General features: G+C 67.9%; 55 protein-coding genes and 2 tRNA genes (1 of these 57 only partly in view). 18 read left to right on the top strand and 39 right to left on the bottom strand.

Annotated elements, in window-relative coordinates:
* Positions 1-323: 323 nt before the first annotated feature.
* From murA to ABZ909_RS37345, 4 genes are all read right to left on the bottom strand, one after another.
* Positions 324-1,586, bottom strand: a complete 1,263-nt coding sequence (gene murA / locus ABZ909_RS37330; protein WP_357009764.1) for a UDP-N-acetylglucosamine 1-carboxyvinyltransferase — start codon at positions 1,584-1,586, stop codon at positions 324-326.
* 10 nt (positions 1,587-1,596) lie between these two features.
* Positions 1,597-2,190 (bottom strand): cob(I)yrinic acid a,c-diamide adenosyltransferase, encoded by a 594-nt coding sequence (locus ABZ909_RS37335; RefSeq protein ID WP_357009766.1) that lies wholly within the window; start codon positions 2,188-2,190, stop codon positions 1,597-1,599.
* A gap of 9 nt (positions 2,191-2,199) precedes the next feature.
* Positions 2,200-2,622: a DUF2550 domain-containing protein gene (locus tag ABZ909_RS37340; RefSeq protein ID WP_357009952.1), complete on the bottom strand. Its 423-nt coding sequence runs from the start codon at positions 2,620-2,622 to the stop codon at positions 2,200-2,202.
* Positions 2,623-2,791: 169 nt separating this feature from the next.
* Complete coding sequence (locus tag ABZ909_RS37345) at positions 2,792-3,028, bottom strand: hypothetical protein (protein WP_357009768.1); 237 nt, start codon at positions 3,026-3,028, stop codon at positions 2,792-2,794.
* A gap of 371 nt (positions 3,029-3,399) precedes the next feature.
* On the opposite strand from ABZ909_RS37345, the gene ABZ909_RS37350 reads away from it, so the two are divergent.
* Complete coding sequence (locus ABZ909_RS37350) at positions 3,400-4,491, top strand: NAD(P)-dependent alcohol dehydrogenase (protein WP_357009770.1); 1,092 nt, start codon at positions 3,400-3,402, stop codon at positions 4,489-4,491.
* A 120-nt stretch (positions 4,492-4,611) separates the two neighbouring features.
* Here the strand turns inward: ABZ909_RS37350 and ABZ909_RS37355 are convergent, their stop codons facing one another.
* The 11 genes from ABZ909_RS37355 to ABZ909_RS37405 form a co-directional block, all read right to left on the bottom strand.
* Positions 4,612-4,989 carry a F0F1 ATP synthase subunit epsilon gene (locus tag ABZ909_RS37355; RefSeq protein ID WP_354849556.1) on the bottom strand — a complete coding sequence of 126 codons (378 nt, stop codon included), beginning with the start codon at positions 4,987-4,989 and terminating at the stop codon, positions 4,612-4,614.
* 6 nt (positions 4,990-4,995) lie between these two features.
* On the bottom strand, positions 4,996-6,426 hold the full coding sequence (atpD, locus tag ABZ909_RS37360; protein ID WP_157388301.1) for a F0F1 ATP synthase subunit beta: 1,431 nt from the start codon (positions 6,424-6,426) through the stop codon (positions 4,996-4,998).
* Positions 6,427-6,444: 18 nt separating this feature from the next.
* Positions 6,445-7,413, bottom strand: a complete 969-nt coding sequence (locus tag ABZ909_RS37365; RefSeq protein ID WP_357009772.1) for a F0F1 ATP synthase subunit gamma — start codon at positions 7,411-7,413, stop codon at positions 6,445-6,447.
* Between the two features lie 57 nt (positions 7,414-7,470).
* Complete coding sequence (atpA, locus tag ABZ909_RS37370; protein WP_357009775.1) at positions 7,471-9,108, bottom strand: F0F1 ATP synthase subunit alpha; 1,638 nt, start codon at positions 9,106-9,108, stop codon at positions 7,471-7,473.
* A gap of 89 nt (positions 9,109-9,197) precedes the next feature.
* Positions 9,198-10,007, bottom strand: a complete 810-nt coding sequence (locus ABZ909_RS37375; RefSeq protein WP_357009778.1) for a F0F1 ATP synthase subunit delta — start codon at positions 10,005-10,007, stop codon at positions 9,198-9,200.
* Positions 10,008-10,026: 19 nt separating this feature from the next.
* A complete protein-coding gene (locus tag ABZ909_RS37380; protein ID WP_357009781.1) occupies positions 10,027-10,584 on the bottom strand; it encodes a F0F1 ATP synthase subunit B in 558 nt (185 codons plus the stop codon).
* A 26-nt stretch (positions 10,585-10,610) separates the two neighbouring features.
* Positions 10,611-10,853: an ATP synthase F0 subunit C gene (locus tag ABZ909_RS37385; protein WP_357009784.1), complete on the bottom strand. Its 243-nt coding sequence runs from the start codon at positions 10,851-10,853 to the stop codon at positions 10,611-10,613.
* Positions 10,854-10,930: 77 nt separating this feature from the next.
* Positions 10,931-11,656, bottom strand: coding sequence for a F0F1 ATP synthase subunit A (gene atpB / locus ABZ909_RS37390; protein ID WP_357009786.1), 726 nt, complete (start codon positions 11,654-11,656; stop codon positions 10,931-10,933).
* Positions 11,657-12,073: 417 nt separating this feature from the next.
* Positions 12,074-12,511: a hypothetical protein gene (locus ABZ909_RS37395; RefSeq protein WP_357009788.1), complete on the bottom strand. Its 438-nt coding sequence runs from the start codon at positions 12,509-12,511 to the stop codon at positions 12,074-12,076.
* A gap of 2 nt (positions 12,512-12,513) precedes the next feature.
* Positions 12,514-13,710, bottom strand: coding sequence for an MraY family glycosyltransferase (locus ABZ909_RS37400; protein WP_354849539.1), 1,197 nt, complete (start codon positions 13,708-13,710; stop codon positions 12,514-12,516).
* An 11-nt stretch (positions 13,711-13,721) separates the two neighbouring features.
* Positions 13,722-14,387, bottom strand: a complete 666-nt coding sequence (locus tag ABZ909_RS37405; RefSeq protein ID WP_357009791.1) for an L-threonylcarbamoyladenylate synthase — start codon at positions 14,385-14,387, stop codon at positions 13,722-13,724.
* 328 nt (positions 14,388-14,715) lie between these two features.
* Here ABZ909_RS37405 and ABZ909_RS37410 point away from each other — a divergent pair, with 328 nt between their 5' ends.
* Positions 14,716-15,009, top strand: a complete 294-nt coding sequence (locus ABZ909_RS37410; RefSeq protein WP_357009793.1) for a DUF427 domain-containing protein — start codon at positions 14,716-14,718, stop codon at positions 15,007-15,009.
* Positions 15,010-15,012: 3 nt separating this feature from the next.
* Here ABZ909_RS37410 and prmC read toward each other — a convergent pair whose 3' ends face one another.
* The 9 genes from prmC to argS all read right to left on the bottom strand — a co-directional run bounded on the left by prmC (position 15,013) and on the right by argS (position 27,380).
* A complete protein-coding gene (gene prmC / locus ABZ909_RS37415) occupies positions 15,013-15,891 on the bottom strand; it encodes a peptide chain release factor N(5)-glutamine methyltransferase (protein ID WP_357009796.1) in 879 nt (292 codons plus the stop codon).
* Positions 15,892-16,008: 117 nt separating this feature from the next.
* Complete coding sequence (prfA, locus tag ABZ909_RS37420; protein WP_357009799.1) at positions 16,009-17,091, bottom strand: peptide chain release factor 1; 1,083 nt, start codon at positions 17,089-17,091, stop codon at positions 16,009-16,011.
* Between the two features lie 243 nt (positions 17,092-17,334).
* Positions 17,335-17,556 (bottom strand): 50S ribosomal protein L31, encoded by a 222-nt coding sequence (gene rpmE / locus ABZ909_RS37425; protein WP_040856062.1) that lies wholly within the window; start codon positions 17,554-17,556, stop codon positions 17,335-17,337.
* Between the two features lie 851 nt (positions 17,557-18,407).
* On the bottom strand, positions 18,408-20,324 hold the full coding sequence (gene rho / locus ABZ909_RS37430; RefSeq protein ID WP_357009955.1) for a transcription termination factor Rho: 1,917 nt from the start codon (positions 20,322-20,324) through the stop codon (positions 18,408-18,410).
* A 478-nt stretch (positions 20,325-20,802) separates the two neighbouring features.
* Complete coding sequence (thrB, locus tag ABZ909_RS37435) at positions 20,803-21,759, bottom strand: homoserine kinase (protein ID WP_357009802.1); 957 nt, start codon at positions 21,757-21,759, stop codon at positions 20,803-20,805.
* 103 nt (positions 21,760-21,862) lie between these two features.
* Positions 21,863-22,951: a threonine synthase gene (gene thrC, locus ABZ909_RS37440; RefSeq protein ID WP_357009805.1), complete on the bottom strand. Its 1,089-nt coding sequence runs from the start codon at positions 22,949-22,951 to the stop codon at positions 21,863-21,865.
* The gene (locus ABZ909_RS37445; RefSeq protein ID WP_357009808.1) at positions 22,948-24,303 is read right to left on the bottom strand and encodes a homoserine dehydrogenase; all 1,356 of its coding nucleotides are present in this window, start codon (positions 24,301-24,303) and stop codon (positions 22,948-22,950) included. The genes thrC and ABZ909_RS37445 overlap by 4 nt, the downstream gene beginning before the upstream one ends.
* Positions 24,300-25,721: a diaminopimelate decarboxylase gene (lysA, locus tag ABZ909_RS37450; RefSeq protein ID WP_357009811.1), complete on the bottom strand. Its 1,422-nt coding sequence runs from the start codon at positions 25,719-25,721 to the stop codon at positions 24,300-24,302. Before lysA ends, ABZ909_RS37445 begins: the two co-directional genes overlap by 4 nt.
* Complete coding sequence (gene argS, locus ABZ909_RS37455; protein WP_357009814.1) at positions 25,722-27,380, bottom strand: arginine--tRNA ligase; 1,659 nt, start codon at positions 27,378-27,380, stop codon at positions 25,722-25,724.
* Between the two features lie 122 nt (positions 27,381-27,502).
* Between argS and ABZ909_RS37460 the strand changes: the two genes are divergently transcribed.
* The 3 genes from ABZ909_RS37460 (at position 27,503) to ABZ909_RS37470 (ending at position 29,387) form a co-directional block, all read left to right on the top strand.
* Positions 27,503-28,462 (top strand): DUF3105 domain-containing protein, encoded by a 960-nt coding sequence (locus ABZ909_RS37460; protein ID WP_357009817.1) that lies wholly within the window; start codon positions 27,503-27,505, stop codon positions 28,460-28,462.
* Positions 28,463-28,473: 11 nt separating this feature from the next.
* Positions 28,474-29,187 carry a DUF305 domain-containing protein gene (locus ABZ909_RS37465; RefSeq protein WP_357009820.1) on the top strand — a complete coding sequence of 238 codons (714 nt, stop codon included), beginning with the start codon at positions 28,474-28,476 and terminating at the stop codon, positions 29,185-29,187.
* 124 nt (positions 29,188-29,311) lie between these two features.
* Positions 29,312-29,387 (top strand) — tRNA-Arg (locus ABZ909_RS37470).
* 220 nt (positions 29,388-29,607) lie between these two features.
* Here the strand turns inward: ABZ909_RS37470 and ABZ909_RS37475 are convergent.
* Positions 29,608-29,844 carry a hypothetical protein gene (locus ABZ909_RS37475; protein ID WP_357009823.1) on the bottom strand — a complete coding sequence of 79 codons (237 nt, stop codon included), beginning with the start codon at positions 29,842-29,844 and terminating at the stop codon, positions 29,608-29,610.
* 100 nt (positions 29,845-29,944) lie between these two features.
* Between ABZ909_RS37475 and ABZ909_RS37480 the strand changes: the two genes are divergently transcribed.
* Entirely contained in the window at positions 29,945-30,154 is a 210-nt protein-coding gene (locus ABZ909_RS37480; RefSeq protein WP_357009826.1) for a winged helix-turn-helix transcriptional regulator, read from the top strand.
* Here ABZ909_RS37480 and ABZ909_RS37485 read toward each other — a convergent pair.
* Positions 30,151-30,498 (bottom strand): DoxX family protein, encoded by a 348-nt coding sequence (locus ABZ909_RS37485; protein WP_357009829.1) that lies wholly within the window; start codon positions 30,496-30,498, stop codon positions 30,151-30,153. The two genes, ABZ909_RS37480 and ABZ909_RS37485, sit on opposite strands and share 4 nt — an antisense overlap.
* 195 nt (positions 30,499-30,693) lie before the next feature.
* On the opposite strand from ABZ909_RS37485, the gene ABZ909_RS37490 reads away from it, so the two are divergent.
* The gene (locus ABZ909_RS37490) at positions 30,694-30,858 is read left to right on the top strand and encodes a hypothetical protein (protein ID WP_357009832.1); all 165 of its coding nucleotides are present in this window, start codon (positions 30,694-30,696) and stop codon (positions 30,856-30,858) included.
* 3 nt (positions 30,859-30,861) lie between these two features.
* Here the strand turns inward: ABZ909_RS37490 and ABZ909_RS37495 are convergent, their stop codons facing one another.
* The 6 genes from ABZ909_RS37495 to ABZ909_RS37520 all read right to left on the bottom strand — a co-directional run bounded on the left by ABZ909_RS37495 (position 30,862) and on the right by ABZ909_RS37520 (position 37,236).
* Positions 30,862-31,461 (bottom strand): TIGR03086 family metal-binding protein, encoded by a 600-nt coding sequence (locus tag ABZ909_RS37495; protein WP_357009835.1) that lies wholly within the window; start codon positions 31,459-31,461, stop codon positions 30,862-30,864.
* 9 nt (positions 31,462-31,470) lie between these two features.
* Entirely contained in the window at positions 31,471-32,874 is a 1,404-nt protein-coding gene (locus ABZ909_RS37500; protein ID WP_357009838.1) for a hypothetical protein, read from the bottom strand.
* 156 nt (positions 32,875-33,030) lie between these two features.
* Positions 33,031-33,384: a hypothetical protein gene (locus ABZ909_RS37505; protein ID WP_357009841.1), complete on the bottom strand. Its 354-nt coding sequence runs from the start codon at positions 33,382-33,384 to the stop codon at positions 33,031-33,033.
* A 122-nt stretch (positions 33,385-33,506) separates the two neighbouring features.
* Positions 33,507-34,625 (bottom strand): ABC transporter ATP-binding protein, encoded by a 1,119-nt coding sequence (locus ABZ909_RS37510; protein WP_357009844.1) that lies wholly within the window; start codon positions 34,623-34,625, stop codon positions 33,507-33,509.
* A complete protein-coding gene (locus tag ABZ909_RS37515) occupies positions 34,622-36,100 on the bottom strand; it encodes an iron ABC transporter permease (RefSeq protein ID WP_357009958.1) in 1,479 nt (492 codons plus the stop codon). Before ABZ909_RS37515 ends, ABZ909_RS37510 begins: the two co-directional genes overlap by 4 nt.
* A gap of 113 nt (positions 36,101-36,213) precedes the next feature.
* The gene (locus ABZ909_RS37520; protein WP_357009847.1) at positions 36,214-37,236 is read right to left on the bottom strand and encodes an iron ABC transporter substrate-binding protein; all 1,023 of its coding nucleotides are present in this window, start codon (positions 37,234-37,236) and stop codon (positions 36,214-36,216) included.
* Between the two features lie 180 nt (positions 37,237-37,416).
* Here ABZ909_RS37520 and ABZ909_RS37525 point away from each other — a divergent pair, with 180 nt between their 5' ends.
* Positions 37,417-37,860: a hypothetical protein gene (locus ABZ909_RS37525; RefSeq protein ID WP_357009849.1), complete on the top strand. Its 444-nt coding sequence runs from the start codon at positions 37,417-37,419 to the stop codon at positions 37,858-37,860.
* Positions 37,861-37,867: 7 nt separating this feature from the next.
* Positions 37,868-39,274, top strand: coding sequence for a metallophosphoesterase (locus ABZ909_RS37530; protein ID WP_357009852.1), 1,407 nt, complete (start codon positions 37,868-37,870; stop codon positions 39,272-39,274).
* 43 nt (positions 39,275-39,317) lie between these two features.
* On the opposite strand, the gene ABZ909_RS37535 is transcribed toward ABZ909_RS37530, so the two are convergent.
* Positions 39,318-39,392: transfer RNA gene (locus tag ABZ909_RS37535), tRNA-Cys, on the bottom strand.
* 127 nt (positions 39,393-39,519) lie between these two features.
* Here ABZ909_RS37535 and ABZ909_RS37540 point away from each other — a divergent pair.
* Together ABZ909_RS37540 and ABZ909_RS37545 are read left to right on the top strand one after the other, a co-directional pair.
* Complete coding sequence (locus ABZ909_RS37540; protein WP_357009855.1) at positions 39,520-40,062, top strand: MarR family transcriptional regulator; 543 nt, start codon at positions 39,520-39,522, stop codon at positions 40,060-40,062.
* A gap of 76 nt (positions 40,063-40,138) precedes the next feature.
* Positions 40,139-41,194: an Hsp70 family protein gene (locus ABZ909_RS37545; RefSeq protein ID WP_357009858.1), complete on the top strand. Its 1,056-nt coding sequence runs from the start codon at positions 40,139-40,141 to the stop codon at positions 41,192-41,194.
* 79 nt (positions 41,195-41,273) lie between these two features.
* On the opposite strand, the gene ABZ909_RS37550 is transcribed toward ABZ909_RS37545, so the two are convergent.
* From ABZ909_RS37550 to ABZ909_RS37570, 5 genes are read right to left on the bottom strand one after another with little or no spacing between them, the layout of a single operon-like run.
* Positions 41,274-42,050, bottom strand: coding sequence for an enoyl-CoA hydratase (locus tag ABZ909_RS37550; RefSeq protein WP_357009861.1), 777 nt, complete (start codon positions 42,048-42,050; stop codon positions 41,274-41,276).
* The gene (gene mmsB, locus ABZ909_RS37555) at positions 42,047-42,949 is read right to left on the bottom strand and encodes a 3-hydroxyisobutyrate dehydrogenase (protein WP_357009864.1); all 903 of its coding nucleotides are present in this window, start codon (positions 42,947-42,949) and stop codon (positions 42,047-42,049) included. The genes ABZ909_RS37550 and mmsB overlap by 4 nt, the downstream gene beginning before the upstream one ends.
* Before the next feature lie 45 nt (positions 42,950-42,994).
* Positions 42,995-44,110: an enoyl-CoA hydratase/isomerase family protein gene (locus ABZ909_RS37560; protein WP_357009867.1), complete on the bottom strand. Its 1,116-nt coding sequence runs from the start codon at positions 44,108-44,110 to the stop codon at positions 42,995-42,997.
* Positions 44,107-45,246 carry an acyl-CoA dehydrogenase family protein gene (locus ABZ909_RS37565; protein WP_357009870.1) on the bottom strand — a complete coding sequence of 380 codons (1,140 nt, stop codon included), beginning with the start codon at positions 45,244-45,246 and terminating at the stop codon, positions 44,107-44,109. The genes ABZ909_RS37560 and ABZ909_RS37565 overlap by 4 nt, the downstream gene beginning before the upstream one ends.
* Positions 45,247-45,249: 3 nt before the next feature.
* Positions 45,250-46,782, bottom strand: a complete 1,533-nt coding sequence (locus ABZ909_RS37570; RefSeq protein ID WP_357009874.1) for a CoA-acylating methylmalonate-semialdehyde dehydrogenase — start codon at positions 46,780-46,782, stop codon at positions 45,250-45,252.
* A gap of 141 nt (positions 46,783-46,923) precedes the next feature.
* Here ABZ909_RS37570 and icmF point away from each other — a divergent pair, with 141 nt between their 5' ends.
* From icmF to ABZ909_RS37585, 3 genes are all read left to right on the top strand, one after another.
* Positions 46,924-50,196, top strand: coding sequence for a fused isobutyryl-CoA mutase/GTPase IcmF (icmF, locus tag ABZ909_RS37575; protein ID WP_357009877.1), 3,273 nt, complete (start codon positions 46,924-46,926; stop codon positions 50,194-50,196).
* 260 nt (positions 50,197-50,456) lie between these two features.
* Positions 50,457-51,518 carry an amidohydrolase family protein gene (locus tag ABZ909_RS37580; RefSeq protein ID WP_357009880.1) on the top strand — a complete coding sequence of 354 codons (1,062 nt, stop codon included), beginning with the start codon at positions 50,457-50,459 and terminating at the stop codon, positions 51,516-51,518.
* Between the two features lie 68 nt (positions 51,519-51,586).
* Positions 51,587-52,573: a methyltransferase gene (locus ABZ909_RS37585; protein WP_357009883.1), complete on the top strand. Its 987-nt coding sequence runs from the start codon at positions 51,587-51,589 to the stop codon at positions 52,571-52,573.
* A gap of 26 nt (positions 52,574-52,599) precedes the next feature.
* Here ABZ909_RS37585 and ABZ909_RS37590 read toward each other — a convergent pair whose 3' ends face one another.
* Entirely contained in the window at positions 52,600-53,277 is a 678-nt protein-coding gene (locus tag ABZ909_RS37590) for a TetR/AcrR family transcriptional regulator (protein ID WP_357009886.1), read from the bottom strand.
* 103 nt (positions 53,278-53,380) lie between these two features.
* Here ABZ909_RS37590 and ABZ909_RS37595 point away from each other — a divergent pair, with 103 nt between their 5' ends.
* The 4 genes in view from ABZ909_RS37595 to ABZ909_RS37610 are tightly spaced (at most 23 nt apart) and all read left to right on the top strand, a layout consistent with a single transcriptional unit that may run on beyond the window.
* Positions 53,381-54,217 carry an SDR family NAD(P)-dependent oxidoreductase gene (locus ABZ909_RS37595; RefSeq protein WP_357009889.1) on the top strand — a complete coding sequence of 279 codons (837 nt, stop codon included), beginning with the start codon at positions 53,381-53,383 and terminating at the stop codon, positions 54,215-54,217.
* A 23-nt stretch (positions 54,218-54,240) separates the two neighbouring features.
* The gene (locus ABZ909_RS37600; RefSeq protein WP_357009892.1) at positions 54,241-55,164 is read left to right on the top strand and encodes a ferritin-like domain-containing protein; all 924 of its coding nucleotides are present in this window, start codon (positions 54,241-54,243) and stop codon (positions 55,162-55,164) included.
* Positions 55,161-55,925, top strand: coding sequence for a hypothetical protein (locus ABZ909_RS37605; protein WP_357009895.1), 765 nt, complete (start codon positions 55,161-55,163; stop codon positions 55,923-55,925). Before ABZ909_RS37600 ends, ABZ909_RS37605 begins: the two co-directional genes overlap by 4 nt.
* Positions 55,922-56,235, top strand: the beginning of a protein-coding gene (locus tag ABZ909_RS37610) for an NAD(P)/FAD-dependent oxidoreductase (protein WP_357009898.1). Its footprint extends 1,261 nt past the window's final position; 314 of the gene's 1,575 nt are visible here — the first part of the coding sequence; the start codon lies at positions 55,922-55,924; its stop codon lies off the right edge, out of view. The genes ABZ909_RS37605 and ABZ909_RS37610 overlap by 4 nt, the downstream gene beginning before the upstream one ends.

The following is a 56,235-nucleotide window of genomic DNA, read 5'->3' on the forward strand; positions in this document are numbered from 1 at the left end:
GTGAGAATCGGAACCAAATTTCAAAATTTGGCACTGACATTCATCGACACACTATTGAGTTCTCAAAGAACACACGCACAAACGATCTCCCGGGCTCTTAGTCCCGCTTGATCGTGAGGCAACTTGTCAAGCTTAGCCCCGTCCGCGCAGCAGAACCAAATCCGCAGGTCGGCTGGGAGCTAGTGTGATCATCAGGCGAAGCTCGTCTCACCGGAGTCGGTGTCCGTGTCGCTCTGACCTGGAATAAGTTACGTGTTGGTTGTTCGCATGTCAAATCGCCTGTTCAGGACGGGTTTTCGCGAACCCGTCCCGACACCGGCCGTTCAGTCCGCGGTTCCGACGCGTTCGATCTGGGCTCCGAGCGAGCGCAGGTTCTCCACGAAATCCGGGTAGCCACGGTCGATATGGAAGACATCGTGGACCTCGGTGACGCCGTCGGCGACCAGACCCGCGAGCACCAGACCCGCGCCGGCGCGAATATCGGAGGACCACACCGGCGCCGAGGACAAACGCGGAATCCCGCGCACCACAGCGTGATGCCCGTCGGTGCGGGCATCCGCGCCCAGGCGGATCATCTCTTCGACGAAGCGAAAGCGCGCTTCGAAAATGTTCTCGGTGATCATCGAGGTGCCGTCGGCGATCGCGGCCAGGCCGATGGCCATCGGCTGCAGATCGGTGGGAAACCCGGGGAACGGCAGGGTCGAGAAGTTCACGGCGCGAGGGCGATCCGCCTGCACCACACGAAAACCATCTGGTTCGAACGAGATTCGCGCGCCGGCGGAGCGCAGCTTGTCCAGCACCAGGGACAGGTGCTTGGGGTTGATACCGGTCACCCGCACGTCGCCGGTGGTCATGGCGGCAGCGATACCCCAGGTCGCGGCCACGATGCGGTCGCCGATCACCCGGTGGGTGGTCGGCGAGAGCTTGTCCACGCCCTCGATGGTCAGCACCGAGGTGCCCGCGCCGGAGATCTTCGCGCCCATCCGCGCCAGCATGTTGCAGAGATCCACGATCTCCGGTTCACGCGCGGCATTGTCGATGACCGTCTCCCCCTCTGCCAGCACCGCGGCCATCAGGATGTTCTCGGTCGCGCCGACCGACGGGAAGTCCAGGCGAATCCGGGCGCCCTGCAGCTCCTCCGCGCGCGCCACCAGGCAGCCGTGCTCGATTTCGGAGGTCGCGCCCAGCAGTCGCAGACCGGCCTGATGCATATCCAGCGGACGCGAACCGATGGCGTCACCACCCGGGAGCGCCACCACGGCCCGCTTGCAGCGCGCCATCAGCGGACCCAGCACACACACCGAGGCGCGGAACTGGGTGACGGCCGGGAAGTCGGCGTGGTACTTCGGTTCCGGAGGCGTCGCGATGGTCACGGTCTCGTGGTCGACGGTGACGTCACATCCGAGACCACGCAGCACCTCGGCCATGAGCGGCACGTCGAGGATGTCCGGGCAGTTCGTGATGGTGGTCGTCCCTTCGGCCAGCAACGCGGCGGCCATCAGCTTGAGGACGCTGTTCTTCGCGCCGCCTACCGCGACCTCACCGACGAGCCTGCTGCCCCCGGTCACCAGAAACCGTTCACTCACGGTGGTCAGCCTAGTGGTCCTCTCCCGCGCTCGCGGCGTCTCCGCCCGGCCGCCAAAGTATGTCGCCGTCCGGATTGGCGACCCGGCCGAGGATGAACAGCAGGTCGGACAGGCGGTTGAGGTATTTGGCGGGCAGTGCGTTCGTATCGTCCGGGTGCGCCGCCACCGCGGCCCACGCCGACCGCTCGGCGCGTCGGGCCACGGTGCGGGCGGTGTGCAGCAGTGCCGCCAGCGGTGTGCCGCCGGGCAGGATGAACGAATTCAACGGCGCCAGAGGCTCATTGAACTCATCGCACCACTTCTCGAGGCGGTCGATGTAGACCTGGGTGATGCGCAGCGGCGGGTACTTGGGCTCCGCGACCACGGGGGTGGACAGGTCTGCACCGGCGTCGAACAAATCGTTCTGTATGGAACGCAGCACACCGAGTATCCGCTCGTCCGGCTGTCCGAGGGCGATGGCGACACCCAGTGCGGCATTGGTTTCGTCACAGTCGGCGTAGGCGATCAGCCGCGGGTCGGTCTTGGCCACCCGAGAGAAATCACTCAGCCCCGTGGTGCCGTCGTCGCCGGTCCGCGTGTAGATCCGCGTCAAGTGAACGCTCACAGGGTCACACTATCCGGCGCGGCGACGGCGAATGCGCTCGGAGGGGCGGGATTCCACCCAGGACAGGAAGGCGGCCATGGCGCCGCGGTCGAGTGCCAGCTCGTAACTGCCGTGACCGTCGGAGACCTGGACGATGACCTCGTCGGTCATGATGTCGTACTCGTCGTCCTGCGGGGACCGCCGCGGGCCCACCTCGATGGCGAGCCGGCGCATGGTGGAATCCGGGCCGAGCTTGAGGCTGGAGAGTTTGTAGAAGAGGAGCGTGTCCTCGTCGTAACGGATCAGGCCGTGCCGCCAGCCCCCGCCATGACCCCGCGCGGGCAGCACACGCAACAGGGCGGCGGTCCCGCCGCGGCGCAGCATCACCAGACGATACGTCGAGGCCAGGGCCAGGCCGACCAGCAGCAACACCAGAATGATCAGAAGCCACATCCCGGTTTGCAATGCCGCTCCGTCCCTTCACATCCGCGTTGCTGTCGATCACTGACCGGCCGACGGCCGGGGCCCCGCTTTCGGTCGATAGTAGCGACCGCGGAATGGCGAGGTCCGGCCATCCACCGAATGTGACGTATGCGCTGATCAGCAGGGTGCAGAAGATATATCAGCCCATGGTGAACGGCTCACCGTGAAGCACCAGGTTGCCGGTATAGGTCGAGCTGTCGACCTCGACCACCGAGACCTGGCGCGCCTGCGCGTACCCGCCGCCGCCCGGAATCTCCATCGGGGTGTCCAGATGGTTGACGATGTAGCGGGACGACGGTATCCGCCGATGCCGCACCCGGCGGGACGAAGCCAAGGGCGACGGCGACAACAGCGACAGCCACCCCTCATTTGCCAATTCGAAGCCCGCCCGGCAACCCCTCGCTCATCGTGCGGTGTGCATTCCATCGGCAATCCGGCGTGCAGTAGCAACGCGGTGTGCAGGCGTAGGCAACGCGGTGTGCGTCGTGGAGGTAGAGCCGCAAGTGCCGGAATAGCCGGTACTTTGCCGGATGGTTTTGATCACATCCGGAGACCGGCGAGAGCATTCGACTGCATCGGGTAACCAAAGTCTTGATTACTGCACGAAGTAACCGAAAACGCCGGCCGCTTACCAGATCCCGGCCGCACAAGCCGAACGGGCGACCCGCTGAGTGGGATCGACAATGGCCGTAAACTGGAACACGTTCTTATGCTCCGGGCAACTGAGATGTCTTGGAAGGAGATTCCGTGGAAATTACCGCTGCGGTGGCCCGAGGAGCGGACGTGCCGTTCTCGATGGAGACCCTCACCCTGGAGGAACCGCGACCGGGCGAGGTGCTGGTGCGCATCGTCGCGTCCGGGGTCTGCCACACCGATCTGGTCACCAAGGGCGTGTTTCCCGCCGATTTGCCGATCGTGCTCGGACACGAGGGCGCCGGGATCGTCGAACAGATTGGCTCGGAGGTAACGGGAATCGAAGTCGGCGACCATGTTCTGCTCACCTATGCCAGTTGCGGAACCTGCTCGCGTTGCGCAAACGGGCTTCCGCCCTACTGCGAGAATTTCGTCATTCTGAACACCTCGGGCGGGCGCGCGGATTTCACCTCTCCACTGAGCAGTAATGGCGAACGCGTGATGGGCGCGTTCTTCGGGCAATCGAGTTTCGCCACCCACGCACTGGTGCCGGCGCGCAGTGTCGTGGTGGTCGACAAGGACGTGGACCTGGTGGCCACCGCCCCGTTCGGGTGCGGTGTGCAGACCGGTGCGGGCGCGATCGCCAATGTCATGAAGCCGGGGCCGAACGACTCACTGGCCATCTTCGGCGTCGGCGGCGTGGGGATGGCGGCCCTCATGGCGGCCCGCGCCATCGGCGCGGGAACCATTGTCGCCATTGACCTTTCCGCCGATCGGCTGGCCGTAGCCAAGGAGCTCGGCGCGGATGTCACCATCGACGGCGCGGCCGAGGACGTGGTGGCGCAGATCGTCGCGGCGACCAACGGTGGCGCGAACTTCGCGCTCGACACGACCGCCCACAATGCCGTCATCGCCAAGGGCCTGCAGGCGTTGGCCCCCATGGGCACCCTCGTGCTGGTCGGGCTGGGCGAGGCCAGCATGGACCTCGAAATCGGCCACCTCACCGGCAACGGCAAGGCCGTCCGGGGCTGCATCGAGGGCAGTGGCGATCCGCAGCGATTCATTCCGCAACTGCTGCAATGGCATGCCGAAGGCAAGTTCCCGATCGAGAAGATCAGCAAGACTTACGCCTTCACCGATATCGACACCGCGGTCGCGGACGCCCACCACGGCACCACGATCAAGCCAATTCTCACCTTCCAGTGAGAACAACACACTCGCGCCCGGCTGATGCCGGGCGTGGGTGTGGTTCGATGTGAACGCGAAAGAGCGGCGGCCCCAGGGATATTCCCTGGGACCGCCGCTCCTGGTTTCAGCGCCGGAAGGCTAGGCAGACGCCGCCTTCTCGACCGCCCGCAGCTGGCCCTGTGCCTTGGCCAGCGCGGCCGGGCTCGCATCCGGGTCGGCGACAACGGCCTTGGCGGCCGCCTCGTCGATATCGAAGGCGAAATCGGCGGATTCGGCAAGTACGCGCACCGAAGTGGCGGTGACCGAGAAGAACCCGCCGTGCACGGCCACGACCACACGCTCGTCGTCGTCGGACACGATGGTCACCGTGCCGGCCTCGACCAGCTGCCCGAGCAGCGGTTCGTGGCCGGCCAGGATGCCGATCTCACCCTCCGTGGTCTGAGCCGAGACGAACTTCGCCCGGCCCGACCACAGCAGCCGCTCGACGGCGACCAGATCAACTGACATATCCGCCATGGTGGACTACTTCCCGGCGATCTTCTTCGCAGCAGCCTCGACGTCGTCCAGGCCACCGCAGGAGTTGAACGCCTGCTCCGGCAGGTGGTCGAACTCGCCCTTGCAGACCCGATCGAAGTCGTCGATGGTCTGCTCCAGCGGCACGACGGAACCCTCCTGGCCGGTGAACTTCTCGGCCACGATGAAGTTCTGGCCCAGGAACTTCTCCAGGCGACGGGCGCGACCGACGAGGACCTTGTCCTCTTCGGAGAGCTCGTCCATGCCCAGAATCGCGATGATGTCCTGGAGTTCCTTGTACTTCTGCAGGATTCGCTTGACCTCGTTGGCCACCCGGAAGTGACGCTCACCGACGATCGAGGCCTCGAGGATTCGCGAGGTCGACGACAGCGGGTCGACGGCCGGGTAGATGCCCTTCTGCGAAATCGGACGCGACAGCTCGGTGGTGGCGTCCAGGTGCGCGAAGGTGGTGGCCGGCGCGGGGTCGGTGTAGTCGTCCGCGGGGACGTAGATCGCCTGCATCGAGGTGATCGAGCGACCACGGGTCGAGGTGATGCGCTCCTGCAGCTGACCCATCTCGTCCGCCAGGGTCGGCTGGTAACCGACGGCCGAAGGCATACGACCCAGCAGGGTCGAGACCTCGGAACCGGCCTGGGTGAAGCGGAAGATGTTGTCGATGAACAGCAGAACGTCCTGGTTCTGCACGTCGCGGAAGTACTCGGCCATGGTCAGGGCCGAGAGGGCGACGCGCATACGCGTCCCCGGCGGCTCGTCCATCTGGCCGAAGACGAGGGCGGTGTCCTGGAGGACGCCCATCTCCTCCATTTCCAGGTGCAGGTCGGTGCCCTCACGGGTGCGCTCACCGACGCCCGCGAACACGGACGTACCGGAGAACTCACGCGCGATACGGGTGATCATCTCCTGGATCAGAACGGTCTTGCCGACACCGGCACCACCGAACAGACCGATCTTGCCACCCTTCACGTACGGGGTGAGCAGGTCGATGACCTTGATGCCCGTCTCCAGGATCTCGGTCTTGCCCTCGAGCTGGTCGAAGGCGGGCGGCTGGCGGTGGATGCCCCACTGCTCGCCGTCCCGGCCCAGGCCGGGGGTGTCGAGGCAGTCGCCGAGCGCATTGAACACGTGGCCCTTGACGACGTCACCGACGGGCACCGAGATCGGCTTGCCGGTGTCGCGCACCTCGGCGCCACGGATCAGACCGTCGGTCGGCTGCATGGAGATGGTGCGAACGATGTTGTCGCCCAGGTGCTGCGCGACCTCGAGGGTCAGGGTCTTGGCCACGGACGCGAGCGCGATGTCCACGTTCAGGGCGTTGTACAGGTCGGGAATGGAACCGCGCGGGAACTCGACGTCCACGACGGGTCCGATGACGCGGGCGACACGGCCAGTGCCGACCCGGGTTTCAGTAGCTGCGGTCATTGGTTCTCTTCCTGGGCCTTAGTCGCGGTCCGAGCTCGACGCCAGCGCGTTGGCGCCACCGACGATTTCCGTGATTTCCTGCGTAATCTGTGCCTGGCGCAACGAGTTCGCGGTCCGGGTCAGTGAGTTGACCAGTTCCGTGGCGTTGTCCGTCGCGGCCTTCATGGCGGTGCGGCGCGCAGCCGACTCCGATGCCGCCGCCTCGAGCAGCGACGAGTAGATCCGAGTGTTGACATACTTCGGCAGCAGCGCGCCCAGCAGACGATCCGCGTCCGGCTCGAACTCGTATTGGGCGACCGGCGCCGAGTTTCCGTCGGTGAAGCTGTCCGGACCCATCTCGAAGTTCTCGTCCACGAACGTCACCTGGATCGGCGCCAGGCGACGCACCTCCGGCTGCTGCGACAGCATCGACACGAAACGCGTGTAGACGATGTGCAGTTCGTCGACGCCGGCCATGGTGCCGACCCCGTTCGGGGACGGCACCTCACCGTCGGATCCGGCCATGAACGCCTCGACCAGGTGGTTGCACGCGGCGGACGCGTCCACGTAGTTCGGCTGCTGGGAGAAGCCCAGCCAGGAACCGTTCACGGTGCGACGGCGGAAGGTGTAGTACGTCAGGCCCTTCGCGCCCATCACGTACAGCACCGGCTCCTTGCCCTCGGTGCGCAGCGTGGTCATGAGCTCCTCGGCGCGCTTGAGCACGTTGGAGTTGTAGCCACCGCACATACCGCGGTCGGAGGTGATGACCAGAACCGCTGCGCGGCGCGGGTTCTCACGCTCGGTGAGCAGCGGGTGGTTGAGATTCCCACTGGCGCTGGCCAATTCGGCGAGCACCTTGGTGATCTCTTCCGCGTACGGCTTGGCGGCGGCAACTCGGGCCTGCGCCTTGCTGATTCGCGAGGTGGCGATCAGTTCCTGGGCCTTGGTGATCTTCTTGATCGAGCTCACGGAACGAATACGGGAGCGCAATTCGCGCACGCTTGCCATTAGCGGTTCACACTCCCTTCATTCGTCGATTCGGTCATTCGCATGTGCTCGTCTCGATTACTTCTCGACGTGCTTGCGAGTGACGGAAAGAGACTCGACCTCTTCGTGGTCCAGCTGGCCGGCCTCGGCCTCGACGACGCGGGTGCCGTCGGACGCCAGGAAGCCCTGCTTGAACTTGTCGGTCGCGGCCTTGATGGCGTCGGCGGCCTCACCCTCGAGCACCTTGGCGCCGCCCTGCAGGGCGTCGAAGGAGGACTGCACGGCTGCGTGCAGGCTCTCCAGCAGCTCGGCGTTGAAGCGGCGGATGTCGCCGACCGGGACGGAGTCGTAGTAGCCGCCGTCCACCAGGAACAGCGAAACGACCTGGTCCTCGACCGAAACCGGGGCGTACTGGTCCTGCTTGAGCAGCTCGACCCAGCGCGCGCCACGCTCCAGCTGGGCCAGCGAGGCGGCATCCAGGTCGGAGGCGAAGGCGGAGAACGCCTCGAGCTCACGGTAGGAGGCCAGCTCCAGACGCAGCGAACCGGAGACCTTCTTCATGGCCTTGGTCTGCGCGGCGCCACCGACTCGGGACACCGAGATACCGACGTTGATGGCCGGGCGGACACCCTTGTTGAAGAGGTCCGACTCCAGGAACACCTGGCCGTCGGTGATGGAGATGACGTTGGTCGGGATGAACGCCGAGACGTCGTTGGCCTTGGTCTCGATGATCGGCAGACCGGTCATCGAGCCCGCGCCCAGCGCGTCGGACAGCTTCGCGCAACGCTCCAGCAGACGCGAGTGCAGGTAGAAGACGTCACCCGGGTACGCCTCGCGGCCCGGCGGGCGACGCAGCAGCAGCGAGATGGCGCGGTAGGCCTCGGCCTGCTTGGACAGGTCGTCGAACACGATCAGGACGTGCTTGCCCTGGTACATCCAGTGCTGGCCGAGGGCCGAACCGGTGTAGGGGGCCAGCCACTTGAAGCCGGCGGAGTCCGACGCGGGCGCCGCGACGATGGTGGTGTACTCCATCGCGCCGTGCGCCTCGAGCGCGGACTTCACACCCGCGATGGTGGAGCCCTTCTGGCCGATCGCGACGTAGATGCAGCGCACCTGCTTCGACGGATCGCCCGTGGCCCAGTTGGCCTTCTGGTTGATGATGGCGTCGATGCAGACCGCGGTCTTGCCGGTCTTGCGGTCGCCGATGACGAGCTGACGCTGACCGCGGCCGATGGCGGTCAGGGCGTCGATGGCGGTGATGCCGGTGGCCATGGGCTCACCGACCGGCTGACGCTCCAGCACGGTCGCGGCCTGCAGCTCGAGCACGCGGCGCTCGTCGGCCTCGATCTCACCCAGGCCGTCGATCGGCGCGCCCAGCGGGTCGATGACGCGGCCGAGGAACTTGTCGCCCACGGGAACCGAGAGCACGTCGCCGGTGCGGCGGACCTGCTGGCCCTCTTCGATGGTGTCGAACTCACCCAGGATGACGGCACCGATCTCGGTGTCCTCCAGGTTCAGCGCCACGCCGAGGACGCCGCCCGGGAACTCCAGCAGCTCGTTGGCCATCGCGGACGGCAGGCCGCTGATGTGGGCGATACCGTCGCCGGTGTCGGTGACGAGACCGACCTCTTCGATGGAGGTCTCGGGGGTGTAGCTCTGGGTGTAGCTCTCGATCGCGCTACGGATCTCATCGGGGGAGATCGTCAGCTCCGCCATGTTCTTCCTGCTCTCGCTGTGGTCTCGAATGTCGGTGTGTAAGTGCCTCGCCGGCTGGCCGGCAATGCTGCGCAGTTCGGCGTTCGTCTCTAAGCGAGAGACTGACGCAAGCGCTGGAGGCGGCCGACGGCGCTGCCGTCGATCACGTCGTCGCCCACGCGCACGACGACGCCGGCCAGCAGGCTCGGGTCTTCCTGCACGTGCACCGTGACGGGCTTGTCGTAGATGCGCTGCAGCGAAGCCGCCAGGTGCTCGCGCTGCTGCGGCGTCAGGGCCACCGCGGCACGGACATGCGCCACGATCTGCTCCCGGAGCGAAGCCGCCAGGTCGGACAGCTCGTCGATGGCCGCGCCGGTATCGCCCTTGTGGCGCAGCACGGCCTGCTCGACCAGCTGCAGGGTGATGTCCTCGACCTTGCCCGCGAGCAGACGCTGCACCAGGGCAAGCTTGGCTTCCGCCGGCTTGCCGTGGTCCTGCAGCGCCTGCTCCAGGTCCGGGTTGTCGTCGATGATCCGGGCCAGCCGGAACAGCTCGTCCTCGACCGCGGTCAGGCGGCCACGCTCGTCCGCGGCGCGCAGCAGCGCTTCGCGGCCGAGCAGGACCAGCGTGTCGACCAGATCGCGGGCCCGCGACCAGTCCTGGGCCACCGCCGTGGTCAGCACGGCCAGGGTGGTGCCGCTGATCTTGCCGCCGAAGACGCGTTCGGCCAGCTCGGCGCGCGCCGAACTCGACACCGACTTATCCGCGAGCGCCACACGCAGCGAACGCTGGTCGTCGAGGACGGCGACAACGGCGAACAGTTCCGACCCCGTAGTAGCCGCGACGGTGTCGCTACCGGTCAGAGCGGCCCGAAGAGCTTCCCGCGCACGGGAACTCGCCTCGCGGCTCGCTGCGTACATGCTTCCCACTTTCGGCTCGTTACCTTCCGACCCCGATGCCGGCGTTCGCGTCCAGTTCCGCGAGGAACCGGTCGATCGACGCCGACTGCTTGGCCTCGTCGGCCACCGACTGACCGATGATCTTCTCGGCCAGGTCGACCGCGGTACGGCCCAGCTCGGACCGCAGCTCGGTCACGATCTGCTGGCGCTGTGCCTCCAGCTGCGAGTGACCGGCGGCCACGATGCGGTCGGCCTCGGCCTGCGCATCGGTACGCATCTGCGACAGGATGGCCGCACCCTGGGTGCGGGCTTCCTCACGGATACGGGCAGCCTCGAGGCGAGCCTCGGCCAGCTGCTCCTGGTACTGCTGCAGGGTGGCCTGCGCCTCGGCCTGCACGGCCTCGGCCTTGGCGATACCGCCCTCGATCTTCTGAGAACGCTCGTCGAGCACCTTGGTCAGGCGCGGAACGACGTACTTGGTGAAAACGAAGGCGATAACGATGAAGACGACCGCAGACCAGAAAATGTCGTACGGCTCCGGGATGAGGGGGTTCACGTCGGAAGACCCCTCAGCCGCGAGCAGATAGGTGCTGTTCATCGTTGATTCCTAGTCTTTGGCCGGAATCAGAAAATGAAGCCGGCGACGAGACCGATCAGCGCCAGGGCCTCGGTGAACGCGATACCCAGGAACATGTTGGTCCGGATGGTGCCCTGCAGCTCGGGCTGACGGGCGATGCCCTCGATGGCCTTACCGACGACGATGCCGACGCCGATGCCGGGGCCGATGGCGGCGAGACCGTAGCCGATGGCGCCGTAACCCTTGACCGTGGGAGCGGTATCAGCCAGGAAGGTCATGGTGCTGCTCATTGGTGTTTATTCCCTTTCTGTCGCCCACCCGCCGAGGCGGCGTGTGTGGCAGGTTTGTGGTGTTGGTGCGGTGTCGGTCAGTGGGAGTCGGCGTGCTGCGCGAGACCGATGTACACAGCGGTCAGCAGCGCGAACACGTACGCCTGCAGGAAGACCACCAAGAGTTCGAAGAGGGTGAAGCCGAAGCCCGCGAGCAGCGAGAACGGCGAGAACACCTTCATCCACGAGGCGGCATCGAACAGGAAGAACTGGGTGGCACTGAAGAACAGCACCAACATGATGTGGCCGGCCAGCATGTTCGCCATGAGACGGACGGTCAGCGTGAACGGACGCAGCAGGAAGGTCGAGATGAACTCGATCGGGATCAGCAGCACGTGCAGCGCGGGCGGCACATTGGGCACCACGATGGACGAGCGCATGTATTTCAAGAAGCCGTACTTCTTGATGCCCACATAGTTGAAGGTGATGTAGGCGACGACGGCCAGCACGAGCGGCATGCCGATGCGCGCGTTCGACGAGATGTTCAGGCCCGGAATAACACCCGAGATGTTCAGGAACAGCACGGCGAAGAAGATCGACGCGATCAGCGGGAAGAACTTCTTGCCGGATTCCTTGCCGAGCACCTCGTCGCAGATCTGCTCCTTGACGAACACCAGACCGGATTCGGCGACATTCTGAAGTCCGCGCGGAACCAGCTGCGGCCGACGGAAAGCGGCGAACATCACGGCCAGGAGAACGACCGACATGAGGATGCGAATCAGCATCAAACGGTCGAGCTCGAAAGGCGTCCCCTCGAACAGCACTGCTGGAGGGAAGAAGTCGTTGAGTGACGGCGCGTGGAACTCGCCCGCCAGAGTGGTGACGCTCAGCGTTCTCTCCCGTGGTCGGCCGCAGGAGATAGTTTTCTCCTGCGGTTCGATCGGACATTGACGATCTGGTGGGTCGACTCAGGTCGGCTCGAAGTTCGTCAGCAGCTGTGGCATCACGCCCTGGCGTCTGTACGCGCGTCGGCGACATCGTCGACGGTGCAGAACCGTGACCCTAAGGGCCCGGTACGGCTGTAAGCATAACCTGCTCCCAGGCGGGTCCAAGGTGACCCCCCCCTGTTGATTCGGTTGGCTACAGGTAAAGAGTTTATCAAGTTATCTACGACAATGCGTAGGGGGTCGCGGAAACGCGTGACGAACGGTGTTTCGCGAGGTCGCCGCGGGGGTCCCGGGCTACAGGTCGCGATCCACCTGCACGGTCGGAACCCGTTGGCGCAGAAGACCGTACGTCTCCGCGCCCAGCACTATGAGCAGCGCGCCGACCACGGTGCAGAACAGGGCGCCGCGGCTGTAGAAGTCGTACTGCCGGAGCACTGCGACGACAATCACTGTCAGCAGCAGCTTTCCGACCCAACTGCCGAGCAGCACGATGCCCTGCAGGCCGGATTCGATCTTGGCGCTGAACAACACCGAGGCGGCGGTGGTGAGGATGAAGGCGCCGCCGAGGGCGGCGCCGATCAACGCGCCCCACAGGCCGGGCAGGCCCGCGAAGACGGTCGAGAGGATGGCCGAAACCACAACCAGCACAGCCAAACCGGCGATGCCGTAGCGCAGTGCCGCGCGCAGCGGGGCGTCGGGACCGGGATCGGAAGGCGTGCTCACGGTCAGCAACTCTACCCGGCGGCGTGATCGCGATCGCGGGGCGGTTTGCGGACGGAGTTGATTTTCAGTTCCCGCCAGGACGGCACCGCGGTGACGATCAACGCGAAAACCAGTCCGGCGGCGAACAGCAGCACCACCATGCGCCGATCCGAGATCAGCGAGGTCCCGACCGCGCCGAATGCGAGCACGCTCACCCACAGATAGATCACCAGCACCACGCGGCGCTGTGAATGCCCGATCTGCAGCAAACGGTGATGCAGATGCATTTTGTCAGGAGTGGAGAAACTCACACCTGCGCGAACGCGACGGACCACCGCCAGAACAAGATCGAGTACCGGAATGAACATCACCGCACCCACCAGCAACAACGGCGACAGCAGACCCACGATGTCGCGCGGGCCGTAACCCTGCAGTGGAATTCGCCCGGAAGCGCCGGTGGACACCGCGGCCAGCATCAATCCGATGAGCATGGACCCGGTATCACCCATGAAAATGCGGGCCGGAGAGAAATTGTGCGGCAGAAATCCCAGGCACGCACCGGCCAGTGCCGCGGCCAGCAATGCCGGCGGATAGGTGTCGGTGGAACCGCCCACCTCATAGAGCAAACCCACAGTGAACACGAAGACCGCGACGGCCGCGATGAACCCCAGTCCCGCGGCCAAACCATCCAGGCCGTCCACGAAATTCATGGCATTCACGACCGTCACCGTGATGCCCACCGTGACCAGACCGCCCTGCAGCGGATCCAGCACCACGGTCTCGTTGGTAAAGGGGTTGTAGATGGCCACCCAGCTCAGGCCCATCACCGCCATCACACCCGCCGCGGTGATCTGGCCGACCAGCTTGGTCAGCCAGTCCAGGCCCCAGCGGTCGTCGATGATGCCGACCAGCACGATGAGCGTGGCCGCGGCCAGCACCGCCGGAATGTCCTTGGGATAGTCGAATCCACGGCGCAGGGCCGGCAGCTGGTGGGCGAACAGCACGGCCGCCAGCAGACCCAGATAGATGCCCAGCCCGCCCATCCGCGGAATCGGCTTCACGTGCACATCGCGCTCACGCGGAATCGCCACCGCGCCGAAGGCGATGGCCAGCACCCGGATTCCACCGGTGGTCAGGTAGGCGATGACCGTGGCGACGAGCAGCACCAGCAGCAGCTCCCGCAGCGGGACGACTGCGCCCTGGCTGAATACGCCCTGACTCAGCAGCATTTAACGGGCCGTCACCGCGCGCCCGCCTGGCGGAGCTCCTCGGGCGACATGCCGAGCACCTCCGCGATCTTCTCGACCGGCACCGCGCCCTCGCGCAGAATGCGCGGGGTGTCGGCGGTGAGATCGACGATGGTGGACGCCACCGCGTGATCGGCCGGCCCGCCGTCGAGGTACACCCCGACCAGATCGCCCAACTGCGCCTGCGCCTCGGCCACCGTGGTGGCGGGCGGCTGCCCGGACACGTTCGCGCTCGACACCGCCAGCGGACCCACCTCGCGCAGCAGCTCCAACGCGACCGGGTGCAGCGGCATGCGCAGCATCACCGTGCCGCGTGCGTCACCCAGATCCCAGGCCAGCGAAGGGGCCTGCTGCACAACCAGACTCAGCCCACCCGGCCAGAAGGCGCGGATCAGCTCGCGGGCCTGCGGGCGCACCGAGAAGACCAGTCCGTCGATGGTGTTCCACGACCCGACCAGCACCGGCACCGGCATGTCCCGCCCGCGCCGCTTGGCGGCCAGCAGCGCGCTCACCGCCTGACTGTCGAACGCGTCGGCAGCGAGTCCGTAGAGCGTGTCGGTCGGAATGACGGCCAATCGCCCGGACTTCAGCGTGCTGCGCGCGGCACTCAGGCCGGCGGCGCGGGAGTCGGGATCGGCACAGTCGTAGACGGTACTCACGGCTGACATCTTGGCACGGATCAACTGTCGATAGCTCTCAGGGGCAAGCCCCGGAAACCCTGAGAATCCCGGGCGCTCCGCCCTCGAAGGCCCCCGACGACCCCTTGGAGCCCGGGCCACGAAGCCCCGACGAGCGTTCGAGCCCCGGCCTCGGACACCGCCCCGGGGTAATTGCGACGGCCGCAGGCACCGGAAAAGGCCCTACGGCCGCTGGCTCGGGACACGACAAGCGTCCCGGGGCGTGAATTCGCAGGATCGACACTCTTCGTACGGATTGCGGGGAGGCCGGGCGAACGTAGGCTCGGGGGCGACGAAGGAGGCACGACTCATGATGCGTGCGATCTGGAACGGGACCGTTATCGCCGAGGCTCCCCGGACCGTGGAGCTCGAGGGGAATCATTATTTTCCGGTGGAGTCGTTGAAGCGGGAGTTCTTCAGCGGGAGTTCCCACCACACCGTGTGCCCGTGGAAAGGCATTGCGAGCTATTACTCGGTCACGGTGGACGGGAAGGAGAATCCGGACGCGGCCTGGTACTACCCGAAGCCGAGCCCGCTGGCGCGCAAGATCAAGGATCATGTCGCGTTCTGGCACGGCGTTGAGATCGAGGGTAGTCCCGAGTAACCGTCAGTCGGCGGTGCGACGGGCCACGACGAAGCGGGGTTTTCCGGCGAGGTCGGGGTGTTCGACGATGTCGGTGAAGCCGCCGTGGGCGGTGAAGAGGGCGGCGACGCCCGCGCCGTTGGTGTCGTCGTGTTCGACTGCCACCGTGCCGTTTTCGCGCAGGAGGCGGGCGATGGTGGCGGTCATGGGGCGGATGACGGACAGGCCGTCGGGGCCGCCGAAGAGGGCGCGGTGCGGATCGTGGTCGATCACCTCGGGAGCGAGTTCGGCGTCCTCGGGGATATAAGGCGGGTTCGAGACGACCACGTCCACTCGGCCGTTGAGCTGCTCGAGGATGGCGGGGTCGGTGACGTCGCCGGCGTGCAGGTCAATCGCGGTGTCGCCCTCGTCGGCCAGTTGCCGCGCATTGCGGCGGGCCCAGGCCAGGGCTTCGGTGTCGAGTTCGACGGCGTGCACCTGGACGTCGGGGCGGGCGTGGGCGATGGCCAGGGCCAGGGCACCGGAACCCGTGCACAGGTCCACCACGATCGGCTGGTGCTCGTGGCCGACGGCTTCGAGCTGACCCAGCGCCCAGGCGAACAGCAATTCCGTCTCCGGGCGCGGGACGAAGACGCCGGGGCCGACCGCGAGGTCGATCTCCCCCATCGCCGCGATGCCCGTAAGGTGCTGCAGCGGAACGCGTTCCGCCCGCCTGGCGACCAGCTTGCGGTACTCCTCCAGCTGGTCGGGGGTGAGCATGGGCATCAGGGCCAGGCGCCCGCGATCGATGCCCAGCACATGTGCCGCAAGATGTTCCGCATCGGCCTGGGGGCTGTGGACCCCGGCCGCGGCCAGGATCTCGACGGCCTCCCGGACAGCGGGGCGCAACGGTGCACGACTCACGGTTCGCAGCCTTTCTCCCACCCACATGCTCGCACGAAACGGGGCGTCCCGAACCTGCTCCCGCCCAATGCCCCGCGCGCCCGGATCATCGGGCGTGGCGCAGCGCTACCGGTCCTGTTACTCGGCGGCCAGGCGGGCGGCGCGGTCGGCTTCGCCCAGGGCGTTGAACAGGTCATCGAGGTTGCCGTCCAGCACCGAGTCCAGGTTGTGCGCCTTGAAACCGATGCGGTGATCGGCGATGCGGTTCTCCGGGAAGTTGTAGGTACGGATGCGCTCGGAGCGGTCCACCGTGCGGATCTGCGAGGCACGACCCGCGGCCGCGTCGGCATCGGCCTGTTCCTCGGCGAGGGCCTGCAGCCGCGCCGCCAGCACCTGCTTGGCGCGAATCTTGTTCTGCAGCTGCGAGCGTTCGTTCTGGCAGGTCACCACCAGGCCGGTGGGCAGGTGGGTGATGCGCACGGCCGAGTCGGTGGTGTTGACGCCCTGGCCGCCCTTGCCGGAGGAGCGGTAGACGTCGATCCGCAGGTCCTTCTCGTCGATCTCGACTTCCTCGACCTCGTCCGGCTCCGGGTACACCAGTACGCCCGCGGCCGAAGTGTGAATGCGCCCTTGGGATTCGGTGACCGGCACGCGCTGCACGCGGTGCACGCCGCCCTCGAACTTGAGCTTGGACCACACACCATCGCGGGTGGCTTCCTTGCTCTTGATGGAGAAGCTGGCGTCCTTGTACCCGTCCAGATCGGAGTAGGTGACGCCGAGCACCTCGACCTTCCAGCCGTGCCGTTCCGCGTAGCGCAGGTACATGCGGGCCAGATCGGAGGCGAACAGCGCCGATTCCTCGCCGCCCTCACCTGATTTCACCTCGAGGATGACATCGTCGGCGTCGTGCGGGTCGCGCGGCGCGAGCAGGTCGGTGAGCTGCTTGTCCAGCTCCTCCGCCTGCTCCTGCAGCCCCGGGACCTCGGCCGCGAAGGACGCGTCGTCGGCGGCCAGCTCCTCGGCGGCGGCCAGATCCTCACGCGCGGTCTTCAGCTTGTTGTAGGTGGCCATGATCGGGCCGAGCTCGGCGAAACGCTTACCCACGCGCCGTGCCGCTCCGGGATCGTTGTGCAGCGCCGGGTCTGCGAGCTGAGTTTCCAGACCCGTGTACTCAGCCAGGATGTCATCGATCGCGGACGGGGCCGCCTGCTTGTCGGCCATGGCGTGTGGGCTCCTTCAAGAACTTGGCTCTGGATGTAAGCGAGTGAGGAACCGCCCACGGTTCGCGGCCCGGCTCGATTCTGGACTGACGGAGCGGGGGAGCGAAGCGGAGGAGCGGAGGAGGGAAGAATCGAGCTTGCAGGGCCGCGAAACAGCCGGAGCGAAGCGGAGGCAATCAAACGCAGCGGCAATTAAACACCAACGCCCGGCCTGCGGTGCGCAGGACGGGCGTCGGCGGGACAGCTACTTGGCAGCCTTGTCGCGCTTGCCGTAGCGGGCCTCGAAGCGAGCCACGCGGCCACCGGTGTCCAGAATCTTCTGCTTGCCCGTGTAGAACGGGTGGCACTGGGAGCAGACCTCGACCGTGATCTGGCCCGACTCCTTGGTGCTCTTGGTCTGGAAGGTGTTGCCGCAGCCGCACACGACCGTGGTGTCCACGTACGTGGGGTGAATTCCTGCCTTCATGGGTGTCCTTTCGAAAGGCTCCGGGTCGCCTGGCGATGCGAGACGTGAACCGGAACCGACTAGGCATGGTTGCCGACGGAACAGTATATGTGCCGCGACCGAATGGTCGTCACGAGGGGTGACACCGTCCTGAACAGGTGGTTGGGCCGATTTGTTCCCAGCCGTTCCCCCACGAAACTACGGGCACGCATATTTCGTGTATTCCGGTGAGGCTGGAAGTCGAGTAGCTCGCTACTCAAGAATACGAACACTCGTGTTCATAGAGTTTGTCCAGGTGAGAGGCCCGCGACTACCGGAAGGACAGCCGTGACCAGGAAGGACGCGACGATCGGGGGCCTGTTCCCCGTCACCGTGCACGCCGAGGCCGGGAGGGCAGACCGGCGGCGCGCGGAGTTCGTCGCGGGGGCGATCCTGGTCACACTGACACTTCTGGCGGTAGCGGGCTGGTGGATGGCTCCCGGAGAGTCCGGCAACGCGGTGGGCTCCCTGAACCCGACCCCCATCCCGCCGCTGGGGGACGCCACCCTCACCTACACAGCGGTCACGGCAGCGGACGTGTCCGGTGCCGTGACCGCGCTCATCCTCGGCTTCATGATCGCCGGCGCGGCGCTGATCGGACGAGCCTTCTTCAGCCCGCAAGCGGCAGCGCGGCGGCCCCGTCGAAACGGAGCCGCCGCGCATGCTGTTATTCCGATCCCAAGGGCGACAACTGATTTCGCGCCCGTGGGGGTAACTCCCCGGGAACGCCCTGAATCGGTGTCGCACCTGGCCGCCGGTCGGCGACGCAACTCTCCCGGCTCCCACTGGTCCGCGAAAGTCCCGGGGAGGCGGGGGAGCCTTGCGCTACAGGCTCATTCGTCGAGCGCACCCGGGGCGGTCTTGGAGACCGTCATCAGGAACTCGACATTGCTCTTGGTCTTCTTCAACCGGTCGACCAGCAGGTCGATGGCCTGATGTGAATCCAGGCCGGAGAGCACGCGGCGCAGCTTGTGCAGGACCGCCGCCTCGTCGGGCGACATCAGCAGATCATCGCGGCGGGTGCCGGACGGGTTGACGTCGACCGCCGGGAACACGCGGCGCTCGGCAATCTTGCGGTCCAGCTTGAGCTCGGCGTTACCCGTGCCCTTGAACTCCTCGAAGATGACCGTGTCACCGGTGGAACCGGTCTCCACCATCGCGGTCGCGATGATGGTGAGCGAGCCGCCGTTCTCGATATTGCGGGCCGCGCCGAGGAACCGCTTGGGCGGGTACAGCGCGGTGGAATCCACACCACCGGAAAGGATTCGGCCCGAGGCCGGCGAGGAGTTGTTGTACGCACGGCCCAATCGGGTGATCGAGTCGAGCAGCACGACGACGTCCTGACCCTGCTCCACCAGGCGCTTGGCCCGCTCGATGGCGAGCTCGGCGACCGAGGTGTGGTCGCTGGGCGGCCGGTCGAACGTGGAGGCGATGACCTCGCCGCGCACCGAGCGCTGCATATCGGTCACTTCCTCGGGACGCTCGTCCACCAGCACAACCATCAGGTAGCACTCCGGGTTGTTCACCGAGATCGCGTTCGCGATGTCCTGCATGATCGTGGTCTTACCCGCCTTGGGCGGGGACACGATCAGAGCGCGCTGCCCCTTACCGATCGGCATGATCAGATCGATGATGCGCGTGGTCAGCTTGTTCGGCTGGGTCTCCAGCCGCAGTCGCTGGTTCGGGTACAGCGGGGTCAGCTTGTTGAATTCCGGTCGGCGCTTGGCACTTTCGATGTCCGCGCCGTTGACCGTGTCCAACCGCACCAGCGGATCGAACTTCTGCCGCTGATTGCTCTGATCGCCGTCGCGCGGGGCGCGGACCGCACCGGTGATGGCGTCGCCGCGGCGCAGGCCGTTCTTGCGGACCAGGTTCATCGAGACGTACACGTCGTTCGGGCCGGCCAGGTAGCCGGAGGTGCGGACGAACGCGTAGTTGTCGAGCACATCGAGGATGCCGGCGACCGGCTGCAGGACGTCGTCCTCGCGGATCTCCATCTCGCGGGCCTCGCCACCGGCGGCGGCGCCCTCGCGGTCCCGCCCGCGACGACGCTCACGGAAGCGACGACCCCGGCGGCCGCGGCCGCCTTCCTCGTCGTCACCGCCGCGATCATCACGCTGATTGCTGCGGCCGGCGCCGTTCTGGCTCTGCTGGTTGCGCTCGCCCTGGTCGTTGCGCTGATTACCACGATCGCCCTGGTTGCCACGATCGCGACGACGCTCGCCGCCCTCCTGCTCGCCCTTGTCGGCGGCGGGAGCCTCGGCGGTGGTCTCGGCTGTGGCGGCGCCGCGCTGCTCGCGGCCCCGGCGCTGGCGACCGCGGCCACGCTGGCCACCGTCCCGGCTGTCGTCGCCGCCCTCGGCGCGGGCGTTCTCGCCCTCCTCGCGCTTGGATTCGCGCGTCTCCGAAGCGTTTTGGCGCGACTCGGTGTCGGCCTTGCGCGCTTCGACCTTGTCCGCGTGACCGGCCTTCGCCTCCGCCTTCACCTCGGCCGGGGCCGGAGCGGAGTCGGCAACGGCAGCGGCCTTCTTCACCTCGCGCGCAGGGGCCGACACGGACTCCCCGCCGTTCGGCGCTTCCTCGGCCTTGGCCTTCGCGCTCCGCGTGGGCTTGCCGCCGGTCGCGGCAACGGGCTTGGCGCCCCCGGCCTGGTTCTCCTTGATAGCGGCGATGAGATCACCCTTACGCATCCCGGAAGTGCCTCGGATACCGAGTTCTCCCGCAAGCGCACGCAACTGCGGCAACAACATTCCAGTCAGCCCCGATCGTGCGACGTCAGTTTGTTCGCTCATCTTCGAAATCTGTCCGGAGTCACTTTCGCGGCTACCCGAGGACGCTGAATCACTATCCGTCCCGGGTGTCGCGAGCAGGTCCGTATCTGTCACGGAAATCCTTTCCTTCCCTCGACCGCCGTGTGCCTGTTCGAGGGTTCCTCCTGCAGTCCGGTCTCGTGCCGGACTCGGATGCCGTATCGCCTGTCCCGCCGGGCCGGTGGGCTTGCCACCACGTGGGCTTCGCCACCGAGTGCTGGTGCTCATCCAACTGACAAGGTGGGAGAGATCATTCCAGTTGACTGGCTACCCCCAAGTTTCGAGCCTCAAGCCTCGAGCCCGAGCAAGGAGCCTCTGGAGCGATTTGCCCTGATGAAGCACCGGCGTCTGACGCGCACGATGTACGGACTCGCTCAGGATAGCTCCCACCCTTTACATCGGCAAGGCAGGCGCGCTGTCAATCCACCGAGACGCCGCCGGCGATGCCCGGCTCGAGAACGCGCATGCCGTCTGCGATCGCGAGTTCACGCAGTTCTTCGGGGAATTCGCTGGTCGCGAAGGCGAGCACGGTCGGGCCCGCGCCCGAGACGGTGGCCGCGATGCCAGCGGCACGCAATCGTTCCACCCATTTGGTGGTGAGCGGCAGGGCCGAGGCGCGGTAACCCTGGTGTAGCCGGTCGGCCGTGGCGGGAAGCAGCAGGTCGGGCCGCTGCGTCAAGGCGACTACCGCGAGCGCGGACCGGCTGGCATTGAAGGCCGCGTCCACGTGCGGAACCGTTTCCGGGAGCAGGCCGCGGGTGTGCGCGGTGGCGGAACGCTCCTCGGGGATGAGCACCACGGGCCGCAGCGAGGGATGCGGCTCCAGCCGCACCGCACGGTACAGGCGGGCGTGATGCGCGTCGGCACTACCGTTTTCATCCGCCGAACGGTCGGTTTCCGTCCAGCACACCACGAATCCGCCCAGGATGCTGGCGGACGAATTATCCGGGTGGCCTTCGAATTCACCGGCCAGCTGGACCAGCACGTCATCGCTGAAGGCCAGTTCCGGATCGAACTTCGCGGCCAGCCCGCGCCCGGCCGCCAGGCCGCCCACTGCGGCCGACGCAGACGAGCCCATGCCCCGCGAGTGCGGAATCACGTTGCGACACACCACGTCCAGGCCGTCGGCCCAGACGCCCGCGGCCTGCAGGCCGCGCTCGACGGCGCGCACCACCAGATGCGAAGGGCCCCAGGGCACATCGTCGGCGCCCTCGCCCTCCACCCTGATGGTCAGCCCGGAGTCGGTGGTGGACACCGTGATCTCGTCGTACAGCCCCAAAGCGATTCCGAGGGAATCGAAACCCGGGCCCAGGTTGGCGCTCGACGCCGGAACCCGCACGGTGACGGAGATTCCGGCGGGCAGCGTTCGCGTCACGCCGGTACCTTGCTGGTGCTCGGCACCGGCGTACCGCGAAGCGGCTGTGACATTGTTCCCTCGCTCCGCTCGCTCACGGAGCTGACCATCGCGAGAATTCAACTCAGGCCAGCTCGAGTTCGTGGGCCACGGCGACCGGGTCGACCGCGATCGGCGTCACCTCGGGCATGCCCGCGAGCGCGTTGTCCGGATCCTTGAGGCCGTTGCCGGTCACCGTGCAGACCACGGTGAGGCCGGAATCCAGCCAGCCCTCGGCGCGCGCGGCCAGCAGACCGGCGACCGACGCGGCGGAGGCGGGCTCCACGAAGACGCCCTCCTTGGCCGCGACCAGGTGATACGCGGCCAGGATCTCCTCGTCGGTAGCCGCGCGGAACGCGCCGCCCGACTCCGCCTTGGCGTTCATGGCGCCGTTCCAGGACGCGGGCGCGCCGATCCGGATGGCGGTGGCCACGGTCTCCGGGTTCGCGACCGGAGCGCCGTTGACCAGCGGTGCGGCGCCGGCGGCCTGCACACCCAGCATGCGCGGGCGCGACGTGATGATGCCGTCGGCGTAGTACTCGCTGTAGCCCTTCCAGTACGCGGTGATGTTGCCCGCGTTGCCGACCGGCAGCACGTGCACATCGGGCGCCTTGCCCAGCGCGTCCACGATTTCGAAGGCCGCGGTCTTCTGGCCCTCGATGCGGGCCGGGTTGACCGAGTTCACCAGGCCGACCTCGGGGAAGTCCGCAGTGACCTTGCGGGCCAGCTCGAGACAGTCGTCGAAGTTGCCGGCCACCTGAATGATCTTCGCGCCCAGCATGACCGCCTGGGCCAGCTTGCCCATGGCGATCTTGCCCGACGGGATCAGCACCGCGCAGTGCAGACCGGCGCGGGTGGCGTACGCCGCGGCCGAGGCCGAGGTGTTGCCAGTGGAGGCGCACAGCACGGCGGTCTTGCCGTTGTACTTGGCATCGGTCATGGCCATGGTCATGCCGCGGTCCTTGAAGGAACCGGTCGGGTTCGCGCCCTCGACCTTGAGGTACACCTCACAGCCGGTCAGCTCGGAGAGGTGGTGCGCGGGCACCAGCGGGGTGCCGCCCTCGAAGAGAGTGACGGCTTCCCAGTCAGCGGGAATCGCGAGCCGATCGCGGTACGCGTCGATCAGACCCGGCCACGGCGTATGCACGGCTGTCGCGCGTGCGGTTGCACTCATTCCTCGGTGCCTTCCAATCTCAGAACACTGGTCACGGACGTGACGGAGTCCAGTTCGGCCAATGCGGCAACGGTATCCGCAAGCGCGGATTCCTGCGCATGGTGGGTCACCACGACCAGGCGCGCGCCGATGTCGTGACCTTCCTGACGGACCGTCGAGATGCTCACACTGTGCTTGGCGAATTCCCCGGCGACCGCTTCCAGCACACCGGTGCGGTCGGCCACCTGCAGGTTCACGTGGTAGCGGGTCGGGGTGTCGCCGATCGAAGCGATCGGCAGCTCAGCATAGACCGATTCGCCCGGGGCGCGGCCACCATAGAACTTGTTGCGCGCCGCCATCACCAGATCGCCCATGACGGCCGAGGCGGTCGGCGCGCCGCCGGCGCCCTGACCGTAGAACATCAGGCGACCGGCGTTCTCGGCCTCCACGACCACGGCGTTGAACGCGCCGTTGACCGTGGCCAGCGGATGCTTGCGCGGGATGAGGGCCGGGTAGACGCGCACGGAGATCTTCTCCTTGCCGCCGTCGCCGGTGACACGCTCGGCCATGGCCAGCAGCTTCACGGTGCAGCCCACGGCCGCCGCGGTCTCCAGGTCCTCGGAGGTGATCTTGGAGATGCCCTCGCGATACACGTCACCGGAGGTGACCCGGGTGTGGAAGGCGACGGAGGCGAGGATGGCGGCCTTGGCGGCGGCGTCGTAGCCCTCGACATCGGCGGTCGGGTCGGCCTCGGCGTAGCCCAGGCGGGTGGCCTCGGCCAGCACGTCGGAGTAGTCCGCGCCGGTCTCGGCCATGGCCGAGAGGATGAAGTTGGTGGTGCCGTTGACGATGCCGACCACGCGATTGACCCGGTCACCGGACAGCGACTGGATGAGCGGGCGGATCACCGGGATGGCCCCGGCGACAGCGGCCTCGAAATACAGGTCGGCACGGTTGGACTCGGCCGCGGCGGCCAACTCACCGGTGTAATCGGCGAGCAGCGCCTTGTTCGCGGTGATCACCGACTTGCCCTTGGTGAGCGCGGACTTGATCAGGTCGCGGGCCGGTTCGATGCCGCCCATGACCTCGACCACGATGTCCACGTCGTCGCGGGTGACCAGGGCCTCGGCATCGGTGGTGATCAACTCGGCGGGCAGGCCGCGGTCCTTGCTCAGGTCGCGCACCGCGACACCGCGCAGCACGACCGGGGCGCCGACGCGGTTGCACAGGTCGTCGGCGTGGTCACGAATGATGCGGACCACCTCGGTGCCGACCGTGCCCATGCCCAGGACGGCCACGCCAATGGGATGGTCCTGTCCCCACACGCCGTTCCTGCCGGAACCCAATTCACGGCTCGCCGTGGACCCGGTCATGCCTTCACCTCCAAGCTGAGTAGGTCCTCCACCGTTTCGCGGCGAAGGATCAAGCGCGCCTTGCCATCTCGCACCGCGACCACTGCGGGCCGGGTGAGCATGTTGTAGCGGCTCGACATCGAGTAGCAGTACGCGCCGGTGGCGGCCACCCCCACCAGGTCGCCCGGGCCCACGTCGGCCGGGAGCCAGGTGTCACGGATGACGATATCCCCACTCTCGCAATGCTTTCCGACCACTCGCGCGACCACCGGACCGGCCTCGCTGGAGCGCGAGACCAGGCGGCAGTCGTACTCGGCCTGGTACAGGGCGGGACGGATGTTGTCGCTCATGCCGCCGTCGACGCTCACATAGCGTCGGCGATTACCACCGTCGAGCACAACATCTTTGATGGTGCCGACCTCGTAGATGGTGACGGTGCCGGGACCGGCGATGGCGCGGCCCGGCTCGACCGCGATGGTCGGCGCCGGCAGCCCGGCCCGCTCGGCCTCCTCGGCCACGATGCGGCGCAGGTTGGCGGCGAAGCCGTCCAGGGCCGGCGGATCCTCGTGCGGCAGGTACGAAATGCCCAGGCCGCCACCGAGATCCAGCACGCGCATCTGTTCGGCGCGTTCCATGCCGAACTTGTCGGCGACCTCGCGCAGCAGGCCCAGCATGCGACGGGTGGAGATCTCGAAGCCGTCGATCTCGAAGATCTGCGAGCCGATGTGCGAGTGCAGGCCGACCAGGCGCAGATTGTCGGACTCGAAGACCCGGGCGATGGCCTGCATGGCGTCGCCGCCGGCGACGGAGAAGCCGAACTTCTGGTCCTCGTGCGCGGTCGAGATGTACTCGTGGGTGTGGGCCTCCACGCCGACGGTGACGCGGATCAGCACGTCCACCACCTTGCCGGCGCGCTTGGCCACGGCCTCCAGGCGCTCGATCTCGATCAGCGAGTCGACGACCACGTCGCCGACGCCCGCCCCGACCGCCATCTCCAGCTCGGGCACCGATTTGTTGTTGCCGTGCAGGGCGATCCGCTCGGCGGGGAAGCCGGCGTGCAACGCCACCGACAACTCGCCGCCGGAGCACACGTCCAGGTGCAGGCCCTCGTCACGAATCCAGCGAGCGACCTCGCCGCACAGGAAGGCCTTGGAGGCGTAGTGGACTCGCGCGCCGTCGCCGAAGGCGCGGACCATGTCCCGGCAGCGGGAGCGGAAGTCGTCCTCGTCGATCACGAACAGCGGGGTGCCGTACTCGGCGGCCAGCTCGTGCACCGGCACGCCCGCCAGCCGCACCACGCCGTCGGCGTCGCGAGAGGCGTTGCGCGGCCACACATTCGCGGGCAGTTCGATCATCTGCGCCGGTGCGCTGGGACGCTCGGCGAGCGTGGGCGCGTGCGGGATGTCCGCGTGGCGGGGTCCTGCGGGGTGGGCACTCATCTACATACGCTCCGGTGCGCTGACGCCGAGCAGGCCGAGGCCGTTGGCGAGAACCTGACGGGTGGCTTTGACGAGCTCGAGGCGAGCGGCATTGAGCGGGGTGACCACGTCGTCGCCCTGCGGGATGACGCGCAGCGTCTTGTCGGACTGGAAGGGGTGGTAGGCCCCGGCGAGTTCCTCGAGGTAGCGCACGACCCGGTGCGGCTCCCGCATCTCGGCGGCGGTGGCCACCACGCGCGGGTACTCGCCCAGCGTGCGGATGAGCGCGCCCTCGCGGTCATCGGTCAGCAGCGCGAAATCCGGTGCGACCGAGGCGTAGTCGAACGCGGCCGCGTTGCCGAGGATCTGGTTGGTGCGCGCGTGCGCGTACTGCACGTAGTAGACGGGGTTCTCACTGTCCTGCCGGGTCCACAGGTCCAGGTCGATGTCGATGCTGGAGTTCACCGAGGAGCGCACCAGCGAGTACCGCGCCGCGTCCACGCCGATCTGCTCGACCAGGTCGTCGAGGGTGACGACGGTGCCCGCGCGCTTCGACATGCGAACGGCGGCACCATCTTTCACCAGGTTCACCATCTGGCCGATGAGCACCTCGACGGTGTCCGGGTTGTCGCCGAACGCGGCCGCGGCGGCCTTGAGACGGCCGATGTACCCGTGGTGGTCCGCACCGAGCATGTAGATGCACAGATCGAAACCACGCGAGCGCTTGTTCTGGAAGTAGGCGATGTCACCGCCGATATAGGCGGACTTGCCGTCGCTCTTGATGACGACGCGGTCCTTGTCGTCGCCGTATTCGGTGGAGGCGATCCACCAGGCGCCGTCCTTCTCGTACAGCTTGCCGGACGCCTTCAGCGTCTCGATGGCCTGCTCGACCGCGCCGGAGGCGAACAGCGAACTCTCGTTGAAGTACACGTCGAAGTCGGTGCCGAAGTCGTGCAGCGTCTTCTTGATGTGCGCGAACATGAGTTCGACGCCCTCGCGGCGGAACAGCTCGGGCCGCTCGGCCTCCGGGAGTTCCAGCACACCCGGGTTGGCCTTCACGACGGTGTCGGCGATCTCGCTGATGTACGCGCCCGCGTAACCGTCCTCGGGGGTCGGCTGTCCCAGCGCGGCGGCCACCAGCGAGTTCGCGAAGCGGTCGATCTGCGCGCCGTGGTCGTTGAAGTAGTACTCGCGGGTCACGTCCGCACCCTGGGCCGCCAGGATCCGGCCCAGCGCGTCGCCGACCGAAGCCCAGCGGGTGCCACCCAGGTGGATCGGGCCCGTCGGGTTGGCGGAGACGAATTCGAGGTTGATCTTCGTGCCCCCGAGAGCGTCCGCGGTGCCGAACTTCTCACCGGCCTCGAGGATCTTCTCGACGATCGCGCCCTGCGCGGCCTTGGCCAGCCGAATGTTCAGGAAGCCCGGTCCCGCGACCTCGGCAGCCTCGACGCCCTCGGCGGCCGACAGCGCCTCGGCCAGCAGCGTTGCGAAATCGCGGGGGTTCATTCCCGCCTTCTTGCCTACCTGCATGGCCACATTCGTGGCATAGTCACCGTGCTCGGGGTTGCGGGGACGCTCCACCTTGACCTCGTCGGGCAGGATCGCAGGGTCTGATCCGCGTTCGACAAGTACCTTCGCCGCGGTAGCACGAAGGAGATCTGCAAGGTCAGCTGGAGTCACGAGTCACTATCCTATGGTCTGAGCAGGTGAACGCCGCGAGCGGGCACCACCGGGCAGGTGCCCAGCAAACGATGCGGCCGCGTCGTTTGATTGTCCGACACGTCGAAAAGAGCACAACAAGCATGCCGAGCAAGACCAGTGCCAAGTCGGCCAAGGCCATCAAGGCCGCGGGCAAGTCGGCCGGATCGTCCAGGAAGGGCGGTCGCGGCGGCAGCCTGGGCGGTAAGCGTCAGATCCCGTGGCTCATGATCGGGGCCGTGGTCTGCATCCTCGCCCTCATCGGCGGCATTGCCTGGGTGCTGGTACCCAAGATCCAGGACAAGCAGGAGCAGGACAAGTACACGCCGACCGCCCAGAAGAAGGATCCCTCGGATCAGATTCCGGGCGTGGTGAAGAAGGACTACGCGGCGGGCATGCACGTCGCGGCCACCCAGCGCGTGAACTACGACCAGTCCCCGCCCTTCGGCGGTCCGCACGACGGCTCGTGGGCGGCCTGCACCGGCGTGGTGTACGCCAAGGCGATCCGCACCGAGAACGCGGTGCACTCGCTCGAGCACGGCGCGATCTGGATCGCCTACAACCCGGACAAGGTCGATCAGGCCGCCATCGACACCCTGAAGTCGAAGGTGAAGGGCAAGAACTACAGCCTGATGTCGCCCTACCCCGGCCTGGACACGCCGATCTCCCTGCAGTCGTGGGGTCACCAGCTGAAGCTGAACAGCGCCGACGACAAGCGCGTCGGCGAGTTCATCACCGCGCTGCGCCTGAACCAGTACGCCTACCCGGAGGTCGGCGCGGACTGCGCGAACCCGACCTTCAACACCGACAACCCGCCGGCGTTCGACCCGACCCCGCCCGGCCCCGACGCGGTGCCGATGGACGGTAAGGGCCTGCAGCAGGATGCGAGCGAGCTGGGTGGCGGCAGCGGTATTCCGGGTATGCCCGCCGGCGGTATCCCGGGTCTCCCGAACGGCGTGCCGGGTCTGCCCACCGGTAGCCCGAGCCTGCCCGGCGGTATCCCGTCCATCCCGGCCCCGACCGACGGCCCGACCCAGCCGGATCAGCCGGCTCCGACCCAGTAGTGCCGCCGTTCATGTCCGACATTCCAGACCGCAGCTCCGAGCCCGATCCCGCCGCCGAACCAGTCCCGCAAACGCACCGCAACCAGCGGCCCGCCCTGCTGGCCATCGGGGTGGTCGCGGTGCTGCTCATCGGTTTCATGGCCGGACTGCTGGTGGGCAATGCCACGCATCACGGTCCGGAGACGCCGGGCGTGGTGGATGTCGGCTTCTCCCAGGACATGTCGGTGCATCACACGCAGGCGGTGCAGATGTCGAGCATCGCGCTGTCGGGGACCACGGACCCGGCGGTGAAGCGGCTCGCCTACGACATTCTCACCACGCAGGCCAATCAGGCCGGCCGCATGCAGGGCTGGCTGCAGCAGTGGGACAAGCCGCTCATCTCCCCCGACGGCTACATGGGCTGGATGACCGACATGTCCACCCATGAGCACTCCGGCACCGCCATGCACTCCGGCGCGGTGCAGACCATGCCCGGCATGGCGTCGGATCAGGAGATGGCCGCCCTCGGCCAGGCCACCGGTCCGGCCCTGGATGTGCTTTTCCTGCAGCTCATGCTGCGCCACCACCAGGGCGGCATGCCGATGATCGAGTACGCCGCCCAGCGCGCGGACACCGACGCGGTGCGCTCGCTGGCCGAGAGCATGGCCAAGACCCAGAAGAGCGAGGCCGATCTGATGACCCAGATGCTGGCCGAGCGCAAGGTCGCACCACTGCCGATGAACTGACCGAGCACCTACGACGAACCCGGACCGCGCACAGAAACGCCCGGTCCGTGTTCGTTTTTGGCGCAGCGCGAGCGATGCGATACGCTGTCCCAGCCCGACCGGGAGACCGGACGGGACCATCCCCGCCCTCGTAGCTCAGGGGATAGAGCGTCTGCCTCCGGAGCAGAAGGCCGCAGGTTCGAATCCTGCCGAGGGCACCACAGTAAGGCCCCGACCGTGGATCACGGTCGGGGCCTTACTCGTTCACGGGAGCGGCGAGCCGTTTCCGCACCGGATGACTGACTTATCGTGCCATCGTGACCGATTGGGATTCCGATTCGAGGACTCGGGGACAAAGGTAGTAGCTGCGCATCGCGGTGTCCGGTTGTGCAGGAGGCAGCCGGACACCGCGATCGCGTTTTCCGGGCCACGATCAGAGTTTCAGGCCACCGTCAGGACCGCGTTGCCGCGGATGCGGCGGTGAACGAGATCGGTGAGGACGCCGACGGTTTCGGACCAGTCGGCGGTGCGGCCCCGTTCGGGGTGGATGAGGCCCGCGGCGGTCAGGCCAACCAGTTCGGCGAGGTCTTCGGCGTCGGTGGTGCCGGATACCCGGTGCGGGAAATGGTGCAGGGTGAACGGGGTCGCACCGAAGAGGGCGAAGAAATCGAGGGTCACCGGCTCGCGCCCGGCCTGACCGAACCAGACGAGGGTGCCGCCGGTAACCGGGCGGGCCAGGGCCGCGGCGCAGGTGCCGCCGCTGACCGATTCCAGGACGATGTCGAATTCTCCTGCACTGGAAGCGATCTCATGGGTGGAGCGCCCGGTGTATCCGACCGTGCCGGTGACGGTCGAGTACGAGCTCACGCCGCTGGGCCGCAGCCCGGCCGGTGCGGTGGCCGGGCTGCGGGCCTGGGCGTACGGGCGCATCGGCGAAATCGAGGCGGCGCGTAGGGAATACGACCGCCGCGACGCACCAGGCAGCTAGGCCGCGTATTCCAGGGCCATGGCCGCGATCACCGGGACCATGTAGAGCATGGGGAACGGGACGTGGCCGTAGGACTTGGCGCGGACGATGGTGATGATGGCGCCGGTGAAGTACAGCACGATGCCGATGGCGGCCGCGACGCCGAGCGGCGGGTAGAACAGCCCGGCGATCAGGCCGATGGCGCCCGCCGCCTTGGCCAGGCCCAGCCACGGCCACCAGGATTCGGGCACGCCGTACTCGACGAGGGGCTCGGCCACGAACTTGGCCCTGCGCAGCAGAGAGACGGCCGAGAAGCCCACCCAGAGGGCGGCCAGGACGGTGACGATGTAGTACGCGGTGGACATGGGCTGGGCTCGCATTCTGCTGGATTCGGGTGGGCTTCTGCCGATCGGAATGGTGCGGGGCGAATTCATAGATCCGCGATCCGTTTTCGATCGATCCCCGATACGCCCGCTATAGCCGGCTGTGGGCACCGCGCACACGGCCGACTCGTTCGCAGTGCGAGCAGCCCTGCTCTTCACGAATGCCCAGGCCCAGCAGTGGGCACCGGAGCTGCAGCTGCTGGGTTCGGCGGCGTGGTGCAGCAGCGCGCGGGCGGCCAGCCGGTGCAGTGCCACAGCTATCCGGGCGCGGATCACCGCGGCGTGCTCGACGCGTCGTGCGATGACGCACTGGCCTGGGTTGATACCCGGTTCGGCCGGTAGCCGTCAGGCCGCGGGCGTCCAGCCCGGATCGCGGCCGAACCAGGCGGCCAGCCGGTCGTAGGCGGGCGCGTCGGCGGCGATCGGCACCTCGTGCCCGAAAGCCTTTCCGGGACCGCGGAATTCGGGCTTCAGAAGCTGCCTGGACCAGGCCAGGCCGTGCTCGGCGAGCTCCGGATCCAGGGTGCGGCCCTGACCGGTGGCGCGGGTGAGATCCCAGGCGTGCATGGCGAATTCGGTGATCTGCTGATCGGCACGACCGCGCAGCGGGGACTCCCCGCCCATGCCGGGCACCAGCCGCTCCGGATCGGCGGCGCGCCACGTCTCGAGCAACGGCTGCGCGCCGGTGCGGAACTCGGCGGCCCAGTCCGCGCCTACCGGGTCGTGCGGTGCGCCCCAGTCCGGCATCTCGCCGCGCGCGGCGATGGTGAAGTCGCGCAGGATCTGGCCCACGATGTGGTCCAGCAGCCCGCGCACGTCCCAGTTCTCGCACGGCGTCGGCAGGGCTGCCTGGTCCAGGGCGACGGCGGCGATGACATCGCCCATCTGGGCGACGGCCCGCTCCAGGAGATCGATCGTCGGGTCCACCGGTGACTTGTCGGCCATGCGGCCAGACTAGCCCTGCGGCAAGACGTTCCGTGCCCCATCGGGCACGGCGATCACCCGTGGTGGGAGATCGGGTTCCGACGCGGATGCGGCCTGCGGGGATCGGATCCGCAACAGCAGGTACAGCCCGGCCGCACAGCCCAGGGTGATCACCAGGGCCACCGTGCCGGGAACCGTGGAGACCGCCCCGTGCGGATCCCGGTACCAGCGCGGTGAGTAGGCGACCCGGCCGAAATTGCTGCCCCGCAGCGCCACCACCAGGCACGGCACCACCAGCACGGCGAGCGCCACCACGGCGCTGCCCGCGGTCTTCGGGACCGCCGCGCCGAAGCAGAAGCCGATGGCCAGCGCGGTGAGGATCACACCGAGCACCGGGACAACCGCATACTCGTGCGCGATGTCCGCGGTGCCTGCCGCGAATACCGCCAGCCCTGCGGTCGCGGCCAGCGCGATCCAGGGCGCGCGCCACCGGCGTCCCGCCGCCAGCCCGGCCACCACGGCCAGGACCGGGAACGGCGCGGTCCAATCCGGCCGGGGCACCGCGATGATCGCGCTGCCGGCATTGGCCACCGCGACCGCCAGCAGCACCAGGGTGCCCTCGCGCCCGGGCAGCAGCAGCGCCGCGATCAGCGCCGCGCCGATGGTGATGGCCGCGGCCACCCCCATCTGCACGACGGTGCCGGCGTGCCGCACGAACCACTCCGTCGACAGTGTGGTCGCGATGACCAGGATCAGCGCGGACAGGATCGGTCCGATCGCCAGATCGGTGTTCTCGTGTTCGCCCGCGGGTTCCGGCTGCTGGACTGCGATCCCCGCGACCAGCAGCACCCCGGCCAGCACAAGCAGCCACACCGGTGGCGTTCCGGCCGACGCCCATTGGATGAGGGGATTGCCCCGGCCGCCGGCGGGGGGCAGCGAGGTCTGGTCGCCGATCAGGATCGCGGACAGGGCGCCGATCAGGTACGCACCTGTTGCGACGGGTTTGCCGAATACGGCGACCGCGAGCGCACCGAGCAGGATGCCGCTGAAGATGGAGTCGATGTAGTTGGCGGTGGTCAGGTTTCCCGCGGTCGCCGCGTCCCGATTCCACAGCTGGTCGATCACCAGCACCACCGCGCTGCCGCACGAGGCGATCCAGGCCGTCTTGCGCCCGAGAGCGACCACCAGCGCCGCCGAGACCACCGCGAACGCCGCGCCGGAGGCGGCCGCGCGCGGCACGTTCAGCACCAGCAGATCCAGCTGCAGCACCGGGCCTTCGGAAGTCCAGCCCAGATCGAGTGGGGCCATGAGCAGCAGACCGGCCACCGCCGCTCCCAGCAGGGCGGCCATCGCCTCGATCGGAACCGCGTAGCGTCGCAGCGCCAGGGGCGCGGTCCTGCCCGGCGGGTGCGCCGACGCGAACCTCGCGCCCATCTCGTCACCTACTCCCTCGGTGATGCGACGCCTTTCGCGTTACAGCAATAACGAGCAGCTATCTCTCGCGACATTAACAGCTGCGGTATGTGGAAATTCTGAGAAGTGGAGTCGGTCACAGTCCGCGGGCGGGCCGGGAGCGGGCCCGAGACACCGTCAGGCGCAGCGGAAACGGAAGGTCGCCAGCGGGGTGACGCCCGTCGCCGAGGTGACCTGGACGGCCGAATCACTGTCCAGCGCACAGCCGATCGGGGTGCTGACCTGAACCCGGTAGCAGCCGACTGCTCCGTTGTAGACGGCCGTGCCGTCCGTGCCGGTGGTGAGGGTCGCCACATTCGCGCCGCCACCGCAGGGCGCGATGTCGGCGGCCACGCCCGCCATGGGGAACTGTTCGGGGCCGTACACCGCCTGCACCTTCAGCGCGGGATCGGCGGGCGGTTCCGCGGCGGCGAGCGGGGCCAGGGCGCACGCGGCGGCGAGAACGGATATGACGAGCAGCGTGCGGCGCACCGGGTCTCCTTCGGGACGGGCTGAGGCAGTTCGCCTCTGCGGCCGACGAATCGGCCTCCGCGCCACTATAGGGACTCCCCGGTCCGATCGGTCGCATTCCGCCCGCCGGACGGGCCGATGGCTCAGACCGCGGAGACCGCGCCGGCCCGGCTCACGGCGGCCGCGCCGGGTGTCCGGCCCGCGGCGGCGCACTGCTCGGAGGTGAAAGCGACTGCCGCGCCGAGGACTTCGAGCTCGACCCGGTCGCCGACCGCGGGCGCGTCCACGCTCACCCGGCGCACCTGGATGGGTTCGGGGCAGCCGTCGAGGTCGAGGGTGAGCAGGACATCCGCACCCCGGAATTCGAGGGCGCGCACGGTGGCGCAGCCGGTGTGGCCGTCGGTGGCCGCGCGGGCCAGCAGCTGTTCGGGCCGCATCATGATCGCGCCCGCACCGGTCGGCGCGTTCACCTGCACGGGGATCCGGCCGAGCACGGTCTGTGCGGTCTCCGTGCCGATGGTGGCGTCGAGAAGCACTGTGTCGCCGAGGAATCCGGCCGTGAACAGGTCCGCGGGGGCCGCGTACACCTGCTCCGGCGTACCGACCTGGGTGAACCGTCCCGAGCACATGACCGCGACCTGGTCGGCGAAGGACAGCGCCTCCTCCTGATCGTGGGTGACCAGGATGCTGGTCATGCCCGCGGCGCGCAGGGTCTCGGCGACGGCCTGCCGGGTGGCGGCGCGGAGTCCGGTGTCCAGGGCGCTGAAGGGCTCGTCCAGCAGCATGAGGTCGGGTTTGCGGGCCAGGGCGCGGGCCAGGGCGACGCGCTGCTGCTGACCGCCGGAGAGCTGATGCGGCCGCCGGTCCGCGTAGGACGGGTCGAGCGAGACCATGTCGAGCAGTTCGGCGACGTGCTGCCGGTGCTTGCGCCGCGCGCCCAGTCCCCCGCCGAGCCCGTAGGCGATGTTCTGCCCCACGGTCAGGTGCGGGAACAGCGCCCCGTCCTGCGCCACATAGCCGATTCGCCGCCGGTGCGACGGCACCGAGAAGCCTTGGCGGGTAATGGTTTCCCCGCCGATGGATACGGTTCCGGCGTCCGGGTTCTCGAATCCGGCGATCACCCGCAGCAGCGTGGTCTTGCCGCATCCGGAGGATCCGACCACCGCCGTGGCGCTGCCGTCGGCGACGTCGAGGCTGATGCCGTCGAGCACCGGCGCCGGTCCGAAGGTCTTGCGAACCTGGTCTACGACAAGACGACTCACAGTCCCGCCGCCTTCCTGGATTGGGTGAACAGCAGATAGGTGACCGGCACCGACACGATGATCATGATCAGCGCGTACGGCGCGGCGGCCGCGTAGTCCAATTCGCCCGACAGCTGCCAGAACTGCATGGCGAGGGTGTTGGTGCCGTTGGGGGCCAGCAGCAGGGTGGCGGTCAGCTCGGTGGCCACGGCCACGAACACCATGGCCGCCGCCGCGGCCGCCGCGGGCGCGGTGAGCCGCAGGGTGACGCGGAAGAAGGTGGCGGCCGGCGACTTTCCGAGCGCTTGCGAGGCCTCCTCCAGCCCGACCGGTACCTGCGCCAGCCCGGCACGCACGCTCACCAGCGCGCGCGGCAGGAACATGAGCGTGTAGGCGGCCAGGATGGTCGCCGCCGTCTGATAGAGCGCGGGCAGCCAGCGAATCGACACGGTCACCAGCGCCAGCGCGATCACGATGCCCGGCAGCGAACTGGTGATGTAGTTGGCCCCCTCGATGATCCGCGCGAACCGCGAGGTGGAGCGCACGGCGACCCAGGCCACCGGGAAGGCGCACAGGGTGGTGATCACCGCGGCGGTGGCGGCCAGACCGATGGTCTGACCGAGGGATTCGCCGATATCGGTGGTGTTCCACACCGCCGAGCCACCGATCTTCAGCCACCGTCCGATGGTCCACAGCGGCACGCCCAGCGTTGCCGCCAGCGCGGCGGCCAGCAGCGCGAACATGGGAATCTTGGTCAGTCCCAGGCGAATCCGGTTCGCGCCCCGCTGCGCGCCGCCGCCGATCCGGGCGTAGCGGGCCCGGCCGCGCACGGTGGCCTCACCGGCCAGCAGCACCAGGCACAGCACCACCAGGACGCCCGAGAGCGTGCTGCCCGCCGCGCCCGCGAAGCTGGACTGGTACTGCTGGAAGATGGCGGTGGTGAAGGTGTCGAACCGGATCATGGCGAAGGCGCCGTACTCGGCCAGCAGGTGCAGCGAGATCAGCAGTCCGCCACCGAGAATCGCCAGCCGCAGCTGCGGCAGCACGATGCGTGCGAAGACGGCGACCGGCCCGGAGCCGAGGGCCCGGGCCGATTCCTCCACGGCGGGATCCAGCCGTCGCAGGGTGGCCGCTGCCGGGAGGTACACCAACGGGAAGTACGAGACCGTCGAGACGAGCACGCCCGCCCAGAGCCCGTGCAGCGAGGGGATGGCGCTGACCCAGCCGTAGCTGTTGACGAAGGCCGGAACCGCGAGAGGGGCCGCGAAGATCGGGCCCCACCAGGCCGCGCCCGGCACGTCGGTGCGTTCCACGATCCAGGCCAGGCCGACGCCCAGCGCCACGCAGATCGGCACGGTCAGCACCACCAGTTCGGCGGTGTTGCGCAGCAATTCGGCCACGCGCGGGCGGAACACCAGCTGTGCGGTCTCGTGCCATCCGGTCGAGACCAGGGTGGACACGATGTACCCCAGCGGCACGAAGGTGGCCGCCACCATGAGCAGGGCGGCGATCGTGACGATCGCCCCGGGCCGGATGGCCGTTGCCAGAGAGGCCCTGCTGGGCAGGTCCTTCGCGGCCCGGGTGGGTACAGCGGTCCGAACAGCCACGGTTAGAGCAGACCCGCCTCGGTCATGAGCTGCGTGACCTTCTTGGCGTCCAGCTTGCTCGGGTCGATCTTGGGCGCGTCCAGCGAGGCCAGCGGCGGCAGCGCCGGGTTGGCAGCGACGTCGGAGGCCACCGGGTACTCCATGGAGTCACCGTCGCGCAGCACCTCCTGGCCCTGCTTGGAGGTGATGAAGTTCAGGAACTTCTGGGCGTTGGCCTGCTTCTTGCTCGACTTCAGCACGCCGCCGCCGGAAAGAGAGACGAAGGCGCCCGGGTCCTGGTTCTTGAAGTAGAACAGCTGGGTGTTGCCGCTGTTCTCCTTGGTCTTGGCCTGGTCGCGGTACCAGTAGTAGTGGTAGATCACGCCGCCCTCGAACTGGCCGGAGTTGGCGCCCTTCATGACGGTGGTGTTGTTCTGCGAGATGACCGCGTTGTCCTTCATGCCCTTCAGCCACGCCTTGGTGGCGTCCTCGCCCTTCTGGGCGAGCAGGGCGGCGACGATGGCCTGGAAGTCCGCGCCGGAGGCGGCGCCGCTCCAGCGGCCCTTCCACTGCGGCTGCTGCAGATCCAGCAGCGACTTGGGCAGCTGGTCGGCCGGGAGCTTGGCGGTGTTGTAGACGAAAACGGTGGAGCGCGCGGCGATTCCGGTCCACTTGCCGGTGGAGGGGCGGAACTGGTCCGGCACCTGCGCCAGGGTGTCCTTGTCGACATCGGAGAACAGGCCGGCGTTCTCGACCACTGCCATGGCCGGGGAGTTCTCGGTGAGGAAGACGTCGGCGGGCGAGTTCTTGCCCTCGGCCACGATCTGGTTGCCGAGGTCGGTGTCACCGCCGTTGCGGAGGGTCACCTTGATGCCGGTGTCCTTGGTGAACGCGTCCACCCACTCCTTGGTGAGGGATTCGTGTTGCGCGTTGTAGACCAGGATCTCGTTGTCTTTCTCGGACGAGCTGGAGCAGGCAGTGGTCGCGCCGAGCACCGCGATCGCCGCCAGTGCACCGGACACCAGTTTCCATCGAGCCGCCGTCATGACCGTCCTTTCCCTTGCCCAGCCTCGCCTATGAGGTTTGCCTAACCAACGTACCGTCCCAGGTCGCGGGTTCAAATGCCACCCCACCAATCGACACGGAATCGCTGTAGTCTGCGTGCGTTCCCGGGTACGGCCCCGGACGGACAGCAACCGAAGATCGGCCGGAGTCGAAGGATCTCGATGAGCTTGCAGCGGCGTACCCCCTTGACCATCGGACTCGGCGTGGCCGCCGTGGTGCTCGTGGGAGGTGGCATCGCCGCCGCGGTGACGTTGAACGGCAAGGACTCCGGACCCAGCGACGACAAGCGCGTCGAGACCGCGGTGCGCGATTTCTACGACGCGCTCTCCACCGGGGGCGCGTCGCAGGCCGTCGGCAAGACCTGCGCCGGCGACCGCGCCCAGTACGACGCGCTGCCCGAAGCCCAGAAGAAGGCCATGGACCAGGGCAAGATCTCCATGAAGGTCGATTCGGTGCAGGGCATCACCATCACCGGCGACCACGCCACGGCGGTCACCCTGGGCACCCTCACCCTGCCCGGCACCGCCGACAGCAAGCGTTCCACCGATGAACACCTGCGCAAGGAAGACGGCGTATGGAAGGTCTGTTCCACCGACGCGAAGTAGGACGGTCATGAGCTGCTGCGGCCCGAACCGGCGGCAGCTGCTGAGCCTGCTGGCGGCGGCGACGGCCCTGCCGCTGGCTGCGCCGAGTCCGGCTCGGGCGCAGCCGGGTTCGCTGGTGGCGACCGATCTCGAGGTCGTCACCATTACCGAGCAGTCGGCCGTGTTCACCTGGACGACGCTGGGCCCGGACGCGGATGGCAACCCCGTTCCGGTCGAGACCGAAAGCGAAGTCTGGCTCGCTCCCTCGGACGGGAGCGGGCTGCGGCTGGTCTTCGGCGACCCGCAGCCGACCGCCTATCACTACGCCGAGGTCACCGGGCTCGAGCCCGGGCGCGCTTATCGGTTCGAGGCGCGCTCGCAGGGCATCGCGGCCGCGCCCGCGCCGAATGTCGCCACCGGCCTGCCGAATACGCCGGAGGCGCAGGGGGTCTTCACCACGCTGGTGCCGCCGCCGGGCCGGCTGCTGCGAACCCTCGCCCTGTCCAATGACATTCACTTCGGCGAGGAGGTCAGCGGGCTCATCACCGCGGGCCTGCCGCCCGGCGTGCGCCAGGAGCCCGGTCTCGCACCGTATCCCGAGATCATGCTGACCGCGCTGCTCGACGATATGCACCGCCCCGATCGCGCCGTCGACCATCTGCTGCTCGCCGGTGACCTCACCGCCGAGGCCACCCCGGACCAGGTGCGTGGCGTCCACACCCACCTCGCGAACTGGGGTGCGCCGGGCCGGGACTGGTTCGCCGCCCGCGGCAACCACGACCGCCCGCACCTGGGCTCGGACTACGCGAACTGCGGCCCCTACCTCGACCACCACGACTGCTGGGGTGATTCCTTCACCGCCCGACAGCAATTGGCGGCCTTCGAGGTCGGCGAGCTGCGCCTGATCGCCCTGGACACCACCCAGCTCGACGCCCCCGGCGGCACCGTGGACCGGTCGCAGCTCGACGAGCTGCGCGACCGGCTCACCGGCGACCCGGACCGTCCCACACTCGTTTTCGGCCATCACCCGGTCACCACCGAGTCCGGCTGGTCCAATCTGGCCGGACCGAGCTTCATTCTCGATGCCGCGAATGCCGCCGAGCTGCAATCGATCTACCGCTCGGCGCCCGGCGTCTTCCTGCACCATGCCGGGCACACCCACCGCAACCGCCGCACGCGGCCCGATCTGCCCATTCCGGTCGAATTCCTGGAAGTGGCGGCGGTCAAGGAATATCCGGGCGGTTACACGCTGCTGCGCCTCTACGAGGGCGGCTACATGCTGAATTTCTACAAGACCCGCACCGAGGCCGCGCGGCGCTGGAGTACGCGGTCACGGGGCGAATACTTCGGTCTGCTGCCCGAATACACGCTGGGCACGACCGCCGACCGCAATTTCGTGGTGCCGCGCGATCTTTCCGGCGTGACCGCGAGCTGAATGCGAGAACGCCTCCCGTGTTCGCACGGGAGGCGTTCTCCGATGGAGCGACCGACGGGACTCGAACCCGTGTGACAGGCTTTGCAGGCCTGCTCCTGACCAACTCGGACACAGCCGCAGGGTGTACCCAATAGTGCGGCGAATCGGGCCTGCGGCCGAGGTTTTGAATCACCGTGATTTCTATACGCCCCGCGAATCGGCTCGGCGTTGCGACCAACCCGTTCGCGACGTGCGATGATCGGGTCATGTCTCGACCACGTCCACTGCCACTCGACCCGATCGAGGAGGCGCACCGTCAGTGGATCGAGCACGGCTGGGGGGACGTGGCCGACGGAATGGCGGCGGTGACTTCGCTGGTGCGGGCGCAGCAAATCGTGATGGCGCGGGTGGACGAAGCCCTGCGGCCGTCCGGTTTGACCTTTTCTCGGTACGAGTTGCTGATGCTGCTGAGTTTCAGCAAAACCGGCGCGCTGCCGATGGCGGTGGCCAGCGCCCGCCTGCAGGTGCACCCCACCTCCGTCACCAACACCGCGGACCGGCTGGAGGCGGCGCACTTGGTGAAACGTGTGCCACATCCCAGTGACCGGCGGGCGACGCTGATCGAAATCACCGATGCCGGAAGAGAACTGGTGGCCAGGGCCACCACCGAGCTGAACCGGCGAGTTTTCGCCGAGGCCGGACTGCCGCCGGAACGCCTGCAATTGCTGCTGCAATTGCTGTCCGAGTTCCGGCAGAGCGCAGGCGACTTCGATCCGGGTAGCGCGCCGACACGATGGGCCGGTCAGTAACCGGTCAGCGACCCAGCAGCCAATTTCCTGCGTCATAGTCTTGGATTCGGCTCGCAAAAGGTTCACCATTGAGGCCATGGTGCTGGTCCTCGGGGTGTCGGCGGGCGCTGCTGGCGCACGCGCCATGCTCACCCATTCCGACCAGCCTCACCTGCCTCCCATCGACCGCTGCAAGGTCCAGCGCCGGACCGGTGATCGCGGCATGGAGGACCCCGTCTTCGAGGCCATCCAGCAGATGCGCACATCGGCCGCCGAGCGCGACGAATTCATTACCGGCATCGCCGTGACCTGCCGCTCGGCCACTCAAGCCGAGGCCATCCGCACCGCCGCGGGCCGCAACCCCCTCACGGTCATCGATGAGCCGGTGGCCCAGCTCCGATATCTCCGATTCACCCGGAAGCTACCCAGCGAGGGTTCGGTTCTGCTCTACGACCTGGGCGCGTCGGGACTGACCCTCACCCAGATCGACTGCCGCAACGATGCTGTCCTCGCCACCAAGCGCAGCACCGTCCTGGGCGGCGACGGCCATGACGCCCTGCTGCGCTGGCTGCTCACCCGCGCCGGGGTCACCGTGGATCTGGCCACCACCCGCCGTCAGAAGGAGGCGTTGGCCTCCGAGCGCGTCCTGGCCGTCTGCGACCCGATCACCGGGCAGCGCACCGTGGTCACCCGCAGTGATTTCGCCGAACTGGTGGAAGCGGGCATTCATCACTCGGCGTCCTTCGTCCGCCACATGATCGACGAGACCGGCATCCAGCCCACCGGGATGGCGCTGCTGGGCGGCTGTACCCGCAACAAGAGCATCCGGGACGAGCTGAAACAGCAGCTGGGCTATCCGCTCATCTACGATCCCGAACCCGAATTCGTCTCCACCCGCGGCGCGGTCCTGCTGGCCGCCGAGCGGCCGTCGGCCCGCAGCATCCGCAGCATGCACCTGACCCCGGCCGCCACCTCCCACGAGGCCCCCGCCACCTCCCCCGTCTCCCGCCGCAAACTCGTTGCGGCAGTGGCGGTTACCGCCACGCTGGGCGGCACCATCGTGGGCGCGCTGGCCATGAACCGCGACGGCGGCGACCACACCGACGGCAAGCCCCCGACCGTAGAGGTCGTCGGCCCGCCGAAACACGGCTGACCGCAACCATTCACGGCTGACAGCGAATGGGGTTCGGGGACCTGGTCCCCGAACCCCATTCAGCAGTAATGGAATTCGCTCACCGGTTGGTGAAGTTCGCCGGGCGCTTCTCGACGAAGGCGGTCATGCCTTCCTTCTGGTCCTCGGTCGCGAAGAGCGAGTGGAAGACGCGGCGTTCGAAGCGCAGGCCCTCGGTGAGGGTGGTTTCGAAGGCGCGGTCGACCGCTTCCTTGGCGATCATGACCGACGGCAGCGACATGGAGGCGATGGTCTCGGCGACCTCCATGGCGGTGGCGACGAGGTCGGCGGCGGGGACGATGCGCGAGACCAGGCCCGCGCGTTCGGCTTCCTCGGCGTCCATATTGCGGCCGGTGAGAATGAGGTCCATGGCCTTGGCCTTGCCGACAGCGCGGGTGAGGCGCTGGGAGCCGCCCATGCCGGGGATGACGCCGAGCTTGATCTCGGGCTGCCCGAACTTGGCGGTGTCGGCGGCGAGCAGGATGTCGCACATCATGGCGAGCTCGCAGCCGCCGCCGAGGGCGTAGCCGGCGACCGCGGCGATGATGGGCTTACGGAACGCGACCAGTCGGTCCCAACCGGCGAAGTGGTCGGCCAGGAACATGTCCATATAGGACTTGGACTGCATCTCCTTGATGTCCGCGCCGGCGGCGAAGGCCCGGTCGGACCCGGTCAGCACGACCGCGCCGACCTCGTTGTCGTTCTCCAGCTCGTCGAGGGCAGCCGAAATGTCGGCCAGGACCTGCGAGTTCAGCGCGTTGAGGGCCTTCGGCCGGTTCAGCGTGATGAGGGCGACCCGCCCCTTGCGCTCCAGCAGAATGGTCTCGAAGTCTGTCACGCCGTCTCTCCCTCGGATCGCTTGCGGATATCGGTGACGATAGCCGAGAAGTCCTTACCCGCTTCGTCCTGGTTGAAGCGGCTGTAGATCTCCGCCGCCAGCTGCCCGATCTGCCCGTCGACGCCATTGGCCCGCAGCGCGTTCGCCGCGAGACCCAGATCCTTGGACATGAGCGCGGTCGCGAAGCCGGGCTGGTAGTCATTGTTGGCCGGGCTGGCCGGAACCGGCCCGGGCACCGGGCAGTAGGAGGTCAGCGCCCACGACTGCCCCGAGGCGGTGGACACCACGTCGAAGAACTTGTCGTGGGTGAGCCCCAGCTTCTCGCCCAGCACAATGGCTTCCGAGAGGCCGATCATGGAAATGCCCAGCAGCATGTTGTTGCAGATCTTGGCGGCCTGACCCACGCCCGCGCCGCCGCAGTGCACGACCTTGCCGCCCATGACCTCCAGCAGCGGCAGCGCGTCGGCGAAGTCGGCCTCCGCGCCGCCCACCATGAAGGTGAGGGTGCCCGCCGCCGCACCCGCCACACCGCCGGAGACCGGGGCGTCCAGTGCCCGATGTCCCGCGGCCGCAGCGAGTTCCGCGGCCTGCTTGGCATCGGCGACGTCGATGGTGGAACAGTCGACGAACAGGGTGCCCGGCTTGGCGGCCGGGAGGATCTCGGCGTAGAGGTCGAGCACGGTGCGGCCGTTGGGCAGCATGGTGATCACGATGTCGGAGGCCGAAACCGCTTCCGCGGCAGTGGCGACCACGGTCGCCCCGTCCCGGCGGGCCTGATCCTGTGCGGCGGGCACCGGGTCGAAGGCGAGGACGTCGTATCCGGCCTCGACCAGGTTGGCGGCCATGGGTCCACCCATGTGGCCCAGCCCCAGGAACCCGACCTTGGTGTTGTTGCTCATTGCTCGTCCTTCAATGTTCAATTCGCCTGAAACAGCTGCGGCGCTCTATTCGCCTGAAACAGGTGCGGCCAAACCCAATTCACGATCGCCGAGCGCGCCGAAGTAGGCGTCAACGTCGGCGTCGGTGACGTCCGCCAGGGTGGCGGGCGACCACTGCGGGTTACGGTCCTTGTCGATGACCTGGGCGCGGATGCCCTCCACCAGGTCGTGGGTGTTCAGGGAGGCGACGGAGACCCGGTACTCCTGGTTCAGCGCCGTCTCGAGGTCGGCAGCCGAGCGCGCATCGCGCAGCGAGCGCAGCGTGACCTTCAGCGCCACCGGCGATTTCGACAGCACGTCGGCGGCGGCCTTGGCGGCCTCGGCCCGGCCGTCGAGCTGCAGCCGGTGCACGATCTCCTCGACGGTGTCCGCGCTGTAGCAGGAGTCGATCCACTCCTGCTGTGCCACGAACTCCGAGACCGGTGCGGGCTGTGCGAACTTGGCGATGGCCACGTCGACCTCGGCGGTGGTCAGCGCGTCCAGCAGCGCCGGAATGTGTTCCGACGGAACGAAATAGTCGGCGAACCCGGCCGCGATGGCGTCGCCGGCGGACATGCGCGCGGTGGTGAGCGCGACATGGGTGCCGATCTCGCCGGGCGCGTGCGCCAGCAGGTAGGTGCCGCCGACATCCGGGATGAAGCCGATGCCGGTCTCGGGCATGCCGACCATGGACCGCTCGGTCACGATGCGGTGCGAGGCGTGCCCGGACAGGCCGACGCCGCCGCCCATGACGATGCCGTCCATGACCACGACATACGGCTTCGGATAGCGGCCGATGAGGGCATTGAGGATGTACTCGTCGCGCCAGAACGTGCCGCTCGGGGAATCCGCGGCCACCTCCGGCGAATCACCCTGGGCCACAGCGTGCTTGGCGTCATTGTGGATGGCGACGATGTCACCACCCGCGCACAGCCCGCGCTCGCCCGCCCCGGTGAGCACCACAGCGCGCACCTCGTCGTCGTCCGCCCAGGCCCGCAGCGCGTCCAGGATGGTCAGCGCCATCGGGTGATTGAGCGCATTGATGGCCCGGGGCCGGTTGAGCGTGATCAGGCCGAGGCCGTCGCGCTGCTCGATCAACACCTCGGGTTCGTGCACCGTGCTTTTCGATGCCTCAGCGCTCATGCTGCTCCTACCACCGAGCGGGCGACGACCACCCGCATGATTTCGTTCGTGCCCTCGAGAATCTGATGCACCCGCAGGTCGCGGACGATCTTCTCGATGCCGTATTCGGCCAGGTAACCGTAGCCACCGTGCAGTTGCAGGGCCTTGTTGGCCACCTCGAACCCGGCGTCGGTGGCGAACCGCTTGGCCATGGCGCACAGCTCCACCTTGTCGGGGGCGTCGGCGTCCAGGGCGGCCGCGGCCCGCCACAGCAGGGTGCGGGCGGCCTCCAACGAGGTGCGCATATCCGCCAGCTCGAATTGCAGGGCGGTGTTGTCCAGCAGCCGCGAGCCGAAAGCCTTGCGTTGGGCCATGTAGGCGACGGTCCGGTCGAGGGCGGCCTGTGCCCCGCCCATCGAGCAGGCGGCGATGTTGAGCCGCCCGCCATTGAGGCCGTTCATGGCGATGCGGAAGCCGTTGCCCTCCGCGCCCAGCAGGTTGGCCGCCGGGATCCGGGCATTGTCGAGAATGACCTGCCGGGTGGGCTGCGCATTCCAGCCCATCTTCTTCTCGTTGGCCCCGAAGGACAGCCCGGGCGTATCGGCCGGGACGATGAACGCCGAGATCCCGCGCGCCCCTTCGTTTCCGGTGCGCGCCATGATCACGTACACGTCGGTGCTGCCCGCGCCGGAGATGAATTGCTTGACGCCGGTGAGCAGGTAATCGTCACCGTCACGGACGGCCTTGGTGCTCAGCGCCGCCGCGTCGGAGCCGACGCCCGGCTCGGTCAGCGCGTACGACGCCAGCAGGTCCATGGAGCTCAGCCCCGGCAGCCACCGATTGCGTTGCGCCTCATCGCCGTACGTGTCGATCATCCACGTGGCCATATTGTGGATGGAGATGTAGGCGGCCACGGCCGGGCAGCCGGTGGCCAGCTGCTCGAAGATGCGCACGGCGTCCAGCCGCCGCAGCTCCGAGCCGCCCACGTCCTCGCGCACGTAGATGCCGCCCAGGCCGAGCGAGCCCGCCTTGCGCAGCACATCCACCGGGAAGTGCTTGCGCTCGTCCCATTCCAGGGCATTGGGCGCGAGCAGCTCGTCGGCGAAGGAGCGGGCGGTCTCGACGATCGCCTTCTCGTCCTCGTCAAGTACGAACATGCGTCAGTCCATGGTCGGGATGACGAAGGCGTTGGCGGCGGAGCTTGCGGAGCCGCCCGGAAGCACAGCCTCCTTTCGACCCGAAGGCCAGCGCTGCGTCACCGTCTTGGTCTTGGTGTAGAAGCGGATCGAGTCCGGGCCGTGCTGGTTGAGGTCGCCGAAGCCGGAGCGCTTCCAGCCGCCGAAGGTGTGGTAGGCGATCGGCACCGGGATCGGCACGTTGATGCCGACCATGCCGACCTGCACGCGGGCGGCGAAGTCGCGGGCGGTGTCGCCGTCGCGGGTGAAAATGGCGACGCCGTTGCCGTATTCGTGCTCGTTGGGCAGGCGCAGCGCCTCTTCGTAGTCCTTGGCGCGCACCAGGGCCAGCACCGGGCCGAAGATCTCTTCCTGGTAGATCCGCATCTCCGGGGTGACGCGGTCGAACAGCGAAGCGCCCGCGAAGAATCCGTCCTCGCCGCCCTCGACCACCAGGCCGCGTCCGTCGATCACCAGTTCCGCGCCCTCGTCGACGCCGATCTGGACGTAGTTGTTCACCCGGTCCACGCCGTCGCGGCCGACCAGCGGGCCGAAGTCTGCGCCCGGGTCGTCGGAGACGCCGACATTGAGCTTGTTGATGCGCTCGATGAGCTTGGCGCGCAGGCGATCCGCGGTCTCCTCGCCCACCGGCACGGCGACCGAGATGGCCATGCAGCGCTCGCCCGCGGAGCCGTAGCCCGCGCCGATGAGCTGGTCCGCCACATCGTCGAGGTCGGCGTCCGGCATCACGATGGCGTGGTTCTTGGCGCCGCCGAAGCACTGGGCGCGCTTGCCGTTGGCGGAGGCCGTCTCGTAGATGTACTGCGCGATCGGGGTGGAGCCGACGAAGCCGACGGCCTTGATGCGCTCGTCGTGCAGCAGCGTGTCGACGGCTTCCTTGTCGCCGTTGACCACATTGAAGATGCCCGCGGGCAGCCCGGCCTCGAGGAACAGCTCGGCCAGGCGCAGCGGCACCGAGGGGTCGCGTTCGGAGGGCTTGAGCACGAAGGCATTACCGCAGGCCAGCGCCGGTCCGGCCTTCCACAGCGGGATCATGGCCGGGAAGTTGAACGGGGTGATGCCCGCGACCACGCCCAACGGCTGCCGCATGGAGTACACGTCGATGCCGGTACCGGCACTCTCGGTGTACTCGCCCTTGAGCAGGTGCGGGATGCCGACGGCGAATTCGATGACCTCGAGCCCGCGTTGGATGTCGCCCTTGGCGTCGGCGATGGTCTTGCCGTGCTCGCTGGAGAGCAGCGCGGCCAGCGAGTCCATCTCGTCCTGCACCAGGGTCAGGAACTTCATGAGGATCCGGGCCCGCTTCTGCGGGTTCATGGCGGCCCAGGCCGGCTGCGCGGCGGCGGCATTCGCGATGACCGCCTCGACCTCGCTCTTGCTCGCCAGCGGCACCCGCGCCTGAACCTGTCCGGTGCTGGGGTTGAACACATCGCCGAAGTTGCCCGAAGTTCCCGGGACGTGCTTCCCGCCTACGAGGTGAGTCAGTTCGCGGACCATGCCAATCTCCAAGTTCTCAGCCTGTCTCGATGCTTGCGCGCCGATTGCGCGGTCTGTGGCGATCCTATAGTTGGACATCCAAGTATTGGCTGTGGGATAATTCACAGCACCTAGAGAGCCTCCGAGAGTTGGAGCAACCGCATGCCCGATCTGCATGTCCCGGTTCATCCAGTGCGGTTCGTGACCGCAGCGGCGCTGTTCGACGGCCATGACGCGGCCATCAACATCATGCGAAGAATTCTGCAGGCCCAGGGAGCCGAGGTGATTCATCTGGGGCACAACCGGGCCGTGCGCGAAGTCGTGGACGCGGCCGTCACCGAGGACGTGCAGGGCGTCGCGGTCAGCTCGTATCAGGGCGGGCACATCGAGTACTTCGAGTACCTGGCGTCGGCCTTGAAAGAGGCCGGGGCCGAGCACGTGAAGATCTTCGGCGGGGGCGGCGGGGTGATCATTCCCGAGGAGATCGCGCGGCTGGCCGAGTCCGGGGTGACCATCTTCTCGCCGGAAGACGGGCAGCGGCTCGGGCTGCCCGGGATGATCAATCGCCTGATTTCGGCTTGCGACGTGGACCTTTCGCACACGCCCGCGTCGGTGGAGGCGGTGCTGAGCGGGGATCGGGCGGCGCTGGCGCGGACCCTCACCTGCCTGCAGCAGGGGATGCTACCGGAAGCGGACCGGGCGGCGCTGACGGCCGCGGCGGCCGGGCGGCACGTGCCGGTGCTGGGCATCACCGGCACCGGAGGATCCGGAAAGTCCTCTCTCACAGACGAACTCGTGCGGCGGTTGCGTACGGATCAGCAGGACAAGCTGCGCGTCGCAGTGCTGGCGGTGGACCCGACCCGACGGCGCGGCGGGGGTGCGCTGCTGGGCGACCGGATCCGGATGAACGCTCTCGACGGCGAACGGGTCTACTTCCGGTCGCTGGCCACCCGGGGTGAGCGGGAACTGCCGCGCGATATCGACACCATGGTGATCGCCTGCAAGGCCGCGGGATTCGATCTGGTGATCCTGGAGACGCCAGGCATCGGCCAGGGTGATGCGGCCATAGCCGAGCACGTGGACGTGTCGCTGTATGTGATGACGCCGGAGTTCGGCGCGGCCTCCCAGCTCGAGAAGATCGACATGCTCGATTACGCGGATGTGGTGGCCATCAACAAGTTCGAGCGGCGCGGGGCCGAGGACGCGCTGCGCGATGTGTCGCGGCAGCTGGTGCGGAATCGGGAGGAGTTCCACGCGATGCCCGAGGACATGCCGGTCTTCGGCACCAGCGCGGCGACGTTCAACGATGACGGGGTGACGGCGCTCTACCAGCACCTGGGCGGCCTGCTCGCCGAGCGGGGGCTGCCGCTGCAGGAAGGCGCGCTGCCGCGCGTGGCCACCCGCACCTCCACCCGCTTCGCCCAGATCATTCCCCCCGCCCGCGTGCGCTATCTGGCCGAAATCGCGGAAGCCGTAAGGGATTACCACGCCGGGACCGCGCGCGCGATGGATGCGGCGCGACGCGTCCAGCGCCTGGAGCAGGTGCTCGCCGAGCTGCCGGGAGGCGGTGCGCTCCCGGCCACCGGCGATGCCGTCGCGTCCGATGCGGTCGCGTCCGACGCTGCCGGGGAGGTCCTGCGCGAGCTGCTCGCGCAGGCGCGCGCCGACCAGACACCGGAAACCGCCGCGCTGCTGGCGGAATGGCCCGCGGTCGCGGAATCGTATCGGGGCGACGAACAGGTCGTGCGGATCCGCGATCGGGAGCTGCGGACCGTGCTGCGCCGGGCGACACTGTCCGGCAGCTCGATTCCCCGGGTGGCGCTCCCCCGCTTCACCGATCACGGTGAGCTGCTGCGGTTCCTGCGGTCGGAGAACCTGCCGGGACGCTTCCCGTTCACCGCCGGGGTGTTCCCGTTCAAGCGGGACAACGAGGATCCGGCGCGCATGTTCGCGGGCGAGGGCGATGCCTTCCGCACCAACCGACGGTTCAAGGTGCTCTCCGAACACGCCGAGGCCAAACGGCTTTCGACCGCCTTCGACTCGGTCACGCTGTACGGGCACGACCCGGCCGAGCGGCCGGACATCTACGGCAAGGTCGGCACCTCCGGGGTGTCCATCGCCACCCTCGATGATATGAAGGCGCTCTACGACGGGTTCGACCTCGACGCGCCCACCACGTCGGTGTCCATGACCATCAACGGTCCCGCGCCGACGATTCTGGCCTACTTCCTCAATGCCGCCATCGATCAGGCGGTGGCGGAGTTCGCGGCCGAGCAGGGCCGCGAGCCCACCCCCGACGAGGCGGCCGGCCTGCGCACCCGCACCCTGGCCACGGTGCGCGGCACCGTGCAGGCCGACATCCTCAAGGAGGACCAGGGCCAGAACACCTGCATCTTCTCCACCGAGTTCAGCCTGCGCATGATGGCCGACATCCAGGAGTGGTTCGTACGCAACGGCGTTCGCAACTTCTACTCGGTGTCCATCTCCGGGTATCACATCGCCGAGGCCGGAGCGAACCCGATCAGCCAGCTGGCCTTCACGCTGGCCAATGGCTTCACCTATGTGGAGGCGTATCTCGCGCGGGGCATGGATATCGACGACTTCGCACCCAACCTGTCGTTCTTCTTCTCCAATGGCATGGACGCCGAGTACTCGGTGATCGGCCGGGTGGCGCGGCGGATCTGGGCGATCGCCATGCGCGACCGGTACGGGGCCAACGAGCGGTCGCAGAAGCTGAAGTACCACGTCCAGACCTCCGGGCGGTCGCTGCACGCACAGGAGATGAGCTTCAACGACATTCGCACCACGCTGCAGGCGCTCATCGCGGTGTACGACAACTGCAACAGCCTGCACACCAATGCCTACGACGAGGCGGTCACCACACCGACCGAGGAATCGGTGCGCCGGGCGCTGGCCATCCAGCTCATCATCAACCAGGAGTGGGGGCTCGCGATGAACGAGAACCCGCTGCAGGGCAGCTTCATCATCGACGAGCTGACCGATCTGGTGGAGGAGGCGGTGCTGCGCGAGTTCGAGCGGATCAGCGAGCGCGGCGGCGTGCTCGGGGCCATGGAGACCGGCTATCAGCGCGGGCGGATCCAGGACGAGTCCATGCTCTACGAGCGGCGCAAGCACGACGGCAGCCTGCCCATCATCGGGGTCAATACCTTCCGCAACGGGCAGGAGGAAGCACCTCGGGTGCTGGAATTGGCCCGCGGCACCGAGGCGGAAAAGCAGTCTCAGCTGCAACGGGTCCGCGAATTCACCGATCGGCACCGGGATGCGGCGCCGGCGGCGCTGGCCCGGCTCGCGGCGGCCGCGGCGAGCGACGAGAACGTTTTCGAGGTGCTGATGGATGCCGCGCGAGTGTGCACACTCCAGCAGGTCACCGACACCTTCTTCACGGTGGGCGGTCAATATCGGCGCAATGTCTGAGCACCCGGTCCGGAGGCCATCATCCGCGATGGGCGCGTGCAGGGTTTCGAGCTCGACAGAGCGGATGACCACGGGTGATCGTCGTCGACGCCGCCGCTCATCGTTCCGACCGCATAACGGGGACGACAGGCTGACCGGGCCGCGGCGGGTGGTTCCGATGTCTGATTTCCGGGTCTGATTTCCGGAGCGAGGACGCATCGGCGTGGAACAATCCGGGGCAGGCCTACCCAGGCGGAAGGGACCTCATGGACCTTGCGGGAATGACTGTCGTGGACGCCCACATTCACCAGTGGGATCCGCTCACCACGCCACGCGAGTTCAGCGGGCTGGCGAAGCTGTTCCGCTATGTGCCGGTGCCGATCGATCTGGCGAAGCGGCTGGCGCCGCGGCGCGACCGCGAATTCGTCGGGGATCCAACACCTGTCATCCATCCGTACCTGCCGCGCGACTACCAGGAAGACGCCGGGGACGTGCCGGTCGAGGCCATCGTGCACATCGAGGTGGAGTGGGTCGGCAAGGGTCCGCTCGGGTCCGCTGACGAAACCCGGTGGGTGAGCAGCCTGCCCTTCGGCGTGGACACCCCCGCGCTCGGGGCGATCATGGGCGCGGGCGACCCCACCGCCGCCGAGTTCGCCGAACTGCTCGACGCGCACCGGGCCGCCTCGCCGCTGTTCCGAGGCATTCGCGCCCGCGTCGAGTACCACCCGGACCCCGATGTCCGCGCGACCTGCAAGACGCCGGGCCTGCTCACCTCCCCCGCCTTCCTGGACGGCTTCGGCGCGCTCGCCGATCGCGGGCTCGCGTTCGAGGCGTGGGTGTACTCGGGGCAACTGCCCGAGGTGGCCGCGCTGGCCGAGCGTTATCCCGACACCACCATCGTGCTCAACCATCTCGCTACGCCCGCAGGCATTTTCGGGCCGGTCGGGCGGAACACCGGGCGCAATCCCGGGCAGCGGCGCGAGCTGTTCGTGCGCTGGCGCGACGACCTCACCGCTCTCGCCCAGCACGCCAATGTGGCGGCCAAGGTGAGCGGCCTGATGATGCCGATCCTCGGGCATCCGGTGCCGCGGCGGGGTCAGCCGACCCCGGTTCCGGTGCTGCTGGAACGGATTTCGCCGATGCTGGAGCACGCGCTCGACGTGTTCGGGGCCGATCGGCTCATCTGGGGCTCGAATTTCCCGGTGGACAAGCCGATTACGAGCATCCCGAATGCCGCGGAGGCGGTGGCCACCGCGCTGGCCGGGCACGGGGCCGACGACAAGGCCATCGAGCAGATCTTCCGCCGCAATGCCGAACGGGTGTACGGGATCGACGTGCTCTGAGCCCGCTCCCCGGACGAATTTCGGTGTCTGCCTTTGCCGGAGGGTCGCTGTGGCTATCGTGATGCGCCATGGAACGGATCCTGCGGATCGGAATGGGTTTCTGGGAGTCCCGGACCTTGCTCAGCGCTGTCGAACTCGGGGTGTTCACGGTGCTCGGACATCGGCAACTGACCGCGGAGCAGCTACAGCGCGAACTGGGCCTGCATCCGCGGTCCGCCCGCGATTTCTTCGACGCGCTGGTGGCCATGGAGATGCTGCGGCGCAGCGACGACCGGTACGCCAATACCGCCGACACCGCCACCTACCTGGACAGCACCGGCAGCGAGTACATCGGCGGCTTCCTGGAGATGGCCGCGGCCCGGCTCTATCCGTTCTGGGGCCGGCTCACCGAGGGCCTGCGCACCGGACAGCCGCAGAACGAGGCCCGCGACGGCGGCGAATTCTTCACCGCGCTCTACCGGGATCCGCAGCGGCTCTATGATTTTCAGCGGGCCATGACCGGGCTGTCGCTGCCCAGTGCGCACGCCCTCGCCGAGGTGTTCCCATGGCATCGCTGGAAGTCGGTGGCCGATATCGGCACCGCCCAGGGCGCGCTGTTGCGCACCGTCCTGGAGACCAATCCGCACCTGTCCGGCATCGGCTACGACCTCCCGGCGGTGGAGCCGATCTTCACCGAATACAGTGCGCCGGTGGCGGATCGGGTCACCTTCCGGTCCGGCGACTTCTTCACCGATGACCTGCCCGAGGCCGATGTCCTGGTCTTCGGCCACATCCTGCACAACTGGGACCTGCCCACCAAGCTCATGCTGCTGGAGAAGGCCCACCGCGCCCTCCCCGACGGCGGCGCCATCCTCGTCTACGAGTCGCTCATCGACGACGACCGCCGTACCAATCTCTCCGGCCTGCTCATGAGTCTCAACATGCTCATCGAAACCCGCGGCGGCTTCGACTACACCGCCGCCGATCTGCGAACCTGGCTGGCCGACACCGGTTTCCGCGACCCCCAGACCGAACACCTCGCCGGGCCGGAGTCCATGGTCTGGGCGGTCAAGTAGCGAATCGGCCGGGCGGCCAGCATCACTCAGCCCGGCAGGGCGAGGTACTGCGCGCCGAGAAGATCGGCGGTGTGGCTGACGTGGTCGACGATGCGGGTGGCGTCGGCGTCGATGGCGCCGGTGCGCCAGGCGGTCAGGAGTTCGATGAAGCCGCCGATGCCCATGAGAACGCCCATGCGCAGGTCGGATTCGTCGACGCCGGGGCGCAGGTAGGGGCGGGCGGTGGCGATGAGCAGGTCGGTGGCCTCGGTGAGCATGGCGGTGCGGCGCTCCTCGAGGATGCGGCTGCCGGCATGGTCGCCGAAGAGGATACGCGCCGGGCCCTCCGACTGCAGGGCGACCGCGCGGGCGATGGCGACGCGCAGAATGCCCAGCGCCGGATGCTCCAGGTTCTCGGCGACCACAGCCGAGAGTTCGGCCAGCACCTGGAATCCGACCTCGTCCCAGACCGCGCCCAGCAGTTGGTCGCGGTCGGCGAAGTGCTCGTAGAAGTAGCGGTCATTGAGGCCCGCGCGGGTGCACACTCCGCGCATGGTTACTGCGGCCCAGCCGTTTTCGAGCCAGATGTCCAGCGCCGCCGCGATCAGCCGCTCGCGGCGCTCGGCGCGGCGTTCCTCCTGGGTGCGGCCGCCCCAGGTGCCGCCGCGCCGGGTCGGCGCGGGCCCCGGGGACGTGTTGGCGGCTGCCGGTGCGGGCACGTCCATAGTTGACAAAATAGCGCACCGGGAGCCTAATTGGTGGCAGGTGCGGCCAGTGGTGGCATACGCCACCAATTGACTGCCCGGACGGCACGGCCCGGGAGTTCCCATGCGACTCAACCCCTTCGGCGGATCCCGCCGTACTCAGCAGGCGGACGCGGTGGTGACAGGCGCGGGCAGCGGCATCGGCCGCGCCTTCGCGATCGAGATCGGCAAGCGCGGTGGACGGGTCGTCTGCTCCGACATCGACGCCGGGCGCGCCCGCGACACCGCCGAAATGATCGGCGACACCGGGGGGAAGGCCTTCGACACCGTCTGCGACGTGCGCAGCCTGGACCAGGTGACCGTGCTGGCGAACACCGCCGAGGAATGGTTCGGCAAGAACGCGGATCTGGTGATCAACAATGCCGGTATCGGGCGCGGCGGCACACTCATCGGCGAAACGCCGCCCGCGGAATGGCATCAGGTGCTCGACGTCAATCTGTGGGGCGTCATCCACGGCTGCCATGTCTTCGCGCCCCGGCTGCGCGCGGCCGGGCACGGCTCGATCGTGAATGTGGCCTCCGCGGCCGCCTTCGGGTCCGCGCCGCGCATGGGCGCCTACAACGTGAGCAAGGCCGGGGTGCTGGCGCTGTCGGAGACGCTGGCCGCGGAACTGTCCGGCACCGGCGTCACCGTCACCGTGCTGTGCCCCACCGGAGTGCGGACCAACATCCTGGAAGGCGTGGAGATCGGCGACGAGAACATCCAGCTCTGGGGCGACCGCCTCATCCGCTGGACCGGACGCCCGCCCGCGGCCATCGCCCGCGCCGCCCTCGACGCGGTGGATCACGGTCAGCTGTACGTGGTCCCGCAGCTCGAGGCCAAGGCGATCTGGCAATCCAAGCGACTGCTGCCCGAGACCTACACCCGCGCCGCCGGATTGCTGGAGCGGCTGGTGCGGTAGCCACAGCGGCAAGGAGTTGAACAATGGCGTTCGCGTATTCCGACATGCTCGGTGTCGTCCAGGATCGGCAGTGGGCGCTGGCCGATCTCGACTGGGACGCACCGGGAGCCGAGCTCATTACCGATGAGCAGCGACCCGCGCTCGCGGCCTTCATGGCCGATCTGGTGTGGATCGAGCACGTCGGCGCCCGCGGGTTCGCGGCACTCACGCTGCGCGCCCCCGACGGGCCGCTCAAGGAGATCTATCGGTACTTCCACGCCGAGGAGCAGAAGCACGCCAATGCCGAACTGGCCCTGATGCGGCGCTGGGGCATGCTCGACGGGGACACTATGCCGCTGCCCAACAAGAACATCCGGCTCGTCATCGAATGGCTGGACCGGTACGGGGACGACCTGTCCCTGCCCGTGCTCGGCACCGTGATCCCCTCGCTGGAGTGCGCGCTGGACGGGGCACTGGTGAAGTTCCTGCTCGACGAGGTACGGGATCCGCTGTGCCACGCGGTGTTCCGCCACATCAACAGTGACGAGTCCCGGCATCTGGCGGTGGGTTTCCAGGTGCTCGAGCAGCTCGGCGCGGGACCGTTGCGGCGAATCGCCATCGAGACAGCGGGTTTCGCGCTGCGGCCCACCCTCCTGCTCGGCGCGCTGCTGTACACGCCGCTGCTCTCCCGCATGTCCGCCAACATCATGGCGATGGGTCTGGACGAGGAGAAGCTCTGGAATGCCGTGCGGCGCTATGAGAAAGCCGGTGAGCGCAGCCCGAACATCAAACGCTTGCCGCTGTATCACGTGGTCCGCCTGCACGGCATGGCCACAATCAACCACTGGCAGCCGGTTCAGGGCATCAACGACGCCCTGAACAAGGCCATCGACCACTTCCCCGTGCGCGTCCTGCGCCGCACCCCCTCCTGGTCCGAGGCCCTGACCTACGAGCCGGTGGCGAAATGACCGCACCGATCCGCCGGAGTGACCCGGGCAGAGCCCACGACGCCTACTCCGGCCCCCAGATTCACTGCACCCACTGGCGTGACCAGCACGAGCTGGACCGCCTCCACGTCGCGGTCATCGGCAGCGGCGCCGCACTGGCCCGGGTGGTCCCGCCGATCGTCGCCCAGGCGCGCAGAGTAACCGTGTTCCAGCACGATCCCATCTGGATTCTGCCCACCCCACCCGTCCCCGGAGCCGGCATTCTGTTGCGCCAGTTGCCCGCCGATGCGCTGGGGCTGCTGCCCAGCGACTCCGCGCCGCCGCTACCCGGAGATCCGGCGCGCCAGGAAGAGCGTGGGGCTGGGCACCGGGCGGACAGCACCGCACCGGCCGGGGGTGCAGCGGAACGCGGCCCGAAACGCGCCGCCCGCGAAGACGGCCGGCCGCATCGCGGATCCAGGGCGGTTGCCGGTGCGGCTCCCGGGCCCAAGCTGGGCGCCTCCGGGCCGGGCGTCCTGCGCTGGTGTGCACACCAGGCACTACAGCGGGTTGCCGCGGCGAATCTGCGGGCGCAGGTGGGGGATTCGTGGGAGCGACGGCAGCTGACGCCGGATCGGCCCGCCGCGGTGCGGGTGCACAGTCGCTACTACCGGGCCCTGCGGCAGCGGAACTGCCGGCTCATCAGCTGGCCCATCGCCCGGCTCGTGCCGCTCGGGATTCGCACCGTGGACGGGGTCGAGCATCGGGTGGACTGCATCATCTACGCGGAGGACGCATCGTGACAGATACCGTCGTGCACCACGAGATCGTCATTGTGGGCGCGGGCTTCTCTGGAATCGGGACCGCGATCGCCCTGCGCAAGGCCGGTTTCGACGATTTCGTCATGATCGACGAGGCCGACGGGGTGGGCGGCACCTGGCACTGGAACACCTATCCCGGTATCGCCGTGGACATTCCGTCGTTCAGCTACCAGTACTCGTTCGAGAAGCAGCGGTCCTGGTCGCGGGTGTATGCGCCCGGGCGGGAGCTGAAAGCGTATGCCGAGCACTGCGTAGAGAAGTACGGGCTGTGGCCGCGGATCCGGTTCGGCAC

The organism is Nocardia sp. NPDC046763 (assembly GCF_040645495.1).
Lineage (GTDB): Bacteria > Actinomycetota > Actinomycetes > Mycobacteriales > Mycobacteriaceae > Nocardia.

Coding starts and splice junctions, on each gene's coding strand:
- ABZ909_RS37340 (WP_357009952.1), bottom strand. CDS start 2,622: ATGTGGCTTCTGATCATTCTGGTGTTGCTGCTGGTCGGCCTGGCCCTG.
- ABZ909_RS37355 (WP_354849556.1), bottom strand. CDS start 4,989: ATGGCGGATATGTCAGTTGATCTGGTCGCCGTCGAGCGGCTGCTGTGG.
- atpD (WP_157388301.1), bottom strand. CDS start 6,426: ATGACCGCAGCTACTGAAACCCGGGTCGGCACTGGCCGTGTCGCCCGC.
- ABZ909_RS37365 (WP_357009772.1), bottom strand. CDS start 7,413: ATGGCAAGCGTGCGCGAATTGCGCTCCCGTATTCGTTCCGTGAGCTCG.
- atpA (WP_357009775.1), bottom strand. CDS start 9,108: ATGGCGGAGCTGACGATCTCCCCCGATGAGATCCGTAGCGCGATCGAG.
- ABZ909_RS37375 (WP_357009778.1), bottom strand. CDS start 10,007: ATGTACGCAGCGAGCCGCGAGGCGAGTTCCCGTGCGCGGGAAGCTCTT.
- ABZ909_RS37380 (WP_357009781.1), bottom strand. CDS start 10,584: ATGAACAGCACCTATCTGCTCGCGGCTGAGGGGTCTTCCGACGTGAAC.
- ABZ909_RS37385 (WP_357009784.1), bottom strand. CDS start 10,853: ATGAGCAGCACCATGACCTTCCTGGCTGATACCGCTCCCACGGTCAAG.
- ABZ909_RS37400 (WP_354849539.1), bottom strand. CDS start 13,710: ATGCTGCTGAGTCAGGGCGTATTCAGCCAGGGCGCAGTCGTCCCGCTG.
- ABZ909_RS37410 (WP_357009793.1), top strand. CDS start 14,716: ATGATGCGTGCGATCTGGAACGGGACCGTTATCGCCGAGGCTCCCCGG.
- prfA (WP_357009799.1), bottom strand. CDS start 17,091: ATGGCCGACAAGCAGGCGGCCCCGTCCGCGATCGATGACATCCTGGCT.
- rpmE (WP_040856062.1), bottom strand. CDS start 17,556: ATGAAGGCAGGAATTCACCCCACGTACGTGGACACCACGGTCGTGTGC.
- rho (WP_357009955.1), bottom strand. CDS start 20,324: ATGTTGTTGCCGCAGTTGCGTGCGCTTGCGGGAGAACTCGGTATCCGA.
- thrC (WP_357009805.1), bottom strand. CDS start 22,951: ATGAGTGCAACCGCACGCGCGACAGCCGTGCATACGCCGTGGCCGGGT.
- ABZ909_RS37445 (WP_357009808.1), bottom strand. CDS start 24,303: ATGACCGGGTCCACGGCGAGCCGTGAATTGGGTTCCGGCAGGAACGGC.
- lysA (WP_357009811.1), bottom strand. CDS start 25,721: ATGAGTGCCCACCCCGCAGGACCCCGCCACGCGGACATCCCGCACGCG.
- ABZ909_RS37460 (WP_357009817.1), top strand. CDS start 27,503: ATGCCGAGCAAGACCAGTGCCAAGTCGGCCAAGGCCATCAAGGCCGCG.
- ABZ909_RS37465 (WP_357009820.1), top strand. CDS start 28,474: ATGTCCGACATTCCAGACCGCAGCTCCGAGCCCGATCCCGCCGCCGAA.
- ABZ909_RS37480 (WP_357009826.1), top strand. CDS start 29,945: ATGTCGAATTCTCCTGCACTGGAAGCGATCTCATGGGTGGAGCGCCCG.
- ABZ909_RS37485 (WP_357009829.1), bottom strand. CDS start 30,498: ATGTCCACCGCGTACTACATCGTCACCGTCCTGGCCGCCCTCTGGGTG.
- ABZ909_RS37495 (WP_357009835.1), bottom strand. CDS start 31,461: ATGGCCGACAAGTCACCGGTGGACCCGACGATCGATCTCCTGGAGCGG.
- ABZ909_RS37500 (WP_357009838.1), bottom strand. CDS start 32,874: ATGGGCGCGAGGTTCGCGTCGGCGCACCCGCCGGGCAGGACCGCGCCC.
- ABZ909_RS37515 (WP_357009958.1), bottom strand. CDS start 36,100: ATGGTGGCGGCCACCTTCGTGCCGCTGGGGTACATCGTGTCCACCCTG.
- ABZ909_RS37520 (WP_357009847.1), bottom strand. CDS start 37,236: ATGACGGCGGCTCGATGGAAACTGGTGTCCGGTGCACTGGCGGCGATC.
- ABZ909_RS37525 (WP_357009849.1), top strand. CDS start 37,417: ATGAGCTTGCAGCGGCGTACCCCCTTGACCATCGGACTCGGCGTGGCC.
- ABZ909_RS37530 (WP_357009852.1), top strand. CDS start 37,868: ATGAGCTGCTGCGGCCCGAACCGGCGGCAGCTGCTGAGCCTGCTGGCG.
- ABZ909_RS37540 (WP_357009855.1), top strand. CDS start 39,520: ATGTCTCGACCACGTCCACTGCCACTCGACCCGATCGAGGAGGCGCAC.
- ABZ909_RS37545 (WP_357009858.1), top strand. CDS start 40,139: ATGGTGCTGGTCCTCGGGGTGTCGGCGGGCGCTGCTGGCGCACGCGCC.
- mmsB (WP_357009864.1), bottom strand. CDS start 42,949: ATGAGCAACAACACCAAGGTCGGGTTCCTGGGGCTGGGCCACATGGGT.
- ABZ909_RS37560 (WP_357009867.1), bottom strand. CDS start 44,110: ATGAGCGCTGAGGCATCGAAAAGCACGGTGCACGAACCCGAGGTGTTG.
- ABZ909_RS37565 (WP_357009870.1), bottom strand. CDS start 45,246: ATGTTCGTACTTGACGAGGACGAGAAGGCGATCGTCGAGACCGCCCGC.
- ABZ909_RS37570 (WP_357009874.1), bottom strand. CDS start 46,782: ATGGTCCGCGAACTGACTCACCTCGTAGGCGGGAAGCACGTCCCGGGA.
- icmF (WP_357009877.1), top strand. CDS start 46,924: ATGCCCGATCTGCATGTCCCGGTTCATCCAGTGCGGTTCGTGACCGCA.
- ABZ909_RS37580 (WP_357009880.1), top strand. CDS start 50,457: ATGACTGTCGTGGACGCCCACATTCACCAGTGGGATCCGCTCACCACG.
- ABZ909_RS37585 (WP_357009883.1), top strand. CDS start 51,587: ATGGAACGGATCCTGCGGATCGGAATGGGTTTCTGGGAGTCCCGGACC.
- ABZ909_RS37590 (WP_357009886.1), bottom strand. CDS start 53,277: ATGGACGTGCCCGCACCGGCAGCCGCCAACACGTCCCCGGGGCCCGCG.
- ABZ909_RS37595 (WP_357009889.1), top strand. CDS start 53,381: ATGCGACTCAACCCCTTCGGCGGATCCCGCCGTACTCAGCAGGCGGAC.
- ABZ909_RS37600 (WP_357009892.1), top strand. CDS start 54,241: ATGGCGTTCGCGTATTCCGACATGCTCGGTGTCGTCCAGGATCGGCAG.
- ABZ909_RS37605 (WP_357009895.1), top strand. CDS start 55,161: ATGACCGCACCGATCCGCCGGAGTGACCCGGGCAGAGCCCACGACGCC.